At 44.8% G+C, this 55,238-nt stretch carries 46 protein-coding genes, 1 tRNA gene and 1 other annotated feature; of the genes, 18 read left to right on the forward strand and 29 right to left on the reverse strand.

Annotation, left to right across the window (positions count from 1 at the left end; translation table 11 throughout):
- Nucleotides 1-400 precede the first annotated feature (400 nt).
- Together R7E51_RS15175 and R7E51_RS15180 are read right to left on the reverse strand one after the other, a co-directional pair.
- Nucleotides 401-1,420, reverse strand: coding sequence for a DUF2955 domain-containing protein (locus R7E51_RS15175; RefSeq protein WP_017820499.1), 1,020 nt, complete (start codon nt 1,418-1,420; stop codon nt 401-403).
- Nucleotides 1,421-1,429: 9 nt separating this feature from the next.
- Nucleotides 1,430-2,494, reverse strand: coding sequence for an HlyD family secretion protein (locus R7E51_RS15180; protein WP_017820498.1), 1,065 nt, complete (start codon nt 2,492-2,494; stop codon nt 1,430-1,432).
- A gap of 99 nt (nt 2,495-2,593) precedes the next feature.
- Between R7E51_RS15180 and R7E51_RS15185 the strand changes: the two genes are divergently transcribed.
- Both R7E51_RS15185 and R7E51_RS15190 read left to right on the forward strand, forming a co-directional pair.
- Nucleotides 2,594-3,454 (forward strand): LysR family transcriptional regulator, encoded by an 861-nt coding sequence (locus R7E51_RS15185; protein ID WP_017634710.1) that lies wholly within the window; start codon nt 2,594-2,596, stop codon nt 3,452-3,454.
- 150 nt (nt 3,455-3,604) lie between these two features.
- Complete coding sequence (locus R7E51_RS15190) at nt 3,605-4,147, forward strand: hydrolase (RefSeq protein ID WP_005457944.1); 543 nt, start codon at nt 3,605-3,607, stop codon at nt 4,145-4,147.
- 39 nt (nt 4,148-4,186) lie between these two features.
- Here the strand turns inward: R7E51_RS15190 and R7E51_RS15195 are convergent, their stop codons facing one another.
- From R7E51_RS15195 to R7E51_RS15205, 3 genes are all read right to left on the reverse strand, one after another.
- On the reverse strand, nt 4,187-5,083 hold the full coding sequence (locus R7E51_RS15195) for a 1-aminocyclopropane-1-carboxylate deaminase/D-cysteine desulfhydrase (RefSeq protein WP_031810409.1): 897 nt from the start codon (nt 5,081-5,083) through the stop codon (nt 4,187-4,189).
- 109 nt (nt 5,084-5,192) lie between these two features.
- Nucleotides 5,193-6,479 (reverse strand): sensor histidine kinase, encoded by a 1,287-nt coding sequence (locus R7E51_RS15200; RefSeq protein WP_053304264.1) that lies wholly within the window; start codon nt 6,477-6,479, stop codon nt 5,193-5,195.
- Entirely contained in the window at nt 6,476-7,153 is a 678-nt protein-coding gene (locus R7E51_RS15205) for a response regulator transcription factor (RefSeq protein WP_005389368.1), read from the reverse strand. Before R7E51_RS15205 ends, R7E51_RS15200 begins: the two co-directional genes overlap by 4 nt.
- Before the next feature lie 152 nt (nt 7,154-7,305).
- Here R7E51_RS15205 and R7E51_RS15210 point away from each other — a divergent pair, with 152 nt between their 5' ends.
- From R7E51_RS15210 to R7E51_RS15220, 3 genes are read left to right on the forward strand one after another with little or no spacing between them, the layout of a single operon-like run.
- The gene (locus R7E51_RS15210; RefSeq protein WP_017634706.1) at nt 7,306-8,346 is read left to right on the forward strand and encodes a glycosyltransferase family 2 protein; all 1,041 of its coding nucleotides are present in this window, start codon (nt 7,306-7,308) and stop codon (nt 8,344-8,346) included.
- Between the two features lie 2 nt (nt 8,347-8,348).
- On the forward strand, nt 8,349-9,755 hold the full coding sequence (locus R7E51_RS15215) for an ArnT family glycosyltransferase (RefSeq protein WP_206957913.1): 1,407 nt from the start codon (nt 8,349-8,351) through the stop codon (nt 9,753-9,755).
- Nucleotides 9,756-9,759: 4 nt separating this feature from the next.
- Entirely contained in the window at nt 9,760-10,176 is a 417-nt protein-coding gene (locus R7E51_RS15220) for a GtrA family protein (protein WP_017820493.1), read from the forward strand.
- A 133-nt stretch (nt 10,177-10,309) separates the two neighbouring features.
- Here R7E51_RS15220 and R7E51_RS15225 read toward each other — a convergent pair whose 3' ends face one another.
- The 3 genes from R7E51_RS15225 to R7E51_RS15235 form a co-directional block, all read right to left on the reverse strand.
- Complete coding sequence (locus tag R7E51_RS15225) at nt 10,310-11,254, reverse strand: hypothetical protein (RefSeq protein ID WP_167415325.1); 945 nt, start codon at nt 11,252-11,254, stop codon at nt 10,310-10,312.
- 3 nt (nt 11,255-11,257) lie between these two features.
- Complete coding sequence (locus R7E51_RS15230; RefSeq protein WP_206957912.1) at nt 11,258-14,755, reverse strand: T6SS effector BTH_I2691 family protein; 3,498 nt, start codon at nt 14,753-14,755, stop codon at nt 11,258-11,260.
- A 262-nt stretch (nt 14,756-15,017) separates the two neighbouring features.
- Nucleotides 15,018-17,351 (reverse strand): YgiQ family radical SAM protein, encoded by a 2,334-nt coding sequence (locus R7E51_RS15235; RefSeq protein ID WP_064354146.1) that lies wholly within the window; start codon nt 17,349-17,351, stop codon nt 15,018-15,020.
- Nucleotides 17,352-17,775: 424 nt separating this feature from the next.
- Here R7E51_RS15235 and R7E51_RS15240 point away from each other — a divergent pair, with 424 nt between their 5' ends.
- The 3 genes from R7E51_RS15240 (at nt 17,776) to R7E51_RS15250 (ending at nt 21,382) form a co-directional block, all read left to right on the forward strand.
- On the forward strand, nt 17,776-20,232 hold the full coding sequence (locus R7E51_RS15240) for a sensor domain-containing phosphodiesterase (protein WP_206957911.1): 2,457 nt from the start codon (nt 17,776-17,778) through the stop codon (nt 20,230-20,232).
- Between the two features lie 86 nt (nt 20,233-20,318).
- Nucleotides 20,319-21,029: a hypothetical protein gene (locus R7E51_RS15245; RefSeq protein WP_206957909.1), complete on the forward strand. Its 711-nt coding sequence runs from the start codon at nt 20,319-20,321 to the stop codon at nt 21,027-21,029.
- Nucleotides 21,030-21,181: 152 nt separating this feature from the next.
- A complete protein-coding gene (locus R7E51_RS15250; protein WP_005376762.1) occupies nt 21,182-21,382 on the forward strand; it encodes a DUF4250 domain-containing protein in 201 nt (66 codons plus the stop codon).
- Nucleotides 21,383-21,403: 21 nt separating this feature from the next.
- Here the strand turns inward: R7E51_RS15250 and metR are convergent, their stop codons facing one another.
- Nucleotides 21,404-22,315 (reverse strand): HTH-type transcriptional regulator MetR, encoded by a 912-nt coding sequence (gene metR / locus R7E51_RS15255; RefSeq protein WP_206957907.1) that lies wholly within the window; start codon nt 22,313-22,315, stop codon nt 21,404-21,406.
- 281 nt (nt 22,316-22,596) lie between these two features.
- Between metR and metE the strand changes: the two genes are divergently transcribed.
- Complete coding sequence (gene metE / locus R7E51_RS15260) at nt 22,597-24,879, forward strand: 5-methyltetrahydropteroyltriglutamate--homocysteine S-methyltransferase (RefSeq protein WP_206957906.1); 2,283 nt, start codon at nt 22,597-22,599, stop codon at nt 24,877-24,879.
- A gap of 133 nt (nt 24,880-25,012) precedes the next feature.
- Here metE and R7E51_RS15265 read toward each other — a convergent pair whose 3' ends face one another.
- The 8 genes from R7E51_RS15265 to R7E51_RS15300 form a co-directional block, all read right to left on the reverse strand.
- Nucleotides 25,013-25,405 carry a GspS/AspS pilotin family protein gene (locus R7E51_RS15265; RefSeq protein WP_054574761.1) on the reverse strand — a complete coding sequence of 131 codons (393 nt, stop codon included), beginning with the start codon at nt 25,403-25,405 and terminating at the stop codon, nt 25,013-25,015.
- Between the two features lie 3 nt (nt 25,406-25,408).
- Nucleotides 25,409-25,705, reverse strand: coding sequence for a YciI family protein (locus tag R7E51_RS15270; protein WP_017634695.1), 297 nt, complete (start codon nt 25,703-25,705; stop codon nt 25,409-25,411).
- A gap of 115 nt (nt 25,706-25,820) precedes the next feature.
- The gene (gene yciA, locus R7E51_RS15275; protein WP_005376768.1) at nt 25,821-26,216 is read right to left on the reverse strand and encodes an acyl-CoA thioester hydrolase YciA; all 396 of its coding nucleotides are present in this window, start codon (nt 26,214-26,216) and stop codon (nt 25,821-25,823) included.
- A gap of 225 nt (nt 26,217-26,441) precedes the next feature.
- Nucleotides 26,442-27,005: a septation protein A gene (locus R7E51_RS15280; protein ID WP_206957905.1), complete on the reverse strand. Its 564-nt coding sequence runs from the start codon at nt 27,003-27,005 to the stop codon at nt 26,442-26,444.
- Between the two features lie 198 nt (nt 27,006-27,203).
- Nucleotides 27,204-27,446, reverse strand: coding sequence for a hypothetical protein (locus R7E51_RS15285; RefSeq protein WP_017634694.1), 243 nt, complete (start codon nt 27,444-27,446; stop codon nt 27,204-27,206).
- A gap of 111 nt (nt 27,447-27,557) precedes the next feature.
- Complete coding sequence (gene luxN, locus R7E51_RS15290) at nt 27,558-30,098, reverse strand: quorum-sensing autoinducer 1 sensor kinase/phosphatase LuxN (RefSeq protein ID WP_206957904.1); 2,541 nt, start codon at nt 30,096-30,098, stop codon at nt 27,558-27,560.
- Entirely contained in the window at nt 30,091-31,275 is a 1,185-nt protein-coding gene (locus tag R7E51_RS15295; protein ID WP_206957903.1) for an acyl-homoserine-lactone synthase, read from the reverse strand. Before R7E51_RS15295 ends, luxN begins: the two co-directional genes overlap by 8 nt.
- Nucleotides 31,276-31,431: 156 nt before the next feature.
- Nucleotides 31,432-32,691 carry a dicarboxylate/amino acid:cation symporter gene (locus tag R7E51_RS15300; RefSeq protein WP_005376774.1) on the reverse strand — a complete coding sequence of 420 codons (1,260 nt, stop codon included), beginning with the start codon at nt 32,689-32,691 and terminating at the stop codon, nt 31,432-31,434.
- A 543-nt stretch (nt 32,692-33,234) separates the two neighbouring features.
- Here R7E51_RS15300 and R7E51_RS15305 point away from each other — a divergent pair.
- Nucleotides 33,235-34,776: a long-chain-fatty-acid--CoA ligase gene (locus tag R7E51_RS15305; protein ID WP_054577046.1), complete on the forward strand. Its 1,542-nt coding sequence runs from the start codon at nt 33,235-33,237 to the stop codon at nt 34,774-34,776.
- A gap of 126 nt (nt 34,777-34,902) precedes the next feature.
- Here the strand turns inward: R7E51_RS15305 and R7E51_RS15310 are convergent, their stop codons facing one another.
- The 8 genes from R7E51_RS15310 to R7E51_RS15345 form a co-directional block, all read right to left on the reverse strand.
- The gene (locus tag R7E51_RS15310) at nt 34,903-35,598 is read right to left on the reverse strand and encodes a Crp/Fnr family transcriptional regulator (protein WP_005376777.1); all 696 of its coding nucleotides are present in this window, start codon (nt 35,596-35,598) and stop codon (nt 34,903-34,905) included.
- Nucleotides 35,599-35,794: 196 nt separating this feature from the next.
- The gene (gene trpA / locus R7E51_RS15315) at nt 35,795-36,601 is read right to left on the reverse strand and encodes a tryptophan synthase subunit alpha (RefSeq protein WP_085569785.1); all 807 of its coding nucleotides are present in this window, start codon (nt 36,599-36,601) and stop codon (nt 35,795-35,797) included.
- Complete coding sequence (trpB, locus tag R7E51_RS15320; RefSeq protein ID WP_009706919.1) at nt 36,601-37,791, reverse strand: tryptophan synthase subunit beta; 1,191 nt, start codon at nt 37,789-37,791, stop codon at nt 36,601-36,603. Before trpB ends, trpA begins: the two co-directional genes overlap by 1 nt.
- A gap of 64 nt (nt 37,792-37,855) precedes the next feature.
- Nucleotides 37,856-39,295 (reverse strand): bifunctional indole-3-glycerol-phosphate synthase TrpC/phosphoribosylanthranilate isomerase TrpF, encoded by a 1,440-nt coding sequence (gene trpCF, locus R7E51_RS15325; protein ID WP_206957902.1) that lies wholly within the window; start codon nt 39,293-39,295, stop codon nt 37,856-37,858.
- Between the two features lie 13 nt (nt 39,296-39,308).
- Complete coding sequence (trpD, locus tag R7E51_RS15330; RefSeq protein ID WP_206957900.1) at nt 39,309-40,319, reverse strand: anthranilate phosphoribosyltransferase; 1,011 nt, start codon at nt 40,317-40,319, stop codon at nt 39,309-39,311.
- 37 nt (nt 40,320-40,356) lie between these two features.
- A complete protein-coding gene (locus R7E51_RS15335) occupies nt 40,357-40,965 on the reverse strand; it encodes an aminodeoxychorismate/anthranilate synthase component II (protein ID WP_206957898.1) in 609 nt (202 codons plus the stop codon).
- Between the two features lie 16 nt (nt 40,966-40,981).
- Nucleotides 40,982-42,547, reverse strand: coding sequence for an anthranilate synthase component 1 (locus tag R7E51_RS15340; protein ID WP_206957896.1), 1,566 nt, complete (start codon nt 42,545-42,547; stop codon nt 40,982-40,984).
- A gap of 126 nt (nt 42,548-42,673) precedes the next feature.
- Nucleotides 42,674-42,777, reverse strand: a sequence feature (Trp leader region).
- Nucleotides 42,724-42,849 (reverse strand): trp operon leader peptide, encoded by a 126-nt coding sequence (locus R7E51_RS15345; RefSeq protein ID WP_005376787.1) that lies wholly within the window; start codon nt 42,847-42,849, stop codon nt 42,724-42,726. Its footprint overlaps the feature before it by 54 nt.
- Before the next feature lie 95 nt (nt 42,850-42,944).
- On the opposite strand from R7E51_RS15345, the gene rnm reads away from it, so the two are divergent.
- Both rnm and R7E51_RS15355 read left to right on the forward strand, forming a co-directional pair.
- Complete coding sequence (gene rnm / locus R7E51_RS15350; protein WP_005386777.1) at nt 42,945-43,802, forward strand: RNase RNM; 858 nt, start codon at nt 42,945-42,947, stop codon at nt 43,800-43,802.
- Between the two features lie 59 nt (nt 43,803-43,861).
- On the forward strand, nt 43,862-44,482 hold the full coding sequence (locus R7E51_RS15355; protein WP_005376791.1) for an L-threonylcarbamoyladenylate synthase: 621 nt from the start codon (nt 43,862-43,864) through the stop codon (nt 44,480-44,482).
- A 93-nt stretch (nt 44,483-44,575) separates the two neighbouring features.
- On the opposite strand, the gene R7E51_RS15360 is transcribed toward R7E51_RS15355, so the two are convergent.
- Entirely contained in the window at nt 44,576-45,286 is a 711-nt protein-coding gene (locus R7E51_RS15360; RefSeq protein ID WP_005376796.1) for a calcium-binding protein, read from the reverse strand.
- A gap of 565 nt (nt 45,287-45,851) precedes the next feature.
- On the opposite strand from R7E51_RS15360, the gene rluB reads away from it, so the two are divergent.
- Complete coding sequence (rluB, locus tag R7E51_RS15365; protein WP_005376798.1) at nt 45,852-46,790, forward strand: 23S rRNA pseudouridine(2605) synthase RluB; 939 nt, start codon at nt 45,852-45,854, stop codon at nt 46,788-46,790.
- Between the two features lie 188 nt (nt 46,791-46,978).
- On the opposite strand, the gene R7E51_RS15370 is transcribed toward rluB, so the two are convergent.
- Complete coding sequence (locus tag R7E51_RS15370; protein WP_005376800.1) at nt 46,979-47,299, reverse strand: HI1450 family dsDNA-mimic protein; 321 nt, start codon at nt 47,297-47,299, stop codon at nt 46,979-46,981.
- 2 nt (nt 47,300-47,301) lie between these two features.
- Entirely contained in the window at nt 47,302-47,868 is a 567-nt protein-coding gene (gene efpL / locus R7E51_RS15375; RefSeq protein WP_005376801.1) for an elongation factor P-like protein EfpL, read from the reverse strand.
- Between the two features lie 194 nt (nt 47,869-48,062).
- Here efpL and R7E51_RS15380 point away from each other — a divergent pair, with 194 nt between their 5' ends.
- Complete coding sequence (locus R7E51_RS15380; protein ID WP_025767268.1) at nt 48,063-48,830, forward strand: nucleotidyltransferase; 768 nt, start codon at nt 48,063-48,065, stop codon at nt 48,828-48,830.
- Here R7E51_RS15380 and R7E51_RS15385 read toward each other — a convergent pair.
- On the reverse strand, nt 48,827-51,190 hold the full coding sequence (locus R7E51_RS15385) for a DNA polymerase II (RefSeq protein WP_206957894.1): 2,364 nt from the start codon (nt 51,188-51,190) through the stop codon (nt 48,827-48,829). The genes R7E51_RS15380 and R7E51_RS15385 overlap by 4 nt on opposite strands.
- Nucleotides 51,191-51,617: 427 nt before the next feature.
- Between R7E51_RS15385 and uvrY the strand changes: the two genes are divergently transcribed.
- The 4 genes from uvrY (at nt 51,618) to R7E51_RS15405 (ending at nt 55,236) form a co-directional block, all read left to right on the forward strand.
- Nucleotides 51,618-52,262 carry a UvrY/SirA/GacA family response regulator transcription factor gene (gene uvrY, locus R7E51_RS15390; RefSeq protein WP_005386783.1) on the forward strand — a complete coding sequence of 215 codons (645 nt, stop codon included), beginning with the start codon at nt 51,618-51,620 and terminating at the stop codon, nt 52,260-52,262.
- 1 nt (nt 52,263) lies between these two features.
- Complete coding sequence (gene uvrC, locus R7E51_RS15395; RefSeq protein ID WP_017820475.1) at nt 52,264-54,096, forward strand: excinuclease ABC subunit UvrC; 1,833 nt, start codon at nt 52,264-52,266, stop codon at nt 54,094-54,096.
- 46 nt (nt 54,097-54,142) lie between these two features.
- Entirely contained in the window at nt 54,143-54,700 is a 558-nt protein-coding gene (pgsA, locus tag R7E51_RS15400) for a CDP-diacylglycerol--glycerol-3-phosphate 3-phosphatidyltransferase (RefSeq protein WP_005394805.1), read from the forward strand.
- A gap of 462 nt (nt 54,701-55,162) precedes the next feature.
- A tRNA-Cys gene (locus R7E51_RS15405) sits at nt 55,163-55,236 on the forward strand.
- Nucleotides 55,237-55,238 lie beyond the last annotated feature (2 nt).

Genomic DNA, 55,238 nt, shown 5'->3' on the forward strand with positions numbered 1-55,238 from the left:
AGATAACGTCATTCCAGCTAGTTTAAGTGAGACTAGGAATCGGGTTACTGCTCGCTAGGAAATGACGATAACTTTCGCACTTCAAAGCAGTCGGTGAGTAGATCCTGAACCACGCTCGTCCCTCGCTGTTCAGGATGACGGATGTTAAGAGATACGTTACTCACATACCCAACTATTTGGCTTGTATTCAAATTTTGGTCATTCCAGCGAGTCTAGACGAGACTAGGAATCTACTAACAACTCACTGGAAAATGGCGATAACCTTAGAACTTTACAGCACTCGGTGAGTAGATCCTGAACCACGCTCGTTCCTCAATGTTCAGGGTGACCGTTTTAAATAAAAATGCCGCTCACAGTAAAGTGAGCGACATACATTTCCCGTTTCCAGCCTCGGCCAGATTTAATTCAACTCCACGTTCTTCATCTCAGGATGCTTTAGCAATATCACACGAATCCAGTGATGCACCACCCACATCACCATCGCGGTGAGCAGAACAGCAACGAAAATCGAGCTGAAACGGTACAAGATCGAAAAGAACGCGTCTTTTTGTTCTGGCACCAATGAAGTCGTCAGCGGAACCGATAGGGCAGACATGGCAGAAAACGCGATAGCCGCTTTAATTTGCCCCTTTGTGAGCCACAAGCAGAATGGCCCCATTGCAATGGTAAAGGCGAGCCAAAAGAGTAGCGCATGCCCATACCAACTGCCCAATATCAGCTGAACAGCCATCCCTGCGATGCAGCCTAGTGCGGTGCCGATGATGCGAATTTTTGCCATGGCGAGCGAGCCTGCTAAAGTCATTGGGGTTAGGATGATCAAAATGGAAGCTTGTGCGGATAACGAGTCATATAAGTCCGCTACTTGGAATACGATAAACGCCGCCATCGCCACTACCCAACCCATGGCAACTTGGCTGATGTAGTCAATATCGCTTTTCACTGGGGTCGACATCTCAATGTGCTCGGTGGGGGACTTTGGCTCCGGGAACAACCAATACGCGAATGTGCAAACAAAAATATTGCTGAACGCCATCACCCACATGTTGACGTTGAACTCTTCAATATCCATGAAGTTATAGCTGGCAAAATTCAACACAATTGAACCCACCAACAGCCCCATGTAACCAAACAAATAGGTTTTCTGGTTCATCATTGCAATGCACTTGAACAGCATCATGATTCCGACGGCTACGGTCATTAATGTTGGATGAAACTGCAAGTATTCCAGCAAAAATGTGGCTTGTATGGTTGTCCACACCGCAGAGAAAAACACGATCAATAAAGCCGAAAGATTAAAGTTGTCCATTCTGCCCAATATAAACAGCGGCATCATGATGGCAAAAAATCCGTAAGACCAACCGAAGATCATGCTTAGCGCGAGCCCTAAAGAGCAGCCGAACCAAATTCGTAAGGTTTTCATTGTCGCCGCCTAGTAAATGAAGTGGAACCAGCTTGCGAGGTGAATCTGTGCTTGCGCCATCAACTGCCAGAAAATGCTGTTGTCTGGGTACAAAACAATGGTAGCGCGAGAGCCGACAAACAGTGCTGGTGGTAACTCTTCGCTGCTGGTTAGGTTCACTCGTGTACGCTGCGCATCACGTACCCAGCGGTTGTTCACTTCCACTTTGGTTAGTGCGCCATTAGGCGTTTGTTGTGCGGCTGCTACACCGTAATCGCGGCTAGCTAAATCAAAGTCGTACACCGAACCTGGGTTGGCATCAAATGTGACCAAGGCGTGGAAAGTCTTGTCTATGTTCGCGACGGATTTTTCACGAAAATCAGCGGCTACCCAGAGTGATCCTGTTGGTACAAATGTCAGCAATGGCATGTTGGTGTTTGCCATCGTGCCAACTTCTAGTTGCAGGTTGGTCACGACACCATCACTGGGAGCGAGTACCGCGGTATTTGCCAAATCAAGTTGCGCCTTTTCGATGCCATTTTTGGCAATTCGAACGGCGGTGCTTTGACCTTTTTGATCGCCTAATTGCGCCTCAATGACTTTTAAGTTTTGTCGTTCCGCTTTAAGCGCTGCACGTGATACCTGATTTTGGGCAAAGGCATTATCGAGTGTCGATTGAGAGATGACTTTCTGCTTCGATAGTGTCAGTAAGCGGTTGTACTCGCGGTGTGCATTATCAAATGTCGCTCGTGCGCGGGCAATATTGGCAAGAGCGGCTTCGCGTTGAGAATACAGTGTTGCTTCTTTTTCATAAGCGGATTGCAGAGACAGCTCCGCCTGTTCAAGTGCTATCTTGTATTTACGATCATCAATCGTAAACAACACATCGCCTTTTTGAACGGACTGGTTATTCTCGATGAGAACGTCGGTCACTTTACCAGATACCTCGGGTGCGACTTGGACAACGTATCCTTGCACTCGTCCTTCGGTCGTTAAGGGGGCGTGGCGGTCAGCAATGATAATGTACAAAAATAGTACGATGAACAGGACAATCAAAGTTCGCATCCAGTGTTTGAATTTTTGGTCAGCCGTCATTACAAGTTCCGTTAAACATATTGGATAGCGGATTATAGAGAAGTTACTCACAATTCAGTAGAATGATAATACGAACATAAATGACCTAAAAATAGGACAATGAACGTTAATTTTGATGATATTTACCTATTCACTCAGACGGTGGTTCACGGCGGTATAAGTGCAGCGGCAGAGGCGAATCAACTACAACGCTCAAAAGTGAGTCGTCGCCTGCAAGAATTAGAGAAATCGCTCGGGGTACAGCTTTTGATCCGCACAACACGCAGCATTGAGTTGACGGAGCACGGGAAACGCTTGTTTGAGTTGGTGGGGCAGCCTATTGACCATATTCAGCAAGGTTTAAATGCCATGCATGAATATCAACAAGAGCTGACGGGCAAGGTGCGTTTAGCCATTCCTTCCGCATTGATGAGCTCTGCCGCGTTTAACGCGATCATCACCGAGTACACAACGCGGTATCCGGAGATTTCGGTCGAGATTGAAAACCATCAAGAGAGTGTCGATCTCAAGCGTCAATCGTTTGATTTACAGCTTCTTCCGAGCGTGGTCAAAGTCACCGATGACAGCTATGTGCAGTTCAGTCTTTTGCCTTATCGTAGTCACTTTGTTGCGTCAAAAGCCTATCTAGAATCGCATCCGCCAGTAAAAACGGTGGAAGATCTTAAGCAGCATCGCCTTTTAACTAATCGTTACAATGCCGATTTGCTCGATTCAGATCTGCATGTGGCGTTGCGTTCGGATGACCTCAACTTGCTGCGCTCGATGGCGATAGCAGGAAACGGCATCGCGTTTATTCCTCAAATTCATTCCAAGCCTGCACTGAGAGACGGTTTGTTGGTCGAGGTGCTGCCTCAATTCGCGCATCCGAAGCAGCATCTTACTCTGATTTATCCCTCGGCCTTATTTCTGCCCAATAAAGTCAAAGCCTTGATTGAACTAATTCGAGAGAAATTTAAATAGTCAGTTCAAACCACTCTTACCTAAGGGCAAATGTGTGAGCGAAGGTCATCTTTCTAGGTTTTATTGCTCTAACATGAAAGGGTTCTGATACATTAACTTTTGCTCAACTTGTTGAGTATGGTTTGTGGTCGCACAAGATAGGAGATGGAAATGTTATCGAAAGGAAACACGGGCCTGATTGTGGTGGATGTTCAGGGCAAACTCGCTACATTAATGCATGAAAGCGACGCACTGATTGAAAATATCACGAAACTGGTAAAGGGCGCCAAAGCACTAGATTTGCCTATTCTGTGGCTAGAACAGAATCCAGAAAGGTTGGGCCCAACCGCGGAGCCGATTCGTGAAGTGCTTGAAAGCACGCATTTACCTATTACCAAGTACACGTTTGATGGTTGCAAAGAGGCGACGTTTAAGGTCGCGGTGGAGAACGCGAAAGTTGATACCTGGTTGGTTTGCGGTATTGAATCCCACATTTGCGTCTATCAAACCGCGGTTTCTCTGCGCCAGTCCGGTTATCGCGTTGAATTAGTCACGGATTGTGTCTCTTCCCGAACCGCTGCCAATAAAGCGCTCGCTCTTGCGAAGTTAACCGCTAACGGTGTGGTGCTCACTGGGTTAGAAATGTGTTTGTATGAAATGGTCGAAGATTGCCGAGCACCTGAATTCAAAGAAATTCTGGCGCTCATCAAATAGTGGAATCACTGTAATCAGCAACAACTTTATTTGAACACGCTATTCAAATTCTCGTTGATATCTTGGCAACATCGACTCGTTGCCAAGTAACCCGCCTTGGTGAATATAAATCACCGTTTTATCTGTGTTCTCTTCCAACCAAGGGGTGAGGCATTGCCACATATACGGGTCGTATAACAGGTCAAATTCGAGGTCGGTTTGCTCAAAGAGTGCTTTCCATGTGATGTAATCTTCTTCGTACAAGCGACCAAAATGGTGTTTGTTGCGCACGGTTAAAATGGTTGGGTGGCTGTTTTCACCGAGCTGGTTGAACTGCTCAGTTAAGTAATCTGCATCGCCTACGCAAGGGCAAGTTAGCACTTCTATGCCGTGTGGGCTTAAATGTTTATGAAGATATAAAGCCGTCGTGCCAGTACCTGATGGCAGGGCGACCGTAAACTGCTCTTTACCTCTCAATCGCGTCCAATCAAGAATTTCTCGTGCTAACTGTTTGATGCCAGCTTCAGCGAGGTGGGAACGTCCACCCTCTGGAATCAGCAATGTCGACTCATCTACTCTTCGTACCTGGTGGATGTATTCACTAGGGTGAAGTTCGCTACCGATGTCTTGCATGGCGGTGATTTTCATACCCAAATCGAGAGCGCCGCGATAGTTTCCGATGGGGGAGCTTTTTAGCCAAGATGGAATGTGATGAACATAAAACTCAAATGCCCAACCTTTAATCTGGGCGAGAGCCGCTAGCGAGTACATGGCATTAGATTGAGCGGAGCCAAAGCTTATTAACGTGGTGATGTCGGGATTTTGCTCTTCCATTAACGTCATAAACTTACGTGCTTTGTTCCCAGAAAAGTGGGAGTGGAGCATGTCGTCACGTTTAAGGAAAAATTTGCGCCCATTAAAGCTATGTTGGGTGATAGGACTTTCTGAGAGTTTCATGTCGATGCTGACGGAATAAACCGTGTCACCTTTGCCATTTATAAAGGGCGCGTAGTGTAACGCCATTAAACCCAGATAAAAAGTCTGGGTTTCAGGACTTCCATTTCGGTTATTCCTGATGTTCTGTTGCGAGGTTAATTACTGCTTCACAACCACCCTCTGGATGTGTACCAATCTTAAATTGCCAGCCATAGCGTTGGCACAAATCGTCCACAATCATCAAACCTAATCCGTGCCCATCAGAATGTGGAATGGTCGAAAAGCCTTCACCTTCATCGCGCACCGAGATGGTGTTTTCATCCATATTGATATGAATTGCTCCCGATGGTGTCGCGGCGATGCCGTTGCGAATCAGGTTGCCAAGAATAATGGTCAACACAGCATTAGTCGCGCGCGTTCTTGGGTTACCGTCGATCTGCACATCAAAGCTGAGTGCTTTCTCATCCGCCTGAGCTTGGCTTTGGAAGATTATTTGGTTGAGTTCTTCTTCGGTGATGCTGCGCACTGGTGAATCATCTGCATTACGCTCGTAACGTACTAAGCCGAGTAGGGCATCCACCATGGTCGACATCTGCTGCGTTGCATCTTGAATTCGGTTCACTTGGCGGGTCTGGAAATCCGTGTTCGCACTTCTCGCCAGTAAGCTGCTTGAGCCTTTCATTACGGTTAACGGTGTACGCAATTCATGGCTTGCGTATCGTGCAAAGGCTTGCTCACGCTTGATGACTTGGTTGATTTTGTGGCGATACTCATTCAACTCATCCGCGAGGGTTTGGAACTCTTTGGCTGATCCCTCTGGCACGCTAAAAGTTTGCGTAGCATCGCCTTGATGATGGTCGAGTTGAGTTTTAAGCGCATTGACGGGTTCAATCAAGCGTTGTGATAAGCGCAGTAGGAGGCTACCAAACAGGAACACCAGCACGGCGACAATGGACAATACCATCGCGACGACGAGAATGAATTCCTCTGAGGTGATCTCGATTTCATCAATCAAGGAAACCAGGATCACAGGATGTTCAACGCCTTTGTAGGTGTAAGTACTCATGTAAACCATGCGCGAGTATTCACCGTCTTCTACTTCATCAAGAAAGTGCTTTTGACCAATCAGGTATTTTTGGTAGCGCTCGGCAACCAGTGAGATGTCGTTGTAAGCGGTGGTGAGCAGATCAAGCTGAATACTGCCTTGCTCTGGATGAGACTGGAAATGTTCAATCGCTTCTTTTTTGTCGACCATAATACGACGCTCGCCCACGCGGTCTTCAGACCAAAGCAGGGAGCCGGTAATCAACAAAAAGCAGAAGATGCCAATCACGACCGACACAAAAGAGAAAAACAGAGCGAGTCGCCCTGTCATACTTTGTGTGCTTTGCGTGCTAGCAAGTAAGCGATTGATCATGCACCAGTCTCCAAGCGGAAGCCAACTTTCGGCACGGTGATAAGCACATGTTGTTCAAATGGCTTATCAAGTTGGTTGCGAAGTTGGTAAATGTGGCTGCGCAGAACGTCGTTGTTCGGCTCGTTCTCTTGCCAAAGTTGGAAGGCGATTTCTTCGCGTGTCACCACATCTGGTGCGCTTTTCACAAGCATTTCCAGAATGGTGTATGTGGTTGGGTTTAGCGCTAGCAGTTTATCTTGGCGGTAAGCTTTACGCGTTTTTTGGTCGATAGAGACTTCGCCGTATTCCAACTTGCTCGACGCGACAGTGCCACGGTAACGACGGATCAGTGCCATCATGCGCGCTTCAAGAATATCCAGATCGAAGGGTTTGGTCAGATAGTCATCCGCACCGTGTTGGAAGCCTTTGAGCATATCGTCACGGCTATCGAGTGCAGTCAGCATAAGCACTGGTGTGTTGTTGCCCGCATCGCGAAGTTTATTACACATGGTCAGGCCATCCATGCGTGGCAGCATGAGGTCGAGCAAGATGATGTCGAAGGTGTTTTCCATCGCCAGTTTCAGGCCGAGCTCGCCGTTGTCTGCATAATCGAGTTCCATACCTGCACACTCAAAATAATCGAACAGCATGCCTGCGATTTCTCGATTATCTTCGACTAAAAGTACGCGTTTCATGTATTTCTCTCCAAGTGGGCAGGTGTTCGAAAATAAGACTTCTTTTTAACCGAACATTATTCACTAAGGACGTGAAAAAGATGTCAATAACATCTCTTTCACGTTGATGTTTGTAGACTGGATTCATTCATCGGATTTAGTGGAAGAGTAGCATGTCAACCTTCAACATTCACGCTGCAACCTTTTCAAAGGTGAGCCAACACACTGAGCCTAAAACAGTTTTGTCTGTTGTGGTGCCATTCTTTAACGAGCAAGAAGTCTTACCTGAATTTCATCGTCGTTTAGCCGCCGTTTTGGATGAAATGCCAGAACGCTGTGAAATCGTTTATGTGGACGACGGCAGCAAAGACGAGAGCCTAATGATCGCGCAAAACTTTTCTCAATCTTCTAGCGACGTTCGTTGTATTGCACTAAGCCGTAACTTCGGCAAAGAGTCCGCCATGAGTGCGGGTCTGGAACACTGTCAAGGTGAAGCGGTGATCGTGATTGATGCCGACTTGCAAGACCCGCCTGAGTTGATCCCGCAAATGGTATCAAAATGGCGTGAAGGGTATGACGTGGTGAACATGCAGCGCAGCGAGCGCCACGGTGAAACTTGGTTCAAACGCTTCTCGGCCGCTTGCTTTTACAAAGTGCTTAACAGCATGGCGAAATTGGATGTGCCTGAGAACGTGGGCGATTTCCGTCTACTGAGCGCAAAAGTGGTTAAGCACATCAATGCGCTGCCAGAACGTAACCGATACATGAAGGGCATTTTTTCTTGGCCGGGTTTCAAGCAAGTGACGGTTCAGTTTGAGCGTGACGCTCGTTTCTGTGGTGAGACCAAATGGAACTATCTCAAGCTGATTGGCCTTGCAATGGACGGCATTACCTCGTTTTCCATTCGCCCTTTGCGCTTAGCGACACTTGCTGGTGCGTTAGTGGCGTTCAGTGCCTTTATCTATGGCGCATTCATAGTGATGAAAACCGTTGTGTTTGGTGAACCCGTCACTGGTTACCCATCCATGATGGTCGTCCAACTTGCCTTGGGCGGTGTGCAACTGCTGTCGATTGGCCTTTTGGGCGAGTACATTGGCCGCATTTTTGTCGAGACCAAGCAACGTCCTCTTTATCTTGTTCAGTCCGTTTACGAGCAGCCTGCAAAACATCAATCCATCCAAACCATGAAGTTTAAACTTGGAGAAACCGCGTAATCATGAGTATTAATAAAACCCATTTGTGGTTGTTGTTGGCGTTTGCTCTTTTACTCCGTCTTATTTCACTTGCTGCTTACCCTTTGATGGACACCACAGAAGCCCGCTACGGCGAAATGGCGCGCTTAATGGTGGAAACCGGCAATTGGCTTACCCCACAGTTTGATTACGGCGTGCCTTTTTGGGGGAAGCCCCCCCTGTTCACGTGGATGAGTGCTTACGGCATTGAGCTGTTTGGATTGAATGAATTTGCAGTGCGCGCGCCTCATTGGTTAGCGGGTGTTGCGACGATTGTTTTTGTTGCTTTCATGGCGCATCGTGCAGGCTTTAATGCTGTCATCGCAGCGTTGGTACTGGCGACGTGTGGCATCTTTTCAATTGCGGCGGGTGCGGTGATGACAGACATGGCACTGACGTTGGCAATGACGATGGCGATGGTTGGTTTTTACTATTGCTGGCTTGGCAAAGACAAACACAGCCGATTGTGGGGTTACCTCGGTTTCTTTGGCTTGGCTTGCGGGCTGTTAGCGAAAGGTCCAGTGGCGATCGTGATCATGGGCATCGCAGTATTTCCTTGGCTCGTGATTCAGCATGGTTTCTTTGGTGCCTTAAAAGCCTTGTGGCAGCGTTTTCCAATTGTGTCGGGGTTGGCGCTCATGCTGGCGATTGCTCTACCTTGGTACATCATGGCTGAAGTGGCGACGCCTGGATTTATTGATTACTTCATTGTTGGCGAGCACTTTAAGCGTTTTGTTGTCAGCGGTTGGGAAGGGGATCTGTATGGTTCTGCTCATGATCAACCACGTGGGATGATCTGGGTATTCTGGCTACAGTCGGCTGCGCCTTGGTCAATTGTATTGCCTATCTTGGCGTGGAAACGTCGTAAGGTACTCAAAGCCATTGAAACCGATCATCAAGGTTTGTTTAGCTTCCTGATGTGTTGGTTGATTTCTCCAATGATCTTGTTCACCATGGCTGGGAATATTTTGCCTGCTTACGTGCTACCGGGTGTGCCTGCGTTGGGTATCTTGATTGCAATGCTGGTGGATAAACACGATTTCAAATGGTTGACCGGAACGGCAGCGGTGTTGCCAGCCCTGCTTATGATTGCGATGTTGGTTTTGAATATGGGCAAAGCAGATAGCCGCAGCGACCGCATAATCTTCGCGCAAATTAATGACAACGCTCCGGTCTTTTATATTGGTAAGCGCCCGTTCTCAGGCCAGTTCTATAGTCATGGTCAGGCGAAAAAGCTTGAAGATAAGAATGACTTAAACAATCTGAAGAAATTCCACCTGATTGGTAAATCGCAGCAAGTGGATAGCATGATTCATGAAAATGCGTTGAGTTGTACCAACGAGTTCACAGTAAAATCGAAACGCTCACTCTACACCTGTGTGGTTGGATAACGGAATGCGCAAATTACCAAAATTTGCTTCGCTGGAAAGGTTTGCTTCGTTAACAAGGTTTGCTCTGGTAGGTGGTGTCGGCTTTATGGTCGACACCCTTATCTTTTCTGTGTTGTTCCATTGGTTTGGTCTGGAGTTGATGCTGGCTCGTGGGATAGCATTTTTGTTTGCAGCAACCACGACTTGGCTTGGCAATCGCTGGCTGACTTTCTCTCAAGCAGAAAAAACCAACCCTTTCGCTCAATGGCAAAAATTTATGGCGAGTGCCTGTATCAGTGCTTTGCCGAACTTTATTGTGTTCAAAGGCGTAACGCTCGCGCTAGGAACGCAAGGGGTGATGGTCTATTTGGCTTTGATCTTAGGCATATTGGCAGGCATGGTGAGTAACTATTTACTCAGTGCAAAATGGGTGTTTAGTTGAGGATAGAAAGGTTCGGGCTTACTATCCTATCCTCGAGTTAAAAATTCGTTATTTGAACCAATTTTTCTTTTTGTACATCAGAGTAAACCTAAAGCTTTTCATGGGGGATGTAAAAAGGTAAATAAGCCAAGGTTTATACCTTGGCTGCCGTTAGTTCAGATTTTGATTGTTCGATTTCAGACTCGGTTTGCCACTTACCGTTGTAAAGGTATTCACGCTCAGGAAGCGGGGCATTTGATGCTCTTAAATCAAATACCTCATCGGCTTTATATTCTCTATTACAAACAGGAATGTTAAACAGTCTAGCTTCTGGCTTCGATTCAAACAGCTTTTTGTGGTCATCTACCTCTGTACAATCCAGCTTATATTCCGTAGCTAACTGATTTACCATCGATTCTAAGTCCGTTTCAGTTTTGAAAAATACGTAGCAATCAGATCTACTATGTGAACGGACAATAGTGTTGTGTTCCATATCGATATATTCACACTTATCCTGCTTAAAGTAGAACTGGATCACTTTGCGCTTTTTGTTGTAGTCGGCAAACAACCAATCTTCACGCTCTCCAATTCTCACTTCTGTTGGTTCATCGGGCTTGCGTTTTAACATACCAAATGAGAATAAAATAAGAGCGCCCGCTCCAGCTAACGCCATCGGGCCAACTACCGCTACCATCAAAACGCAAACTACCGCACCGATCCAGCCAACGGCTTGTGTGGCGGTATTCGCCCACTTAGGCATGTTGCGACGCTTCTTCATCACAAAGCCTTTGTCAGAAAAGATATAGTCATAGCGATAGTCGAGGCCAATCGTAAGATAAAAGATCCCGGCCATCATTACTGACAAGATAAGGCCAAAAAAGGTCACGACAAGCGTATCACTTGAGTGTGTCAAAAATACAATTCCAAATAAGAAGCTCATAAATGGCAAAGCCGTTAACTTGTAATGGTAGCGAAATGGCTCTTCTACATCATACTTATGCCATGTTGTTAAATTGTCCCCTTTGAGAATCTCTTGCTCTTGTGCTTCTTGATAAACCGCCAATTCTTCTGGGGTGATATAAAACGGTGAATATGCCAAGGGTTACTCCTGAAAACCTAGTGTGCCAACAGCGGGGGTGAGTGTTTTTTTAATTATGTCTTGTTTGATATTGTCTGAAATAATGCCATAAGTTGCACTCTGTTTTATGCCGTTTTGGAACCAATACTCACGCTTAGCAGGGGCATCATCTTCCACATCGTAAGCTACTTGCATTGCAAGGTAATGATCTGCTTCTTCAATTGGCAAGGTTACTTTGTACACCAGTGATTCTTTGCTCGCTTGATCTTGAGTTTGTAGCGTGACTAAATCTGCGTTTTGATGCCACGAGCCTGACATCAAATCATCTTCTGTTGCCTTGCTGTTAGTTCTCAACGTAATACCATTCGTTGCAGCACGCCTTGGCAGTTGAATATGCACTTCCAAACCGATTAACTCACGATGTGTGTAACCTGGGTAAGCTTGTACTTTTTCAATAGGTTGATGGTATACCGTAGGCTGTTGAATAATAGATTGTAAGTCAAACAGCGCTTGCTGAACCAATGCTGAATTATGCTTCTCTCGTTCGGGTAAGCTCGAAGATTGGCTCCACTGAGTGCGAGTCGGGTGATAACCCCAAGGCAGTTTATCTAACCATTTTTGGAAATCATCTTGTTTCAGTTTATTCAACTTATAATTGATGGCTAGGTATGCAATCGTGAGAATAACCAGGCCGGCCGTTATAGGCCCGCCAAAGGATAAGTTTAATGCAAATTGTCCAGTTAACCCTCCGTATACTTGGAATATACCGACAGCTGACATTGCTGTTAATACTAGGGAATTTGCTACATGCAGATATTTTTCTTGACCATAAACTTTGTCAGCACTCTGCCAAGAACGGTAAGCCTCAATACCCGAAGCTAACGCACCTAAAGCCCCTGTGATTGCTAGCCATTTATTGAATACCTTTAGGTCATCAAGGTTTAAGTTTTTAAAGGTATCTTCGTTTCTATTCACTAACTTTTTTAAGACATTATATGAATGTGACCTTAACCTAGGTTCACCCTTCACTTTCTCCCATAACTTACCTGTACGAACACCTGTCCAAGCGTTGACTGTGTAAAATAACTTTTGCTGGATATCCAAAAATTCATCTGAGGACATTAACCCCGTGTCTTGAATACTGCTCATGGCATCACCAAGCGCGATGCAGTTAAATATTAATGCCAGAAAGCCTAGACCACCGGCATTCTCGAACAGTTTATTCAAATCATTGAGCTTATTCATCACGATCCGCGTTCTAAGCTCGATGGTTCTTTGAGGTAGATCATCAGGTAACTCAATGTACTGCGGGTACTCCAATGTAGCTACAGCGAGAGCCTTCTTAATAGTCTTTCTATTTTCTAAAGCTGTTGTGTATTTAGAGTCAGCTTTGCGGTTATTTTTCTGGAAGTCAGCAATGATTGCATCGTTTTTTTCGAGCTTAATCAGATAATCATTTACGCGTGTTTTCCATTTTTTAAAATCGTGAGCGTAACCTTCTTTTATTGTTACGGGCATATTGTGTGCCATATGTTCTGCAATAACGGCAAATAAATAATAGCTATGACGGTTCAGAGGTTTAGCGAAAACAGGCATCAGCGAAATTGATACTTGTGAGGTCATGCTAACACCAAACTCTACAACGCCTTTTGCAAGCGCACCTATTGCAGATTTAAAAATAATATCCAGCTCTTGGAAACCTTTGGCGATATCTTTGAGAAAGGCTGTTTCCGCAGTGTTTGGGTTGGAAACAAAGTCCATGATCTTAGAGTACATATTCACGCGGTTGCTGGTATCAGATATCTGGTCCATCAACTGATTATCAGGATCAGGATTTTCTGAGACGATCGACTGTTCATCAAGTGCCTCTGTAATATTCTTCTCCATCACTTTAAATAAACTACGACTAAACCCAGAGGCATAGAGAGCAAGTAAACTGGTTGGTCTTTCCCATTGGCTTTCAGCCCATTGGCGGTCTTCTTCTTGCATCACCAGAGTAAATGACTCAACGGCTTGCTTGTGCAGTTGATACAAGCTGTACTGCGTGTCTTCGCTGTATAGGTCGAAGGTTCTCTCAAGATGATGAGGTGTCAAAGATTCCATTACAGCAATAAAGTCGCGTTTGACCGAAACCACTTGGGCTAGCATGGTTTCTTTTTGTTCTGACAGCTCTTGCATCTCGCTCAGCATTTGCTTCCAGTTGAGCTGCTGACGCCAGCGTTCAGTCGCTATCCATTGTTCGTATTTACCAAAACGGCTCGCAGAAATTCGATATTTGTCCTGTATCGCTTTAGCAATGTCACTTTGGGTATGTTGGTGTGATTCAATCGCTCCAGCGGAAAATTTAGCAGGATAGCCGGACTGAACTGAGCTTTTGTTCTGCTCTGCCAAATCAAGTTGGTGAGAGGAGTCATAATAGTCAGCCATGTCGGTATAAAACGACAGCTCTTCGCCGTTACGCTTAACGCTAGCTGGCATGTCTATCTCGTCACTTGCACCAAACATACACAGTTGCATGGCGGTCTGCATCAAGTTCCACTGGTTTGAAAACTGGTCAGTGAAAAGGCGGTAAGGGCTTGCGGCACCAACAAAATGCAGTGACATATCTTGAATGTCTGCGGCGTAATCTTTTATCGCGACGAAGTAGCCTGATTCTTCTTCTGGAATCGCAGAGGTTAAATCGCTTTCGACTGCGACAGGTTTAAAGACAGAACCATCTTCATCTGCTTTGGTGGCGATGCCAGAATCCGCAAAGCGACCATCATCGACGGCAGAAGATTCAATATCAGCGACTTGGGTTAACTTATCTATTGGTGCAATGTTGTGCTGATTCTCGTTTGAGGACAGAACAATGGTTTGCATGCGATCGATATGATTACTCGGATTGTTAAGTACGCGCATGAACGTGTGCCATGTCCACCGGTGCTCAGAGAAGCAAATCGATAGTACGCTTCCGTTGACGTAAGTAAGGAAGGGCTTTGCATCTTGTGGTGTCCCACGCTGCTCTGATTTTGGGCTTTCTGATTCTCCCAACTTATAGAGCGTGAATTGCGTTCCTTTGATTTCGTATTCGTCTAAGCTTTTGTTGATTGCATCATAGACATACAGCCAACCGTCGCGCAGTTGACGCAGGGTGTAACCAACGGTATTGAGTTTGGCTGGGCCTTGCCCTTTCCATTCTTCAGGCAAACCAAAAGGTTGTGTCTCTTCTGTTTCTAGCTGATCGATGGCATAGCGGACTGGGATAAAGTGCGCAGGTGATGCTTCCGTTGCTTCTTTCTCAGTTTTTAAATTGAGAGGCTCTGGTTCAGACGGCGGTGGCGGATCGATTTTTTTTGTTTCTCCCTCCCAAAACATACTGCGCTCTGGGGGTGAGCCAGCAAGATCATCGGATTCCGTGGTTGGAACGATATTCAGCGATTTCAGTGTACCATCGCTTTCAAATGCCTGAACGGCCTCCTCATAGGTATAGCTGTTGTCATACCAGAACATAGAAGTTTTTGGGGGAAGTGGATTATTCATCGTTAGCCCATGTTTAAGAGTTTTATTCTATTACGCAAATATCGCACCAAAATAAAGCAATTAAAAATCAATGAGTTAGATTTTTATGGTTTTGCGTCAATCAAATAATTGTTTGTTTTTCCAATAAGTTGGTTGGTGTTTACCATTTTTTGTATTGATTGAATCAAAGTTTTAGTTGTGAGTGATGCCTCAATGAGCCGACAAAACAAAAGGGCTCCAGAGTTACCTCTGGAGCCCTTTCTAGTATTTAAGTGCTAAAGAGTTAGCGACGCTTTGGTTTACGTTGACCAGCTGGTTTGCTTTGTCCTTGTGGGCGACCTTGGCCTTGCGGCTTGCTACCTGCCGGGCGGTTTGCACCGTTGCCGCTAGGACGTTGGCCGTTGCTTGCAGGGCGTTGACCACCTGTAGCTTTACCCGAACCGTTACGGTTGCCAGATGGTTTACCATCTTTTGAACCGCCTTCAGAACGTTTGTTCAAATGACCACCGAAGCCTGGTTGGTTTTTGGTATGTTTGGTTGCAAAGCGGTTTGCCCCGTGACGACCAGATTTACGACGTTGCGCAGGTGTTTGTGCTTCAATGTCTTCCGCAGGAACGAGACAGCCTTGTTTGTCACCGATCAAATGTTTTTTACCCATACTGACTAGGGCTTCACGGATCATTGGCCAGTTTGCTGGATCGTGATAACGCAACAGCGCTTTATGCAGGCGACGTTGACGTTCACCTTTTGCTACAGGTACATCTTCACGTTTTTTGTACTTCACGCGTTTCAGAGGGTTTGTCTCTGAGTAGTACATCGACGTTGCGTTACACATTGGCGAAGGGTAGAAGTTTTGTACTTGGTCACATTCGAAGTTGTTCTTTTTCAGCCACAGAGCAAGGTTCAGCATGTCTTCGTCTTCTGTGCCTGGGTGCGCAGAGATAAAATAAGGGATTAAGTACTGCTTCTTGCCTGCTTCTGCACTGTATTTCTCGAACATCTCTTTAAAGCGATCGTACGTACCCATGCCTGGCTTCATCATCAGATCAAGAGGACCTTTCTCTGTATGTTCCGGTGCAATCTTCAAGTAACCGCCCACGTGGTGAGTCACGAGCTCTTTCACGTATTCTGGTGATTCAATCGCAAGGTCGTAACGTACGCCAGATGCAACCATCACTTTCTTCACGCCTTCAACTTTACGCGCTTCGCGGTATAAATCGATCGTGTGTTTGTGGTCTGTGTTTAGCTTGTTACAGATGCCCGGGAATACACAAGAAGGACGACGACAGTTCGCTTCCGCTTTTGGATCTTTACAGCCCAGGCGGTACATGTTTGCAGTCGGGCCACCAAGATCGGAAATTGTGCCGGTAAAGCCTGGAACTTTGTCGCGAATTTCTTCAATCTCGTTGATGATAGACTCTTTCGAACGGTTTTGAATGATTCGACCTTCATGCTCGGTAATCGAACAGAAAGAACAGCCACCAAAGCAACCACGCATGATGTTTACAGACGTCTTGATCATGTCGTACGCAGGAATTTTTGCTTTCCCGTACATAGGGTGAGGGACACGCGCGTAAGGCAGGCCAAACACAAAGTCCATCTCTTCGGTCGTCAATGGAATTGGAGCTTGGTTTACCCAAAGTTCACGATCACCATGGCTTTGAAGTAACGCTCGACCAGAGTACGGGTTCGTTTCTAAATGCAGTACACGGCTTGCATGCGCATAAAGAATGCGATCGTTTCTTAGCTTTTCAAACGAAGGTAAACGGACCGCAGTCGTCGCAGCATCGTGGCGTGATGGGCGAATCGTGATTGGTTGTGCAACTGGCTCGTCTTTTTTAGTTTCACACTGAGTTTCTACTTCGTATGGGTTCTTTGGTACGAACGCTTCTTTACGAGGTTTTTCAATGCGAGAAGAATCAATAACCGTGTAGCCTTCTGGCGCCGCTGGCAAGTTCACAGCAGTACCACGAATATTGGTCATGGTGCTGATGTCTTCGCCGTTTGCGATGCGATGTGCTACTTCGACAAGTGCGCGTTCTGCGTTACCAAAAAGTAGGATGTCTGCTTTTGCATCAAACAGTACTGAACGACGAACTTTATCTGACCAGTAATCGTAGTGTGCCACACGGCGTAGGCTGGCTTCGATACCACCTAAAACAATAGGTACTTCTTTGTAAGCCTCACGACAACGCTGAGAGTAAACCAAAGTCGCGCGGTCTGGGCGTTTACCACCTTCGTTATTCGGTGTGTACGCGTCATCGTGACGAAGTTTTTTATCCGCGGTGTAACGGTTGATCATGGAGTCCATGTTACCCGCAGTGATCCCGAAGAACAGATTTGGCTTACCAAGTTGCATGAACGCATCTTTATTTTGCCATTCTGGTTGAGCAATGATACCGACACGGAAACCTTGTGCTTCTAGCAGGCGGCCAATGATAGCCATACCAAAGCTTGGGTGATCCACATAAGCGTCACCGGTTACAATGATAATGTCACAGCTATCCCATCCTAGGGCATCCATTTCTTTGCGACTGGTCGGCAAGAAAGGTGCCGTACCAAAACACTCTGCCCAGTATTTTTTGTACTCATGAATAGGAGTGATGTTATTGGTCATATTTTGCTCTCTGTTCCAGGGAGCGCGAATTATAGCGATTTGATTATCAGGTATCTATAACAAACTCATCTATTCAAGCTTAGTTCATCGAGTTTTATTTGGTTTGTAAAAATATCAATGCTCTATCGGCGATTTTCTGTCTAATTTCACCTTGAAAGCCTCATGGTTATAGATCGGTTCATGAAAAATGTCGCAATCTTAATACAAAGCATAAGCAATGGTGTGCTTATGTGGGGTAAAGCCTATAATCAAATTAGTGCATATTAAATGCAAAAGGCTGAGCTGCTCTGGAAATAGTTCTAAGTCGATAGGCTTATCGTTGACACAATCCATCTATAAAGAGGATCGGCAGGTCCCAACTGGAATGTCGCGAATTGACTGTGAATTTTGAGCCTTGGGCTAATTACAAAAAAGGGGCTAGGGTATGAGTGAATCTACGACAACAGTGCATCCAAAAATGCAAACGACTTCCAGTCTAACTCCTGTTATAGAGTGGTCTTACGATATTGATACTCGCGAGTTCGAATGTGATCAGCAAGGAATGGCAAAGGCATTTGGGATAAGTACGCCAGTAACCAGCCTAAATAACTTGTTTGATCATATGCTGATGGGGCAACAAGAAACGCTAAAACAACGAATTCTAGAAGTGGAACTATTTGGCGGACGGGGGCGGTTTTCTTGTTGCATGATGCTAAAAAACGTTAACTTAGTGCACGTGACTATTAGTTTTGAAAGGCTCAATAAGCGCATTATCCAAGGCACTATCATTCCACAATTAACAATCACTGGTTGCGAGGAGTTAGCGACAATCCTCGAAACGATTTTTGATTTGCCGAATGTAGGCGTTTTAGTTGCCGATGAAGATACGCGCATCTTAGGTTGTAACCGTGCCTTTGAGTTACAAATGGGTTATCAAAACCGAGATCTGGTTGGGCTTAAAACTCATATTTTCAGTACCTCTCACCATAGCCAAGCGTTTTATGATCAGCTGTGGCAGCAAATTAATGATGAAGGATGTTGGTGTGGTAACTTGCTGAGCAAAACAGCAAACGGTAGCAACCAAGCTCATCATCTTTGTATTTACCGACTTACGTTTCATTCTGGACGAATTCTTTATCTCGGATTTTCTACGGATATTTCTGCTTCGTTGTTGTGGATGAAAAATCGTTGTGAACAACAGCATGATTGGGCTGCCTTTTTACCAACGAGGAAAGAATTTGAACTCCAATTAGCTACCTTAGCGAATGAAAGCAGAAATAAAGAACTCAACATTGTTATGACACTCAGACCCAAGTTTTCGGAGAGATACTTGCTTGAACAGCAATTAGGTTTTGCAGATTTTATTATGCGAAGTCGCTACACCAGTATTGCGGGGCAGTTATCTCGGGATGTGTTTGTCGTATGCTTGCAGACCCCTCATTGTCAATGGTTGAGCCCGGTTCGTTTGATCCAAATTGCCATGAAAGGATTCTTTAATGAGCTTAGAAATGAAATGGGCACAAAAATGCATGCCACTATCGTTAAAGGCCAAACTGGTGTGTCAATCCTTGGCTATGATACGAACCGACCAAGACAAGCGCTAGCACATGCAGCGCAAGCGATGTTGTCCTCTATTTCCGGTGAAGGCAGCTATTTCAACTTTTACGACAGTGAACTTCACTCTGAATTAGTGAAGCGCCAACATCTCGAGGCGTTTTTGGAGGCGCAAATAGAGAGTGGACTAGTGGACGTTTACTTTCAACCGATTATCGACGTTCAAACCGGAAGCGTGGTTAAGTTCGAGGCCCTCGCACGCTTCTATGATGAAAATGATGCGTATTGTACGCAGAAGATGATAGCTATTATTGAAGATCTAGAACTCATAGCGGCACTTGATGATGTGGTCTGCCAAGCTGCATTGAAGCACTTTCCGCGCTTACAAGAAATTTATGGCGAGGAAGTGGGCGTGACCATCAATCGCTCCCTCAATACGAAATTGGATTCTCTTCAGATCCTTCAGCGGTCGCATGATTTGATTAAAGCCAGTGGTGTAGACCCTAAGCGAGTAACTATCGAGCTAACAGAAACCGCGTATTTTGAACAAGATGAGGAGCATACTCGAGCTCTAGAGGAAGTGCGGAAAGAGGGCATTGAGATCGCGATTGATGACTTCGGTACTGGGTATTCTTCTTTTTCTTATCTAGAAAAAGGGCAGTTTGATTTACTGAAAATAGACCGAAAATTCATCAAGAACATTCATAAAGGGAGCACCAGCTATAACATTGTGAAAATGGTCACCGAGCTTGCACAGCAAATGAATGTAAAAGTGGTTGCTGAAGGCGTGGAATCTAAGCAAGAACTTCAAGTATTGGCAGAAATCGGTGTCGATTACATGCAGGGCTTTCTATTTTCTGCTGCCGTGCCTGTCGATTTGATGGATAAAGCGGACAGTTATGAGCATCTGTTCTCTGACATCGCGATTGAGTCTAAGCAAAGTGATGTGTTGCAATCTTTGAGCCATGAACAAGTCAGGTCTATGGACCCTGGAGAACCGCTCTCCTTGGCAGTGGAGTACATGAATTTGAATCCAAGCTTGCCTTTAGTTGTTCTCAATGAAAATCGTTGTGTTGGGTTAATTACGAAAGAGACGGTGAATTTACACCTAACGCCCTCGATGGGCACAGAGCGAGAAACTGAACGAGAAAGCAGAATTTGGAAACGTTCTGTTAATCAGATAATGAGCACCGAATTTGTGTTGGTTGATGAGGATTTACCTGTCTCTGTTATTCGAGAGTTGGTTAAAACCGGCATTCGTTTCCCTTGGGTATTGTGTAATACCAAAGAAGAGTACCGTGGAGTTTTAACGCAGGAAGACGCGTTGAAGTATCTTGCTTCTCTGTGAATAAAATTGTCTTACCGTTTTAGCTCATTTGGGGGCCGACTTTCGGTGGTTTGGCGATAGTTGATTTGATATTATCGCACCCCAAAATGACTTTTGAGCGTGCATTCAACATGATTCAACAATTGCTGGTTACTTTCCCTCCGATGCTATTTGGCGCACAAGCGCTACTGACTTTGCTTCTAATAAAGGGCGATATTTGTCCTGGTCAGCGAGGACGTCTTCATAAAATGTTGCCAGCAGTAGCTGTATTGTGGCTCGCTGTTGCGTCACTTCGCATTGAAGCATTTATGATCGTGTTTGCTATTTTCTACTTCTATTCTCAGGTTCAAACCAAGAAAACGCGTGAAAAAGGGCCACTATGGGCGATGCATTTAGCGAATGGTTTGGCCTTTGCGTATGTGAGTATTCAAGTATTTGAGCAATCAAGCTGGCCAGCATCGATAGCGATGGCGCTAATGATATTTTTCCTTGGGGCGTCATTTTCTCAATTGCTGCTTACGATAGCTCGCAGCAGATTACAGGCATTTCACCGTATTTTACCAGTTACGGGCATTGTGTCTGGAATGCTATTAGTCATCGCAACGTTGTTTGCTTCTTACCAGTTAAATGAAGCCACACTAAACGCTGCAACACAGTCAATCTTGCTGTCTTTAGCTATGTTAATTTCTTCAATTATTGTGTGGTGTTGGCATATTTTTACGCATAAGAAACCAGAAAAGGTGCAACTGAGCGTTGCCTTGTTGCTAGCACTCGCGTCGATGACGAGCCTGCAAGGTTTATTCTCTCTCGCGGCTTAACCTCTATTCTAAAGACAAAGCTAGACGGCTTATATCCAAGTGCTTTCTTGGTGCTTGGGTATAAGGTGATCACGTTTTAGATCGCACTCACTTTAAATTCGCGTGATTACTACTACGCTTGTTTATATACCTTGTCGAAGAGGAGAGTCGCGATGGATTTAAGCAATGTAGGTAATCTGGACAGCACTATTTTGCTAGGTATCGTCAACGAAAAGCTACGTTTAGAGTGCGACAGTTTTGACGAGTTAGTATCAGTGTATGAGATGGATGTAGAGTCTGTAGTCGGCAAGCTTGATATGCTCGGTTATCAGTACGATCCATTGACTAACCAATTTAAAGCATATCAACGCTAAGCCTTTCATAACCCAAATCTTTTAAGCCACCTTGATTCCGTCAAGGTGGCTTTTACATTGTAGCCTCGCGGTTGCGAAAAAAGCTTGTAAGTAACGCTTTTCTTTCTCTGAGTGACGCGTTGCAGCAAACAAGCGACGCCATAAGCCTTGGCCGAAAGGTTTACTGGTAATAAGACCTTGGCGAGAAAATTCAGAAATCGCCCAATTGGGTAGTGCCGCCACCCCTAATCCAGCAGAGACCATCTGAACTAACATGAGAGTGTTGTCGGCTTGCTTCCATTTCGCAGGTTCTATTCCTGCTGGCTGAAGAAAGTGTTTTACGACGTCTAGCCTTTGTTTTTGAACCGGATAAGAGAGCATGGTTTGAGCTGCGAGATCTTGCGGATCAATAATTTCTTTTTCCGCCAATGGGTGGTTGGTTGCGGTAATTAAACGCATTTCAAAGTCGAATAGAGGCTCGTAGTGGACTTCGGATCGAGGTTGGATATCGGAAGTAATAACAAGATCGAGTTCGCCTGCCAATAGAGCTGGGAGTGGTTCAAAGCCAAAACCAGAGGAAAAGTCCAATGTTACGCTTGGCCAAGCAAGTTGGTACTCCCTAAGTGCAGGCATTAGCCATTGGAAGCAAGAGTGACATTCAATGGCCATATGTAATCGGCCATTGACGTCCTCTTTCAAGCTCGCTAAATCATTTTCTGCTCTTGCGAGTTTCGGAAGGATATCTTCTGCAAGACGCAATAGGATTTCTCCCTCTGAAGTGAACTTCACCGGACGAGTCTTTCTCAGGAACAGTTGCCCTCCAATTCGCGCCTCCAAATCTTTGATCTGATGAGACAGTGCCGACTGAGTGAGATGCAAAGCGGTCGCTGTCGCCGTTAGAGAGCCAGTGTCTCGAAGCGAAGTGAGTGTCCGCAAATGTTTTAGCTCTATCATGAATTCCTTTCATCCTTTGTTGCTCGCTATGAACAGAATAGCAATCGTGTAAATAACTTAACGACAAAAAATGGATATGTAAACGTCTAGACGTCTATTTGTTGTTTTTATTTGCGAATCATGTCGCTTCATGATGAATTTTTTTAATAAACAAGTTGAATAAATGGACGTTGTTCTAATATCAGATGAGAGCGATAGTTTAGCCATCCAGACATCTTATTCTTTACCGAAAGATGCTCTGATCCAAACAAATTGAACAAAATTGAGAAAGGAATAGGGACATGGCGACAACGACTCACATATTAGGTTATCCACGCATCGGTGAAAAACGAGAATTAAAATTCGCTCAGGAAAAATACTGGCGCGGAGAAATTGATCAAGCAGAGCTTAAAAAGGTTGGAGCAGATCTGCGCGCTAAAAACTGGCAAACGCAAACAGATGCTGGCTTGAGTTTTGCCACCGCTGGCGACTTCGCTTGGTACGATCATGTACTGACGACCACGTTGCTATTGGGTCATGTGCCAAAGCGTCACGCTGATGGTTTCCCTAACCTGGATACGTTGTTCAAAGTGGGTCGCGGTCAATCTCAGGCGGGTTGCAGCTGTGCGGGCGCTGCGGCATCGGATATGACCAAATGGTTCAACACAAACTACCATTACATTGTCCCTGAATTCAGCAAGGACGATACGTTTGAAGTGAGCTGGCCGCAACTGTTTGAAGAAGTCAACGAAGCGCTTCAAGCTGGCCACCAAGTGAAGCCTGTTTTGCTTGGCCCAGTCAGTTACCTTTACTTGGGCAAAGAGGTCGAAGAAGGGTTTGACCGCTTAACCCTGCTACCACGCTTACTTACTGCTTACCAAGCTATTTTGGCAAAGCTAGCAAGTCAAGGTGTTGAGTGGGTTCAGATTGATGAGCCAATTTTGTCACTGGAGCTAGAAAGCAAATGGGCTGATTCGTTTAAGCTGGCCTACCAAGTGATTCGAAGCGATGTAAAAGTGCTGCTAACGACGTACTTTGACTCCGTAAGCGATACGCTAGACAAAATTGTAGAGCTACCGGTGGATGGTTTGCATATCGATTTATCTGCCGCGCCTCAGCAGCTTGACGACGTGGTTGCCAAACTACCGGAGGGGTGGGTGCTGTCTGCTGGCGTGGTCAACGGTCGTAACGTGTGGCGTTCGGATTTAAGTGCCCAACTTGAACGTCTACAGCCAGTAAAAGAAAAACTGGGCGACAACCTTTGGGTTGCGAGCTCATGCTCTTTGCTACATAGCCCGGTTGATCTGGAACAGGAAACAGAACTCAGTGAGGAAGTGAAAAGCTGGTTTGCGTTCGCAAAACAAAAAGTAACAGAAGTCGCCTTGCTTGGCCGCGCACTCGATGGTGATCAAGATGCGATTCTCGCTTGTGATACCTACAGCCAGCCAATCAAAGCACGTAAAACGGCAACGCATGTGAATAAGCCACAAGTTCAAGCGCGTTTAAACAACATTACAGCGTCACTTGCCGAGCGCAGCGCACCTTACGCGGAGCGTGCTGCGCATCAAGCTGAAGTATTGGGCTTGCCTCTGTTGCCAACCACGACAATCGGTTCTTTCCCTCAAACGGGTGAAATTCGTGTTCAGCGCAGTGCTTATCGTACAGGTCAATTATCTGAGTCTGAATATATCCAAGCACTTAAAGGACATATTGCTGACGCAGTAAAACGTCAAGAGGCGCTCGACCTAGATGTGCTTGTTCATGGTGAAGCAGAGCGTAACGACATGGTGGAATACTTCGCTGAGAACTTGGCGGGTTTTCAAACGACCAAATTTGGTTGGGTACAGAGTTATGGCTCTCGCTGTGTGAAACCTGCCATTGTAGTTGCTGACATTGAACGTGAAAAACCGATCACGGTTGAATGGTCGACGTACGCCCAGTCGCTAACCAGCAAACAGATGAAAGGCATGTTGACTGGACCAGTTACGATTTTGTGTTGGACGTTCCCACGTGAAGACATCACACGTCAAGAAATTGCGCAGCAACTTGCTTTGGCACTGCGTGATGAGGTGTCTGACCTGCAAGATGCAGGCATCAATATCATTCAAATTGATGAGCCAGCCATTCGAGAAGGTTTACCACTCAAAAAACGCGATCACAAAGCGTACTTAGAATGGGCCGTAAATGCCTTTAAGGTCTCTGCGGCAAGTGCAAAACCAGAAACTCAGATTCACACTCATATGTGTTACAGCGAGTTCAATGAAATCATTGATTCGGTTGCGGCACTCGATGCGGACGTCATTACCATTGAAACATCTCGCTCAAATATGGAGCTGCTGAAAGCATTTGAAGAGTTCAATTACCCGAACGAAATTGGCCCTGGTGTTTATGACATTCACTCACCAAACATTCCTACGGAAGAATGGATTGAAGGTTTAATCAAGAAAGCGGCAGAAAAAATTCCGGCTCAACGTTTGTGGGTAAACCCAGATTGTGGTCTGAAAACACGAAACTGGAAGGAGACAGAAGCCGCATTGGCAAATCTGGTTTCAGCGGCGAAGAAGCTCCGTGCTGAGCTGGCGTAACACATCGTTACAGCAAATAAAAACGGAGACTGTGGTCTCCGTTTTTCTATTCTTAATTGTTAACTTTCGTTTTCAGATTATCCAATAATAGCGAATCATCGTCTCATGCCGAAAGCAACAAAAATTACTGTAGCTACTTCACCTGAGTACAAGTCTGTGCGGAAACCAACTCATCTGCCATCAACTGACCGCGAGAATTACGTACCTTAATACGATACATCAAGCCCATATCAATTTGCTTGCGAACTTCTGGGTTGCTGCAGTAGGTATAGATACTGGTATTCAGTACTTGATTTAACGGCTTTGCACCGAGTGCGCTATCGTTATAAATCATCATCATCTCTACAACATTTTTGTTGGATGAGACACGCATTATTTGCAGTGGACCGTACTCTAAAGGGAGGCCCGCAGACAAGACTCCTGCTCGGTTTGATGCCATAAGCTCAAGTTGGCGCTGATTATCATCGGTTGATGAACAGCCAGCCAGAGCACCAAATACCAAGAAAAGACACAGTAATTTTTTCATAAATTAAAACACTTTTTTGAACGGTTTCACGATTACATGATCGTAAACACCAGCCGCTACATAAGGATCGGCTTCTGCCCACGCTTTAGCATCCTCTAGAGAGGCGAATTCAGCGATGACAGTTGAGCCCGTAAATCCAGCTTCACCAGGATTGTCAGAATCTATCGCAGGCATCGGACCAGCTGTAAGAAGGCGACCTTCGTCTTGTAGCTTTTGTAAGCGACCCAAGTGTTGTGGGCGAACGCTCATGCGTTTTTCCAACGAGTTCTCAACGTCCTGTGAAAAGATGACATACCACATAGCATAGTTCCTTAATTGGTAGGGTAAAGTGTTAATTTAACGCCTTTTTTGTGTCTCTCACAAGTGAACAACAGAAAATGTGAGGTCCTTTCTAACTGTTAGCGTTGTAGGTTGACTAATTCTGAACCGGACGTGGTTTACCTTCACTGTCAATGGCTACGTAGTTGAAGGTCGCATCACAAACCATGAAGCGTTCGCCAACACCGTGAGCTTTGACGGGTTTGACCCATACTTCCAAATCGACACTCATGGATGTGCGGCCGATCTTAGTGCATTCGCCGTAGCAGCATACGACATCGCCCACACCAACAGGTTTTTTGAACGTAATGCTTGATACCGAAACGGTGACAACGCGACCACAAGAGATCTCTTTTGCCAGAATCGCGCCTGCTAAGTCGAGCTGAGACATTATCCAACCGCCAAAAATATCGCCATTGGCGTTTGTATCTGCAGGCATTGCAAGGGTACGAAGCAGCATTTGACCTTTCGGAGAGCTAATTTCTTGACTCATTGTGACATCCTAAATCTTAAAGGCGCTCAAACTAAGCGCCAACATAGTAAATACCTAGAACCAAAGGTCCTTAAAAAACCGCAGATACCGGACCAGAGAAAGTTGGTTTACAGCAGCAAGAATGGTCTGAAAACGGTACGTTGTTTGAGCGGTTTACTGATACATGGAGCAAAACAGCGACCCTAAGGTCGCTGTGAAGTCGCGGATTATAGCAAAACTGAGTTTTTAATCATCAGTGGACACATCGGATGAGTTATTTTTTTGTTCTTTTGGCATGTGTTTATAAATGTAAAAGCCAGTCGCAATCATGTAAGCAAATGTCGCGATCAACATTCCAAATACTTTGAAGTTAACCCAAACATCCAACGGCAATTCGTAAGCAATATAAATGTTTAGGCCAGCGAAGAATGAGAAGAAGCCAACCCAAGCCCAGTTAATCTTTGCCCAAACAGCGTCAGGTAACGTAATTTCCTTGCCTAGCATACCTTTGATGGCTGATTTTCCCAATGCGTGGCTCACTGCTAAGCCAATCGCCAGAATCGCGTAAATGATGGTGACTTTCCACTTTATAAAATTGTCGTCGTGGAAGAAAAGGGTCATGCCGCCGAAGATAGTGACGATAACAAATGTTACTAGCTGCATCTTTTCGACTTTCTTATACAGCGCATAGGTGACGACAAGCTGAATGGCTGTTGCTACGATCAGTGCACCTGTCGCCACGTAGATGTCGTACAGCTTGTATAAAGCGAAGAAAACGATGAGTGGTATAAAGTCTAGGATCTGCTTCATGATGGCAAAATCTACCTAATTGTTGAATTGAAGACAGTCTAACGGAATCTGACAAGATGTGAATACTGAGGAAGTTAAGGTAAGAATAGTAACGCTTAGTATATCGTACAGCCCGCAAGCTTCTTCCACGTCGAAACAGCAAATGGAAGGAATAAAAATTGCCGCGTGAAGCGGCAATAGAGTTGAGAGTTTTAAACCTTAAGCCACACGTTGATATTGGGAAATAAGCGTTTTTACATCTTCTAAATAGCCTTCCCGCAGTAAGTTATCGACCGTTGCTTCTAGCTCTTCGAGAGACATCGTGAAGCAAGTGGATTTACCAGTCATCAGGGTCAGATATTGATGATACTCTTCTTCTGTATAGTGGCCTAAGCGATCAAGTAACAGTGTTTTGATTCCATGATGAATCAAGCCGTAGTATGTATGTCGATGAAGTAACATGGCGATCTCCTTATCAAGCTCATACGCTACTCATTTGCAGCCTGCTTGACCTTCTGGATAATTCGATTTACTCCAATAATGCACATCTAGTGCCAATTCTATATTTGCAAATTAAAAAGTGTTGGAAGGTGCAAAATTCTCGTTCTGTAACCATCTTTGGATGACGACTTGAAGTGCATTTAACGTGGTGGGCTTTTCGAGCCTGTCATCCATGAGTGTCGAAATTAGCTCCAACTCTCTAGCTCCAGACTCACCAGATAAGGCAATGATTGGAACGGAGGATGTGATTTGCTTAATCCGTTGGCTGGCGTCAAATCCATTCATTACCGGCATTTGGACATCCATAAGAACGAGATCAATCTTGTGAGAGTGGAATAGTTCTACCGCAGAGGCTCCATTATTTGCTTGTAAGCTGTTGACTCCCAATCTTTTTAAATACATCTGTACCAAGGTGCGTTGCACCTCTTTGTCATCTACAATGAGCACTGTTGGTGCATCTTTACATACTTGTACGTGTTGAGCTGAATGATTTTCAGAATGTGATGCAGTTGCTTTCCAGCTATCAAAGTCCGGTGCTCTTAATGTCTCTGGTTTTGGTGCGTTTGGTACGACTGGGAAATACAAGTAGAATTCTGTGAACTCGTTCAATTCAGACTGGCACTCTATTCGTCCTCCGAAGGAGCGCATAACACGTTGGCAATAGCCCAAACCTAAGCCACTGCCTCCGCTTTTTTGATACGAGAAAAAGTCATCAAATATCTTGTGTAAGATACTGCTATCTATACCTGGCCCACTATCTCGGAAGATCAGAATGTTTTCGTAAGCCCCCGTCTGGGTACGAATCTCAATTTGACTGTCGGGATAAGAATCAAAATAGTAGATAGCGTTACGAATCAAATTGAAAATGACAAAGTTAAACAGGGTCTCATTTAACTTCGCGACAAAATCGTGTGCCTGTGGCAGGTTAATTCTCTCTATTATTTGATCGTTTTCAAAACCATAACGGCTTACTGCTTGGTCGATGGCTTTATGTATGGAAGTGAGAGCTAAAGGCTCATGCTCTGGTGAACTGTCGCTAACTTCTCGTAAAATAATATCGATAAGTTGTCTACCGCGTTGTATAGCGGCTTCACCTTTATCAATTTCTCTTTTTAGCGTATCCAGTGAGGCGTTTGACTCTATATGCTGTTTTAAAGCTTCAAATTGTAATTGTACTTGAGCGAGAGGGTTACGCATTTCATGTGCAATGGAGTTAGCCAGCGCACGGCTTTGGCGTACCTTTCTATCGGCTTCAATGGTGCTCTGGATGCGAACTAATAACGTTTGCAGAGCTGAGATTTCTTCATTAGAAAACAGCTTATTATCTATTTTATGTGAAGAAATTAGTAAGTGAGTAACAGACTTTCCACGACCGAAGAGAGGCATAACGAGCGCAGTATTGCTTGAGCGCATGCGCTCGTAGAGCTTTCTCATCGACCCTTTAGAAGAGGAGGCATAATCAATTTCTTCAGACAACTCATCTAGCACGAGAACTGACTTGCTTGACGGCAGGTACTCTTCGTAAAACGTTTCTGTGTAATTGCTAGTGACTAGCTGTAGCTTGTTGTTTGGTATGTTAAGTAACGATGCCAACTGACGCATAGCATCATCTATTGAGCGTTTAAACTCTTCCTCTAACCCAAGGATTTGCTGAACGGGAGTGTGTCGTTTCCCATAAATAAAATACGAAGCGAAACGACTGACTCGCTTAAAAAGCAAGTGCCAAGTGATACCGATAAGCGCGCATAAAGGTACCGCAACAAGCCATTGGTTATCTTCAGAGATAGGAATAAATATCGCCCCTAGCGGCAGAACAAAAATGGCGCAGACTAAGAGCGCGCTTACCGTTAAGTACGTGAGATATTTAGCGCTGTAGAAGCGAGAGGTAAGTAGGGCATAGCCCACAAACAACATTTCGCTGATTGAAAGTGCTGGTGGTAACCAAGTTAGGGAGAAGTCGCCAAGGAAATACGTCATTCCAAGGTGTATCACTGCCGTAGATAACATGAATACCAAAATGCCAGCGATCATATAGTTGCTTTTTGCTAGCGTGAGCTTGCTGCTGTTAGCGCGCATGGCAATCAAGTTAAGCAGCGTTAGTACCACGAAAGCTAGCAAACTAATGAAAAAATATGAGGTATGTGGGCCAAATTCAATGACGAACTGGCTTGGACCACTAATGGTGACATTTTCGACAGTAAGATTCGGCACTAAGTTGATGTACAGTGAATACGTTGCTAGTGCGACAAAGACGACTTTTTGCCAGACTTTGACCGCTGTTTTTTTAACATCTGCGGTTAACTGGCAAGAAAAATAGAATGCAAACGCAAAGGCGAAAAAAGACGCTAAGTTCGCTAACTTAGCCATAAAAATGCCACCAACAGAGCCTAATTCTGGCAATAAATCGGTATGGAAATAGGCGTTGCTGCTTATCCAAACAATGATACAGCTGGAATAAGCGATGTAAGGCGCGTGATGCGAGCCTAAGATTGATTCACTCTTCTGTTTTAGGCGATAGCAGTAATACAGTAGCCAAGCGAATACTATTAGTACAGTCGCGTACAATGCCATTGCTTTTGGGTAAAAGAGACCGTGCAAATGAACATCAAGCATGCTCATTCACCTTTTTATCCATTCTTTTTGTTCGTACGCAATGTTTGTAGTCGCGAAATTGTATGTCTTGAAATGCTTCAACCATCATACCTAAATTCCAGAAACCGCGGTATGTCTTGGTACCGTCACCGTTAATGTCGCGGTATCCTGAGTGAAAGTAGGCACTTAAATCAATAGATTGATAGAAATTTAACATAAACACTTGCTCAATAATGGTAAAGCCGAGCTTATAGCCTGCTTTATAGAGCTCGCTCATCATAGTTTTTTGCGCCAGATACAAAAAATACAGCTTTTGTTGAATGTTGCCTCCCACCGTAAGACGCAGTACTTCGCAAACCGCTTCAGTGTTCTTTACATGAGATTGAAACTGAGCATCAAACCCAACAAGAGTGTGCTCATGAGTTAGAGCACGACACTCCAAAATACCCAGTTGATTGAGAACACTGTACCCATGATTAGGAAAGCAAAACTGCCATTGTTCGTTACTAAACTGTGGTGAGTAACTGAGCCAGTTATTTCGTTGATGCCAGCTTTGCACTAAAGCGGAGGAGACCATGATTGGTGAAGATGACGATTTGAGCAAGAGGGCAAAGTGCTGCCCTTTTTGCGAGAGTGATAAAAGAGGCAAGATTTCAAACCATTGTTCAGTTTGGACGAAAAGTTCAAGATTACTCAGTGTGATCGCTTCGGAAATCGGCATTAACGCTGCATGATTTGGCAGCATTACCTCAAGATCGCAATCTGCGATATCTTCAATTAACACGCTAGTATAGCTGTGGTCGTCAAACGGAAGCGGAGTAGGAATCGCAGCTTCGTTTGAAGGATATTTTTGCTTGATTGCTTCGATCTCGCATTGACACCAGAAAACCATCCAATGCGGGTAACAATCTGCGGCAAGTTGTTCAAGTAAACGAATCTCTTTGGAGAAACCTGTCGGATACTGTTGCACTAAATCTCGATAATCCATTAACTCAAATAGTGCAGAAAGACTTTTTGATGCGTGTTTAGGAAAGAGAGATTTAAGCAGTTTTATTCGATACAGAGCAACCTGTTGAAAAAGAGCATCTCGTTTTTGTTTCGTTAGGGTAAGAATAACTGAGTCAACCAGGGCCTGCTGCTTTGATTCGATCGGCAAATTTATTTTGGTGAGATATTCCAAAGATTGCTCAAGACTCATGATATAACCTAGCTCTAACGTTTTGTTATATTTTGTAATGGTTTATATCATTTTGAAAAATTTATGCCATCGGTTTCTATTTGTATAGTTACGTAATGCAAGAAAAGACAAAAAAACCGCTCATTATGAGCGGTTTTTGGTCTATTCAAGAAAGGGTTAGGCTTCTTGCTTTTTTAGCTCAGCTTCTGCCGTTTCTTCTTCAATTAGCGCATCAACGATAACTGCACATGCAGCATCACCTGTGATGTTCAGTGCTGTACGAATCATATCGAAAATACGGTCAAGAGCGAATAGCAGCGGTAGACCTTCAATTGGAATGCCAGCGGCAAGAAGCACGGCAACCACTAGGAAAGAAGGGCCAGGAACACCCGCTTGACCAACCGCACCCAATGTAGACGTTACGATAATTGCAATGTAAGCGCCCATGCCTAGATCGATATTGAACAGTTGAGCAAAGAAGATAGCAACCAAGCCATAGTAAATCGCATTACCTGACATGTTGATCGTTGCGCCTAGAGGCAGAACAAATGATGCAGTTGAATTTTTTACGCCCAGCTCTTTTTCACAGGTGTCCATTGTGACAGGCAGTGTTGCCATAGAAGACGCTGTTGAAAGCGCAACTGCTTGCGGTTTCTTCATTGAAGACAGGAATTTCTTCGCAGATGTCTTCGTGAAAACATGCACCATTGCTGGGTAAACAACGAAACCGAAGATTAGGATGGCGGCAACGTAAACAACGAACAGTTTAAACACCACCATTAGCGCACCAAAACCAAACGTACCGACGGCTTCTGCCATCAGACCAAATACACCGATAGGTGCAATGATCATTACTTTGTTGATCATCCAAACCATTGCGTCAACGATGCAGTTAACACCATTGATGATTGGTTCACGACGCTCTTTTGCTTGCTTAGAAATCGCAATACCAAAGAACATACAGAAAACGAGGATCTGTAGGATGTTTGCTTCATTTAGTGATTGGAAAACGTTGGTTGGGATCATACCAGTGATGGTTGCCCAGAAAGTAGGTAGTTCACCTTTTGAAGCGTATTCTGCTGAGAACATGCCTTCAACGCCAGAGACGTCGATACCCATGCCTGGTTGGAATACTTCACCCATAAATAGTGCAAGCGCAACGGCTAGGGCGGATGTTAAACCAAAATAACCTAGAGTGACGATGCCAACTTTACCTGCTGACTGGCTGTTCCCAAGACCAGCGGCGCCAGAAATCAAGGCTACAGCGACCAAAGGAATAACCAACATTTTGATTAAGTTGATAAAGATAGCACCTAAAGGAGCGAACACTGTCGCATCATGACCCATCATGGCACCAACGGCTGTGCCCACGATCATGGCGATTACGACTTGTACGCCAATGTTGTTTAGCAAACTCTTTTCTTTTAACACTTCCATAACCTCTGTGCTAATAAAATGTAAAATCCTAAAATTACCCACTAACCATAAATGGATTTACGGATAATTATCTCGCCTTGCTTTTTACACTTATCGTTTACAATTGGCAATATGCAGCAAGGTATTATTGATGGGTTAATCGATATTTTATTGACGAACGATAAAGTTTTGTTCAATAGCAAACGTTTGCTATTGATTTTTCTTATAAGGGTTACGCTTGGGATTGTTCAAGTTTATTTTTCTTTATTTGTTTTCTTTTTGTTAATTTTAACCGCTTTTGTATTTGCTATTGCAGTCAGAGTTTTTAGTGACTTGGGGTGATATTTATAACAATTCATCTCTTTCAAGCTCACACTTTTATTAATTTGCCTTCTGAAATGTTAATTGCTTTACATTCTTAGTCCTGATTGCGTTGTAAACATAATGTTAAATGGTAATGACTGGTGAGAATCAAATGCTGACGATCCAGTGTTAAGGATAACTTGCTTAGTTAATGCTCCTGAGCTGATTAGACGAGAAAGACAAGTAAGAGGTGAAGAGACTATGATGAATCTTGCTGCTGCGTTACAAAGAAATGCTGCGAGTAAACCAGATAAAACGGCGTTGATATGTGGCACTGAAAAGATAAATTATGCGCAGTTTGATGCGATCGCCGGCAAGATCGCAGCGTCTTTAATCAATAAAGGCGTAAAGCCAGGTGACCGCGTTGCGATTTCATGCCCAAACATTCCTTTTTTCGCGTTTGTTTATTATGCAATACAAAAAGCTGGCGCGGTTGCAGTCCCATTAAATGTGCTTTTGAAAGCGCGAGAAATTAAGTATCACTTAGAAGATTCAAAAGCGAAGTTTTATTTCTGCTTTGAAGGGACGAAAGAACTGCCAATGGCAAAAGAGGGTGTCAAAGCCTTTGAACAAGTCGATACATGCGAAGGCATAGTCGTATTGACTCAATCTCAAGATGAAAGCTATTGGAATGGTGTAATAACTCTCAATGCGTTTATAGCCGATGTCCAACCGTTGCCGGATTATATACCGCGTAATGCGGATGATACATGTGTGATTTTGTATACATCAGGGACGACAGGCTTACCAAAAGGCGCTGAACTGACTCAGCAGAACATCATAATGAACGCTCTGGTGGCACAAAACATTATGGGCAGCCAGGCCGATGATATTCACTTAGTAACTTTGCCTTTATTTCATACATTTGGTCAAACCGTCCACTTAAATGCTAGTGTTTTGGGCGGGGCAACATTGGTGTTAGTGCCTAGGTTTGAGCCTAAACATGTTCTTGAGCTGGTGGAAAAACATAGGGTGACGATATTTGCTGGTGTGCCAACGATGTACATCGGTCTGCTTCATGTGCAGCATCAATTTGATACCTCGTCATTGCGTGTTGCAGTAAGCGGTGGTGCGCCATTACCAACCGAAATCTTTCGAACCTTTGAAGAAACATTTAATGTGCCGATCTTAGAAGGGTACGGCTTGTCGGAGACAAGTCCTATTGCATGTTTTAATCATTTGGATCAGGAGCGTATACCAGGCTCGGTAGGTCAACCGGTTCAAGGCGTCGAAGTAAGAGTTATCGACATTGAAGGCAATGCACTACCGATAGGCGAAGAAGGTGAGATTGTTGTGCGTGGTCATAATGTTATGAAGGGATATCTTGACCGTCCAGAAGTTACTGAATCTGCGCTACAAAATGGTTGGTTCCATACTGGTGATGTGGGCCGCTTTGACAGTTCAGGTAATTTATTTATTGTCGATAGAATGAAAGATCTGATCATTCGAGGTGGATTTAATGTTTATCCCAGAGAAATTGAAGAAGTTTTCATGACTCATCCTGCAGTTTCAATGGTAGCGGTGATAGGGATTCCAAATGAAGAGTATGGCGAAGAGATAAAAGCCTACGTTGTACTTAAACCAAAAGAATATATTGACGCCGATTCATTACAAAAGTGGGGTAAAGAGCAATTAGCCTCGTTTAAATATCCTCGTTATGTCGAAATTCGTGAACACCTCCCGATGAGTGCGACAGGAAAGATTTTGAAACGTGAGTTGAAATCTGAATTGAATATAGCTTAGTCAATTCAATGGTTTTTGTGTCACAGCGCCACTTGCCTAAGCGCAAATGGTGTTGTGCTCTTAACCAATTAGATGCATAAGCTTTTTAGCTGTCGTTAGACAATACTTACCGTTTGTTGAATGGATCTATTGCTCGAGTTCTTTAAAGTATTCTTCTAAGCGTTTCGGATTGGTAATGGTTACTGAGCCATAGTTTAGCTCTAGCATCCCGATACTTTCTAATCGTTTTAGTATCTTGTGTACGCTCTGACGAGTTAGCCCCATCATGTTAGCGATATGTTCTCTTGTTACCCTGACAACGCATGGTCGAGTATCGATCGCTTGATTAAGTTGGTATTCTGCAAGCAGCAGTAACCTTTTGGCGACTCGTTCTTCAATTCCTCTAATCGCGTCATCTTCGATAACAGAAATAGCAGACCACAAGCGGCGGCTAAGTAAGTCGAGTATAGTGGGGTAACTTTGAGGGTATTTGGCGAGTAATTGGCGAAATTTATCTCCAGGAAGCTCCATTACAGTCACGTCAGAATGCGCGGTCGCACCAAAAATACGAGGCATACCGGGAGAAAAAACATTGTCTCCAAACCAGCCACCAGCTTCGAAAATCATCAGTGTGACTTCTTTGCCTTTTGAACTAATTGAGTTCACTCTCACTGCACCTTGAGCTATGACCATAAGAGAAGATTGAAGCGCACCTTTATTGCAAATCAGTGCTTTTTCGTCGAAGCAGCGAACCTTAGTCATTTGCGCTGCTTCACTAAGCCCTTTATCTGGCAGCCCTGATAGTACAGGACATTTGGCTAGCAGTGTTTTGACTTCTTCCATGTAGCAACCTTACTGCACATTGCTTTATTGAGTTAGTTAAGTTACCCAAGCTTAACACTCTTTGAGTGCTCTGCTTGAGATAGATTTGGAAAGTGCGGGCGTTGAACAAAAAATGACGTGGTATAAACACGATAGTAAGAAAACGCCCACTAAACATAATGTTAAGCGGACGTTGTTGTGTCATATCAAACTGAAATTATTTTTGAGTGGCAGCTTTCATTGCAGAAACGAATTCACTTAGCTTGTCGAGCATAATTTGTGGCTGCTCAACGTTCGCTTCAATGATTTTTACCACGGCTGAACCAGAAATTGCACCAGCGGCACCAGATTCTAGTGCTTGTTTCACCTGTGCAGGCTCAGAGATGCCAAAACCAAGTAGCGCTGGTGGTGCATCAAATTGGTTCAGTCTATCGAGCATATGACCTACAGGCATGTTTGCTTTGGTTTCTGCGCCAGTAACACCTGCACGAGAGAGTAGGTAAGTGTAGCCGCCACCTAACTCTGATACTTGCTTCAGTGTTTCATCACTTGCCGTTGGTGGTGCGATGAAGATTGGGTGAATACCAAACTTTTCTGCAGCAGCAACAAATTCGGCACTTTCATTAGTTGGTACATCTGCAATCAAAACAGAATCGATGCCTGCTTTTGCACAACGCTCATAGAAGTTCTCGATACCACGAGAGTAAACAAGGTTCGCGTACATCAGAAGACCAATAGGTAACTCTGGGTATTTAGCTCGGATCTTACCAATTTGCTCAAAGCAGATATCTGGTGTTGCACCTGAGTCTAACGCGCGAATGTTAGCGCCTTGGATGGTTGGGCCATCGGCTAGCGGATCTGAGAATGGAATACCAAGTTCAAGGGCATCTGCGCCAGACTCAACCAGTGTTTCCATGATTTTGTAAGACTGCTCTGCGTTTGGATCGCAAACCGTTACGAACGGTACAAATGCGCCTTGGTTCGTTTCGTTTAGGCGCGCAAACATCTTCTCATAACGGCTCATTAGATCGCTCCTTTTTCTTCTAGGATGGCATGTACAGTGAAGATGTCTTTATCACCACGACCAGATAGGTTAACAACCAGCAATTGCTCTTTTTTTGGATTCTCACGTGCCATACGTAGTGCGTGTGCCACGGCGTGAGAAGATTCAAGTGCAGGGATGATGCCTTCATGACGTGCAATCTCTTGGAATGCTTCTAGCGCTTCATCGTCTGTCACGTTGTCGTATTCAGCACGGCCAATTGCGTTTAGGTGTGCGTGTTGTGGACCAACTGAAGGGAAATCAAGGCCAGCAGATACCGAGTAAGATTCTTCAACTTGACCGTTAGGATCTTGCATCAATGGCGCTTTCATACCGAAGAAGATGCCTGTTTTACCATGCTTAAGTGGTGCACCGTGCTGGTCAGTATCGATACCTTTACCTGCTGGCTCAACACCAATTAGGCGAACACTTTCTTCTTCGATGAAGTCAGCAAACATACCAATCGCGTTTGAACCACCGCCCACACATGCGATAACCGCATCAGGAAGACGACCTTCACGTGCCAAAATCTGATTCTTCGTTTCTTCACCGATCATGCGTTGGAAGTCACGCACGATCGTTGGGAATGGGTGAGGACCTGCCGCTGTACCTAGTAGGTAGTGCGCGTCTTCGTAAGTTGCAGACCAGTCGCGCAGCGCTTCGTTACATGCATCTTTAAGTGTCGCTGAACCCGAGTGGACAGGAATAACTTCTGCGCCCATTAGCTTCATACGGAATACGTTCGGGCTTTGACGCTCAACGTCTTTTGCACCCATGTAAACGCGACACTTAAGGCCAAGTAGTGCACACGCTAGTGCGGTTGCAACACCGTGTTGGCCTGCGCCTGTTTCTGCGATGATTTCGTTTTTACCCATGCGTTTCGCAAGCAGAGCTTGACCTAACACTTGGTTGGTCTTGTGCGCGCCACCGTGAAGTAGGTCTTCACGTTTTAGGTACAGTTTGGTTTTCGTACCTTTGGTTAGGTTACGAGTTAGAGTCAAAGCAGTTGGACGGCCCGCATACTCTTGAAGAAGCGTCATGAACTCACTGCGGAATTCTGGATCTTCTTGCGCGTCGATAAACGCTTGCTCTAGTTGCTCCAGTGCTGGAACTAGAATTTGCGGAACGTACTGACCGCCGTATTCGCCAAAGTAGGCATTCAGTTTTGCCATCGTTATATTCCTTCTCGTATTTTTCGCTACGAATAGCTTTAAATTTTTTAGCTGATATCCAGCTTTAGTAGTTGCGAATAGCGGTGAATGCCGCGAGCAACTTCTGTGAATCTTTTTTGCCTGGTGCGCTTTCTACACCAGAGTTTAAATCTAATCCCAAGCAACCTAATGTCGCTGCTTGTTGAGCATTTTCTGGCGACAGTCCGCCCGCTAGCATAATTTGACTTGGGTCGCCGATCAGTGACCAGTCGAACACTTGACCAGTTCCGCCAGTTTGAGTGCCAACTTGCGCATCTAATAAATGGCGGTCAATGTTTTCTGCAAGTAGTTCTGGCTTGGCATCAGTCACGCCGTAAGCTTTCCAAATTTCTACCGCTGCTGGCAGTTTGGCTTTGAGTTGGTTTACGTAAGCTTGGTCTTCTTGACCGTGCAGTTGCACCGCTTTTAAACCCAAAGAGGTCACGACAGAAGCAACAAAATCGATATCGTGATTTTGGAAAACGCCTACGTAGTTCAGTGGAGCACCGCTCATGGTTAAGCGAGCACCTTCAAGGTCAACCGCACGCTTCGACTTCTCGACAAAAATCAGGCCACCAAATACCGCGCCGGCTTGATATGCTTTTGCTGCGTCATCTTGATGCGTTAAGCCACACACTTTGTTTTCGCCTAAGGTCACTTTACGTACAGCAAGTTCTAAGTTGTCTTCCGCCATCAGTGAACTACCAATCAAGAAGCCGTCTGCGTATTCCGCTAAATCACGAACTTGTTGATGTGTATAAATGCCAGATTCTGAGATTACTGTTGCGTTAGGAGCCAGTTCGCGAATGGTCGGTGCCAGTTCTTTAGTACGATTCAAATCAGTACTTAGGTCGCGAAGGTTACGGTTATTAATGCCGATAACGCGTGCGCCAAGCTTAACTGCACGATGAAGCTCTTCTTCGTTGCTGACTTCGGTCAAGATACCCATGTTCAGGCTGTGTGCTGCTTCCTCTAGCGCTTTGTACTCTTCGTCATTCAGGACAGAAAGCATCAGTAGCACGGCATCAGCACTGTAATGACGTGCTAGGTAAACTTGGTAGGTATCTACCATGAAGTCTTTGCACAGAACCGGTTGTTTGACTTGACCGCGCACTTGAGGAAGAAAGTCAAAGTTACCTTGGAAGTACTTCTCGTCTGTTAGGACTGAAATCGCATCTGCGTGGTTGTTGTAAACCGATGCGATGTAATCCAAGTCGAAATGATCACGAATCAAACCTTTAGAAGGAGATGCCTTCTTACATTCGGTGATGAATGCCGTCTTTTCGCCACTCAGAGCATCGTAGAAGCTGCGGTCCGATGGCAGCAAATCAGACTGAAATGTGCTTAGCGGTTGAGACACCTTACGGTCTGCTACCCACTGATATTTGTCGCGGACAATTTTCGCCAGTACTTCTGCCATTTCTGCTTCTTTCTTTGAAACGTGTTCAGACAGGTTGTCAGCTTGCTGAGTGTTGAAGTCAGTCATCTTCTTCAATTCCTTAAGCGTGTGCGGCAAGTTGTTGTACCAATTGGTACGCCTTGCCTGAATTCATTGCTTCAATCGCTTGTTGCGTGTTGGCTTTTAAATCTTCGTGGCCGAATAGGCGCATTAGCAGAGCAACGTTCACCGCCACTGCGCCCAATTGCGCGTCTGTACCTTTACCCGTCAGAATGTTGGTAATGATCGCTTTGTTTTCTTCAGGATCGCCACCTTTGATCGCTTCTAGCGGGTGCGCTTCTAGACCGAAGTCTGCAGGCGTTAGTTTGTATTCTGTGATCTTACCGTCTTTGATCTCGGCAACGGTTGTTTCACCGTGAATTGCTACTTCGTCCAAGCCACTGCCGTGTACTACAGCGGCGCGCTTCATACCCATTTGTAGCATGGTTTCTGCGATAGGACGAACCAGTTCTTCACTGTAAACGCCCATCAATTCGATGTTAGGACGAGCAGGGTTAATCAGTGGGCCAAGAATGTTAAAGATAGTGCGTGTTTTCATGGTTTGACGCACTGGCATCGCATGTCGCACACCACCGTGGTACTGAGGTGCAAATAGGAAAGCAACACCGATCTCGTCTACCGCTTTGCGCGTATCTTCTGCGCTCATAGCTAGGTTGATACCAAATGAATCAAGAAGGTCAGAAGAACCAGACTTGCTGGAAACGCTGCGGTTACCGTGTTTCGCTACTTTTAGACCACATGCTGCAGCAACAAACGCCGCAGTGGTTGAAATGTTGATGGTGTTGTGACCGTCGCCGCCAGTACCTACGATATCTGCGAAATCGTAATCTGGGCGAGGGAATGGGTTTGCGTTTGCCAGTAGTGCTTTTGCCGCGCCTGCAATTTCATCTGGTGTTTCGCCTTTGATTTTTAGTGCAGTCAGTGCTGATGCCATCAAAATTGGGTTTAGTTCACCACGGATAATGATGTCGAATAGCTGTTGGCTCTCTTCCTGAGTAAGCGATTCTTGCTCGTACAGTTTGGTAATAATAGGGTTGATGATTGCTTCCATATTTCCTCTCCTAAATTTCTTATGTGCCAAGTGCTTTTTAAGCAGTGAGTGGGTTCGCTGAAGTTTGTTCTTCAAGTGCCCATTCGATGGCATTGGCCAACAGTGTTGCTCCGTAGGTCGTCATAATAGATTCCGGGTGGAACTGGAACCCGCAAACTTTATCTTCTTCATGTACAACAGACATTACCAAGTTATCCACTTCTGCTGTGATGGTTAGGCTCTCAGGAACCTTGGTCGCAACCAGCGAGTGGTAACGTGCAATTGCAAGTGGTGATGGTAGGTTTTGGTAAATCGCATGGTTTTGGTGCTCCATCATAGAGACCTTACCGTGAATGATTTCGCCCGCGCCAGCAACAGTACCGCCGTACGCCTCAACAATCGCTTGGTGACCAAGACAAATGCCGATCATCGGCACTTTGCCTTTCATACGTTGGATAAGCTCTGGCATTGAGCCTGCCTCTGAAGGTGCACCAGGACCTGGTGATAGCAGAACCACTGGGTTTTCAAGCTCATTTACCGCTTGTTCAATGGTTTGTGCTGGTATGTTGTTTCGGTAAATCTTGACTGAGTGACCTAGCGAGCGGAATTGATCCACAAGGTTGTAGGTGAACGAGTCAAAGTTGTCGATAAAAATGATATTAGCCATCTCTGAACCCTATTCCTTATTGTGACTTATGCGCTGCTTGGATAGCAGAGATTACCGCTTGTGCTTTGCCGCGCGTTTCGTCTGCTTCCGCTTGTGGATCAGAGTCGAACACCACGCCTGCACCAGCTTGAACTTGAGCAATGCCGTTCTCAACGTACGCTGAGCGGATTACGATACAAGTATCTAATGTACCTTCGCCAGTAAGGTAACCCACAGCACCGCCGTAGCTACCGCGTCGTGCGCCTTCTACATCGCGAATCAACTGCATGGCACGAATCTTAGGTGCGCCGGTGAGCGTACCCATGTTCATACAAGCTTGGTATGCGTGCAGCGCGTCTAGGTCTTCACGTAGTTGACCAACCACACGAGAGACCAAGTGCATTACGTGGCTGTAGCGGTCGACTTTTAGAAGGTCTGCTACGTGGCGAGTGCCAGCTTGAGCAATACGAGCGACGTCGTTACGTGCTAAGTCAACCAACATCATGTGCTCTGCGTTTTCTTTCATGTCGGTACGCAGTTCAAGTTCGATGCGGCTATCTAGGTCGAAATCAATCTCGCCGTTAGGGCGCTTACCGCGGCGACGAGTGCCTGCGATTGGGTAGATTTCAATTTGGTTAGTGTCGGTTTCGTACTTAAGCGCGCTTTCTGGTGATGCGCCAAACAGAGTGAACAGCTCATCTTGCATGTAGAACATGTAAGGGCTTGGGTTACTTTGTTTCAGTTCTTTGTAAGCCGCGAGTGGAGAAGGGCAAGGTAGAGTGAATCGGCGAGATGGTACAACTTGGAATACATCGCCTTTCACTACGAACTCTTTTAAGTCGCGAACAGTTTGGCAAAAGTCTGCATCAGATACGCTAGGTTCTACCGTTACGTCAGCGATTTGTTTTGCGCTTGGCAGTAGTTTTGGCGCTGCACACTGAGCGCTGATTTCTGCAATACGAGTTTCTAACGCTGATTTCTCTGAACCATCAACAAACAACGTCGCTTGAAGCTGGCAAGATTCCGTTTGATGGTCGACAACAAGCAATGTCTCCGCGACGTAGAAAACGTAATCTGGACACTGATTTGTTGCTTCTGCATTACCAAGCGGCTCGAAGTTTGCGACTAAGTCGTAGGCAAACAGACCACCAAGGAAAATTGCGTGTTTGTCTTGCTGTGAAATATCAAAACTATGTTGAACCAAACGTAGCGCATCGAAAGAAGAGGCTTCACGTAGGCGAGAATCTTCATCTAACGTGTCACATGGTTGGTCAAATTCTAAAGTTAGCGTTTCGCCATCGAACTTACTCTCAACGTCACCACGGATGTTCTGGTTTAGGTGAGACAGTAGGTTTTTACCGTTGTTGGTCAAGGCGTGCATGCTAACGGTATGGCCGAAGCAAACAATGCGAACCGCTGAATCTACGATCAGCAGGGATTTTAAATTTTGCTTTGAATCGATCTCAGCAGATTCCAGCAATAGGCTGTCAGTTTTGTTCTCACATAGTGTGTGGAACAAGCGAGTCGGGTCTTGAGTATAAGGGACGGAAGCCGTTAGCGCTTCAAGCTGTCCAAGTTTCTTAATTTCAATGGCCTTGTTCACAAGACCTCCTTGTAGCTGTTTAAATCTTCCTGCCGTACATAGTCGCATAAAGCAAACGTTCTCCCAATCTAGAGTTGGCTATATTCGATTAATGTTTAGGCAGTTGAATGTGAAATGAGCAACAAAACAAAAAAGCCCGCTTAAGTAGCGGGCTTTACAACGTTTGGTTCTATAAACTAGAAGTATACGTTTGCCCACCAAGAACTAGTCCAAGTGCGCCACCAAGCAAGATCTGATGAGTTTGCCTTATTAAGACAAACCGCAACTTTCGCTTTTTGGTTTTGGTTAAATTCTTGTAACATGGTGAACCTTAAATTACGTACTTTGTATTTGTGTACTAGTTAACTAGTGCGAGAGTAAAAAGTCAACCCCAAAACGGCATTAAAACGATAAAAATATGAGAATTGATTTACATAGTCACACCACTGCATCGGACGGTCGGTTAGAACCTAAAGATTTAGTGGAAAGGGCGCTGAGTTTTGATATCGAGGTTTTGGCGATCACTGATCATGATACGGTTGACGGTTTGGCGTTAGCTAAGCAATACGTTCAAGATAATAATTTGCCGATAAAAATCATCAATGGCATTGAGATATCGACCGTCTGGCAAAACAAAGATATTCATATTGTCGGCCTGAATATCGATCCGGAAAATGAACAATTATCTGCCCTCATAGAACAACAGAAGCAGCATCGCATAACACGATCTGAGTTAATTGCAGAGCGACTACAAAAAGCAACTCGAGTAGGTGTGCTTGAAGAGGTAAGGCAAATCGCCGGTGATGCTCCAGTGACAAGAGCGCATTTCGCGAAATGGTTGGTAGATAATGGTTACGCAAAAACCATGCAAATGGTGTTTAAAAAATACCTAACGCGTAATAACCCAGGTTATGTACCACCGAATTGGTGTTCGATGAAGGATGCGGTTGATGCTATCCATGCGGCTGGTGGAATGGCGGTATTAGCGCATCCTGGTAGATATAAGTTGACAGCGAAGTGGATTAAGCGTCTTCTAGCAGCGTTTGTCGAAGCGGGTGGTGATGCGATGGAAGTTGCACAGCCACAGCAAGCGCAACAAGAAAGGCGCAACTTGGCTGATTATGCTATACAATACAAACTATTAGCCTCTCAAGGCAGTGATTTTCACTACCCATCACCGTGGATGGAGCTAGGAAGGAACCTATGGTTGCCTGCTGGCGTCGAACCAGTTTGGAAAGATTGGGGAATAGATCCTTCGTTGAATAATACTCAGTAATACGAAGTCGAGAACCCATAAAAATATAGAGCCGAGAGGCTCGATAATGAGGAATTACAATGAGCCAGTTTTTTTACGTTCACCCAGAAAACCCACAGGCTCGCTTGATTAATCAAGCAGTAGCAATCATTCGTAACGGCGGCGTTGTGGTTTACCCTACTGATTCAGGGTACGCACTTGGCTGTCAGTTGGAGAACAAACAGGCACTGGAACGAATCTGTCAGATTCGTCGTCTGGATGATAAGCATAACTTTACTTTACTGTGTCGTGATTTGTCGGAGCTTTCTCTCTATGCGCGAGTGGATAACTCTGCATTCCGACTGCTGAAAAATAACACACCAGGTCCTTACACCTTCATCTTCAAAGGCACAAAAGAGGTGCCGCGTCGTTTGATGAATGCAAAACGTAAGACCATCGGTATCCGTGTTCCAGACAATCAAATTGCCTTGGACTTGTTGGAAGCATTAGGTGAGCCGATGATGTCTACGTCGTTGATTCTACCTGGCAGTGACGTAACAGAATCTGATCCAGAGGATATTCGCGATAAACTAGAACATGCGGTTGATGTGATTCTTAATGGCGGTTACCTAGGTGAACAACCTACGACTGTAATTGACTTTAGCGAAGGTGAACCTGTTGTGGTTCGTTTGGGATCTGGTGACCCTGCACCATTCGAATAGTAGACGCACACCACCGTCAAACAAAATAGGAGGCATCGCGCCTCCTATTTTTGTTATCATATCGAATATCTCATTGAACTTAACTGATTGAGGTTAAGCGAAATCGAAAATGTCGATACCATTTTGTTCTGCATAGTTGATGTATGCAGAGCTCACACCGTTTAGTGTCACTTCAACATTGTATTCATCACTTGAGAATACTGCCCAGCCACATTCATTGTAAGATAAAGTCAGATCATCCGCTGAATCCAAGAACGTATCTCGAATGCCATCGTTATCAGTGTCTCGGCCCATATCAAAGACAAGTTTGTCATGGAAAATATTAAAATCGACAATGTCGGCTTTAACATCAATATCGTTGGAAGATACTGGCTGATCAGGTACACCAATAGCCAGGCGGTTTGTAAGCACGAAGGTGTCGTCTCCACAGCCACCGCTCAGTACTGATTCACCATCACCAACAACGAGCGTGTCGTTACCCCAGCCACCACTCAAGTAGTTGTTGCCTGAATAATCAAAAATTGTGTCGTCGCCACAGCCACCAAAGAGTTTGTCGTTTCCTAATCCGCCGGATAGGAAATCGTTTCCAAAGCCGCCAGAAACAAAGTCGTTACCTCGGCCACCAAGCAAGGTATCATCTCCCCAGCCACCGAAGACAATATCATTACCTCCGTATCCTACAAACTTATCATCACCACAGAAGCCGAAGAAAATATCGGTTGTTTCAGAGCCTTTTGTGCCTGTCATATCGTCATCTTGAGATGTCCCAAAAATCCAATTTAGGTCGAGATTTAGCATAGACATTGTTCTATTCCTTTTTGTCTGATTTATGCCAATCGCCGAGAGTGCAGAGCGAACCTAGTGAGTCAGAGTACACGATAGCATTAGTGTTATTTTTGATGTGAACTAATGACTTAAAGACAATTTTTGTCTTGTTACCCACGACCTTGTTTTGCTATGAGCGCTCATTGTCTGCGGTGATTGGTATTACTTAGCAGCAAACAGGGACGGCTTATTCTTCGTTGCTTTCTAGCAATACGAACAGTAAACACACCCCAAGTGGTTATTGTTGTAACCCTGACAATTTTATCAGGTACCGCGTGGTTAAAGTGGTTCAGGAAGACCGATATTAGTGGGATTCTCGTTGAGCAATGCCTGCTTTAAGTAGTAAAAAAGTTGCAGAATAGGACAAATATTTCGGTCATTTTTGAAGTGAATTTTGGCGTGGAGAATGGCGCCGATTTAGCTTACATTAACTAAGAAAGTTACGTATAATGTCCGACCGAAAAATCCCACTGAAATGGGTAAATAGCAAAATGCAGACCAATCCTGGTCTAGACGTCTGTGAAGACGACACATAGGTAGATAAATGAGCGAAAAGTTACAAAAAGTATTAGCACGTGCTGGTCACGGTTCTCGTCGTGAGATTGAATCGTTAATTAAATCTGGTCGCGTTAGCGTGAACGGTGTAGTCGCTAAGCTTGGTGAAAGACTTGAAGACGAGAGCAGCGTAGTTCGTATCGATGGTCACATTGTCTCTGCAAAGATTCAAGAAGAAGTGATTTGTCGTGTACTTGCGTACTACAAACCTGAGGGTGAACTGTGTACTCGTCACGATCCAGAAGGTCGTCGTACTGTTTTTGATCGTCTGCCAAAAATTCGTGGCTCTCGTTGGATTTCAGTTGGTCGTCTGGATGCGAACACTTCTGGTCTTCTACTTTTCACAACGGATGGTGAACTGGCGAACCGCTTAATGCACCCAAGCCGCCAAGTTGAACGTGAATACCTAGTACGTGTGTTCGGTGAAGTAACTGAACAGAAAGTTCGTAATCTAGTAAAAGGTGTTGAACTGGAAGACGGTTTAGCTCGCTTTGAAGATGTTGTTTACGCGGGTGGTGAAGGCATGAACCACACGTTTTACGTTGTTATCAACGAAGGTCGTAACCGCGAAGTTCGTCGACTATGGGAATCGCAAGAGTGTACCGTTAGCCGTCTGAAACGTGTTCGTTACGGCGACATCTTCTTAGACAAGAAACTGCCTCGTGGCGGTTGGATGGAGCTTGACCTGAAAGAAGTAAACTACTTGCGTGAGCTTGTAGAGCTTCGTCCAGAGAAAGAAACCATGCTTGATCTGAACAAAGACAATACGTCACGCAAACGAGAGCGTGCACGCAGCCAAAAAATTCGTCGCGCAGTTAAGCGCCATGAAGAGCGTGTTAACACGCCAAAAGGTCGCAGCAACAACCCTTCTCGTCGTAAGCCGAAGAAGACTGCTGGTGACCAAGGCGCACGCAACAAGCATCGTTAATCGATAGCAAAACATCAGAAAGGCTTGCCAATTCGGCAAGCCTTTTTCTTATCTGTTACATAACAAAAGGATCTAAAGCCTATATAGAGCAGGGTGCTTTGTATAAACATATATCTCAGCTAGACGAAAACAACAGATAAAAAAAATACCAGCACTAGGCTGGTATCTTTGTTCATGATGAAGAAACGTTAATCGCGTTTCCAAAGCATATGGCAGAACTTATGTTCAGGGTCTCGGCTGATTAGCATACGAGCAAATACGTCATCAAGAACGTCATTTTCCTCATTTACTAGGCCGATACGAACCTCTGCATATACTTCTTTGTCGATCTCGAAGCCAACATGTTCAACCCAGTCATCACCGGTTTCAACAAGTTCTGCGGCACCACGATCTTCAAATTGCGCAGTAAACAGAATCACGTCAGCTGGCTCTAGGTTATCTGGAGCCATCTCAAGGAAAATGTCGTACGCTGCGTCGATGACGTCGTCGTAAGAAATCAAATCAGACATGCTTATGCTCGGCTCATGTATTTACGTTCAGCTGTGTTAATGATAACACGGTCACCAGTTGCAATGTACTCAGGAACCTGGATGACAAGACCTGAAGCGAAGCGTGCTGGTTTAGTACGAGCAGATGCAGAAGCACCTTTGATTGAAGGGTCAGTTTCTTCAATCACTAGCTCAACAGAAGATGGTAGTTCAATACCCACTGCAGCACCGTTAACAAGGATAATGTGGATACCTTGTGTATCTTCGTTGATGAACAGCATGTCGTCTTCAACTTCATTGTGCTTGAATGTGTATTGTGAGTAGTCTTCGTTATCCATGAAGATGTGCTCATCGCCGTCAGCGTATGAGTACACAACTGCACGTTTGTTCATTTCTACCGTTTCAACAACGTCATCAGACTTGTAACGCTCATCTACACGTGCGCCCGTGTTTAGATCTGTACAACGCATTTTGTAGATTTTAGCGCCGCCACGACCGCCAGGAGTCGTTACTTCGATGTCTTTAACTAGAAGAGTTTTACCATTAGACTCGATTGCGAAGCCTTTTTTGATTTCACTTGCCTTTGGCATTGTATATTCCTATTCATACTTATTAAGCAAAACTCGGTGATTATAGCGCTAAGTTAGCCGCCTAGCATTAAAATTCATTGCAGAAATTTGTTGTTACTCCCATGACTAAACACCTGAATGGACTTGATTCGGTGAGTTGGCTAAGAGAACATATAGCCCAACTTCTTGAACCATCTGAGAACACGTTTTAAGTCATGTCTCTGCCTGTTATCGATCCTAAACAACCATTTCAACCAGAGTTTGCGCCTTTAATTAGGGAAGTCACCGCTTGTCTCAAAGGTGGACTGGGGCAAAACTTACACAGCGTTTATGTATACGGTAGTGTTGCTCGCAAAACAGCGATCGTTGAGAGGTCGAACTTAGACCTGGTTGTCGTTACTCAATCATCCTTTGAGCACAATCGCGCGACTTTGCTCAACACAATTAAGTGGCGTGCGCAGCAGAGTTACCCTCACGTTAATGGTGTATCGGTCCGTACAGCCTTAGTGAGCGAAGTGGCTAATTTAGATAGTATTTTTACTTGGGGCTTTATGCTTAAGCATTGCTGTGTCTGTGTTTATGGTGATGATCTAGCAGACTGCTTCGGTGATTACGTCCCAAGTTGGGAAATTGCTAAGCACTGGAATATGGATGTGGAAGATTGGATTACGGTGTATCGCAAAAAAATCGTACAAGCGAAGACGATAGAAGAGCAGGTGGCCGCCCAGCGAGTGATTGCTAAAAAGTTACTAAGAGCGTCATACTCTTTGGTGATGTATCGAGATAAACGTTGGTTTGATGACCCTATACAATGTGGCAAGGTATTCTTAACTTATCATCCTGAAAAGCAGCTTGAGATCGAGCGGCTAGAAATTTTACTTTCTGGCCGGGGTATTCCCAAGCGTTCTGTTATCGGGCTAATTGATGCGTTTGGTGATTGGTTAGTCAAACAGTACCAGAAAACAGAGTTTCGTATCGGCTAAAACAACCCCATTTGTGGCGCTGAAAGCCTGTCAAAGTCCGTCCCAATGAAAGGGAGAATCGCATCCGCAACGGGTTTGAGTTGTTTATCAATGTAATGTTGATAATCAATAGGGCTATTGAGGTACTCATAAGGTTCAGGACCGCTCACGGTAATAATGTATTCAATTCGCCCTTTGTTTTGATACTGTAATGGGCGGCCAAGCTTGGCATTTATCTCATCCGCTAAACGAGCTGCACGCACTTGTGGCGGGACGTTCTTCTGATACTCATGCAGTTTTCTGCGCAGTCGCTTTTGATACACCAACTGTTCATCAAATTCACCGTTGTTAGTTTTCTCAACCATCTCTCGGACATAGTCGCTTGGATCTTCACCATGGAAAATCATGCTATAGAGTGTATTTTGAAATTTCTGTGCTAACGAGGTCCAGTCAGTACGGGCACTTTCTAACCCTTTAAATACAATCCGTTCTTGCTCTCCTTCACCGATTAAACCCGCATAGCGCTTTTTCGAGCCAGTTTCTGCGCCACGAATCGTTGGCATAAGGAATCTGCGATAATGGGTTTCATACTCGATTTCCAACATAGATGTTAGGTTGTACTCAGAACGCAGGTGTTCTTGCCACCAAGAGTTGATGTAATCAACTAATTGATTTCCAACAGCGTCAGCTTCTACTTGACTGTATGGTCGATTCAACGACACGAATGTGGAATCCGTATCGCCGTAAATCACTTGATATCCTTGCTCTTCAATCAGCACCTTAGTTTGCTTCATGATTTCATGTCCGCGCATGGTAATACTAGAAGCTAACCGAGTATCAAAGAAACGACATCCCGATGAGCCCAGTACGCCATAAAAGGAGTTCATGATGATTTTGATTGCCTGAGAAAAAGCTTTTTCATTGTTCTTCTTTGCAACATCACGTGCTGCCCAAAGCTTTTCAATCATTTCTGGTAAAAAGTGTTTCGTACGATGGAACTGCCCACCGCGAAAGCCAGGTACAGCCTGATTTTCTTCTTTTCCAATATCGAGCAATAACCCCTCAACTAAACCCATAGGATCAATCAAGAAAGAGCGAATAATCGATGGATATAGACTCTTAAAATCCAATACTAAAACAGAATCATATAGGTTAGGGATGGAGTCCATCACGTAACCGCCTGGGCTCGCAATCCAACTTTCAGGGTGTAGGTTTGGGGCAACGTAGCCTGCTCGGTGTATCTGAGGCATGTATAGGTTTGTGAATGCTGCAACCGAACCGCCGACACGATCCAGTTCGACACCAGTGAGACGAGAGCGCTCTATTGCAAAGTCAAGCAGGTGAGTGTGATTGAAAATCTTATTCACTAACACGCAGTCTTGTAAATTATATTTAGCCAGCGATGGTTTGTCGGAGCGGTACATACGATTGATCTCATCCATGCGGTCATGAACGTTGTGGATTTCTTTCCCTTCCCCTAAGAGTTCTTGAGATACAGACTCTAATGACCAAGACCGAAAGTGATAAGTCGCCGTTTTTAACGTATCGATACCGTCCATTACAACTCGCCCTGGAATGGAAATAAACCCTTGTTGGCTTTGAGATGAACTTCTGAAAAAGCTGGCTTGGTCTGCTCTACCAAGCATTAGCTTCATGTTGTGCCATTCTGCTCGTTTGTGTAGCAGACGAAAGTCAAAATCAATGACATTCCAACCGACAATGACATCGGGGTCGAATTTTTTAAACCAATCGATGAGTGCTTCTAGAAGCGCCTTTTCATCCTGGACCCATTGTATCGGTGTCTCCGAAGGTTCTGGTTCTCCGATCATGATAACGCGGGAATCCATGACGCTGTCTAATCCGATTGAGTAAAGAATGCCTTTCTCAGAGCATTCTAGATCTAACGAGACAACGTTTAACTTCGGCTCATATTGCCCCGCACGGCATTTTGCGCTCTGGACGCGTTGGTAGCCATTGGTGCGAGTCACATTGCCTGTAAACTCGATACTGCCTTTGATAAAACGCTCCATTAGGTAGCGATCGGCGAGGCGAATATCACTTTCATACGTAGTGATATCTTTTTGAGCGAATGTGTCTTTGAGTGCGAGAGCGTCTCTGGTTACATTGGTATAGCAGGCAGCAAGAGGCGTATGTTCAAACGTTTTGAGATCCAAAAGGCGGATGTCGACGAATATGTTTTTTTCTCGTGCGAGTGTCTTTGCTTGCTCTGAGTGTTTCTGAGCGATGAAAAATACTGGCTTCTCACCATTAATAAGTAACTGAGTAGGACCTGCTTCTGTCGAAAGCCACAGCTCGATTTGAGTTTGACCTTTGATGTCTCGTGCCTGTCGAGTTAGCAGGAAGCCTTGTTGAATATTCAAATGTGAGAAACCTTAGAAAACTTGAAGAACGTTAGTTTAACACTAAGAACTGTGAAAATAACCAGTAAAGAAAGCGTCTCAAATTTTTGCTGGAATTAGTGATTACAAGTTAGTCTTTGGTGCAAGAGGGACAGTGTCATTTTAAGTTATAGCGTGTTTCTCTGGGCAATATGAAACCTAGTTACTTGATTTATTGTACTTAATGTTGTTAATTGTCTTTTCTTAGATTTCGGTTCTGCTCATCACGCTCTAAAATAATAGAGTGGTTTATGAATAAGTTCTTGCTAAAGTTTGCGTTTCAGCACATATTCATAGAAAGCAATTTTTTGTCGATTACGTTAGTATATAGGCAGTCATACTGATATCCACATTTAACAAATAATGGTTATGTGGGTGCAGAACCAATACAAAGTGTGGAGATACAAGTTTGATAAATGTTTTCCTTGTAGATGATCACGAGCTGGTTCGCACAGGGATACGACGTATTATTGAAGACGTCCGTGGAATGAACGTAGCAGGAGAAGCTGACAGCGGTGAAGATGCAGTAAAATGGTGTCGCAGTAATCATGCTGACGTCGTTTTAATGGACATGAACATGCCAGGAATTGGCGGCTTGGAAGCCACTAAAAAAATTCTTCGCGTGAATCCTGATGTGAAAATCATCGTACTTACCGTTCATACAGAAAACCCGTTTCCAACCAAGGTGATGCAGGCAGGTGCGTCTGGTTATTTAACCAAAGGTGCTGGCCCTGACGAAATGGTGAATGCGATTCGTGTAGTTAATAGTGGGCAGCGTTACATCTCGCCAGAGATTGCGCAGCAGATGGCATTGAGTCAATTTTCTCCAGCCTCTGAGAACCCTTTTAAAGACTTATCCGAGCGTGAATTGCAGATCATGCTTATGATCACCAAAGGCCAAAAGGTAACGGATATTTCTGAGCAACTTAATTTAAGTCCAAAGACAGTCAACAGCTATCGCTACCGACTCTTTAGTAAATTGGACATTAATGGTGACGTTGAGTTAACTCACTTAGCGATTCGCCACGGAATGCTGGACACCGAGACCCTTTAGCGTGAATCCTCCCTTCGATTCGGCTTCCTTTCTCAAAACAGTAACTCATCAGCCCGGCGTTTACAGAATGTACAACGCCGAAGCTGTTGTAATCTACGTAGGTAAAGCCAAAGACCTTAAAAAGCGCCTTTCAAGCTACTTTCGGAAAAAAGTAGACAGTGAGAAAACTCGCGCGCTTGTCAGTAATATCGCCAAAATAGACGTCACGGTGACTCACACTGAGACAGAAGCGCTGATCTTAGAGCATAACTACATCAAGCAGTATTTGCCGAAATACAATGTGTTGCTGCGAGATGATAAGTCTTACCCTTATATCTTTATTAGCGGTCATAAGCACCCACGGCTTTCTATCCACCGTGGCGCCAAGAAGCGCAAAGGTGAATATTTTGGCCCCTACCCAGATTCTGGTGCAGTAAGAGAAACATTGCATTTGCTGCAAAAGATATTTCCTGTGCGCCAGTGTGAAGACACTGTCTATTCCAACCGAACGCGCCCATGTTTGATGTACCAAATTGGTCGTTGTGCAGGACCATGCGTTAATACCATCATTTCTGATGAAGAATATGCAGAGTTGGTTGGCTTTGTGCGCATGTTTTTGCAAGGCAAAGATCAGCAAGTACTCAAACAACTGATCGAGAAAATGGAAGTTGCCAGTCAGCAATTGCGCTTTGAAGATGCCGCTAAATTTCGCGATCAAATCCAAGCGATTAGGCGTGTTCAAGAGCAGCAGTACGTCTCAGAAGACAGCATGGATGATATGGATGTACTCGGGTTTGCTCAGGAGAATGGTATCGCGTGTATCCATATCCTGATGATACGCCAAGGCAAAGTGCTTGGTAGCCGTAGCCATTTTCCGAAAATCCCACAAAATACAAGCCAGCAGGAAGTGTTCGATAGTTTTCTGACTCAATACTATTTGAGCCATAACGAAGCACGTACAATTCCTTCTCGTATTATTTTGAATCAAGAGTTGGCAGAAGATATTGCGCCAATACAGAAAGCGTTAAGTGAAGTGGCAGGCCGTAAGGTTCATTTTCATACGTCGCCAACTGGCTCTCGAGCAAGGTATCTCAAGCTTTCGAACACGAATGCACTAACGGCGATTACCACCAAAATCAATCACAAAATGACGATTAATCAACGTTTTCATGCGCTTCGCGAAACATTGAATTTGGAGTCTATAGCTCGAATGGAATGTTTTGATATCTCTCATACGATGGGGGAAAGCACGATTGCGTCATGTGTTGTGTTCAACAACGAAGGCCCCGTAAAGCAAGAGTATCGTCGCTACAACATTACTGGGATTACCGGTGGTGATGATTACGCAGCAATGGGACAAGCGTTGGAGCGCCGTTATTCGAAGCAATTGGACGTAGAGAAAATTCCCGACATCATCTTTATCGATGGCGGTAAAGGTCAGTTAAATCGTGCGCATGACATCATTTCGCAGTACTGGGGGGATTGGCCAAAGCGTCCTATCATGATTGGTATTGCAAAAGGCGTTACTCGCAAACCAGGTTTAGAAACGCTGATTACAGTCGATGGGGACGAGTTTCATTTACCAAGCGATGCTCCTGCGCTGCATCTTATTCAACATATTCGTGATGAAAGCCATAACCATGCTATAGCGGGGCACCGTGCTAAGCGAGGTAAAACCAGACGTACGAGTGCACTCGAAGGGATTGAGGGAATCGGCCCTAAACGACGTCAGGCGTTACTCAAGTACATGGGTGGGTTACAAGAACTTAAACGTGCAAGTGTCGAAGAAATCGCCAAAGTACCGGGAATAAGTCACTCTTTAGCAGAAATTATTTTCCAAGCATTGAAACAATAAGGAAAATCGCGCAACATTAAGCCGCAATGTGTAAGAGAATAATAAAATGCGTTTGAATATCCCGAACATTCTGTCTCTTCTTAGACTGTTCCTAATCCCTGTTTTTGTGGTTGTCTTTTATCTACCTTATTCATGGGCACCGTTTGCAGCAGCAATGGTGTTTTGGGTAGCGGGTTTTACCGACTGGCTTGACGGCATGTTGGCCCGTAAACTTGGCCAAACTTCTCGTTTTGGCGCGTTTATTGATCCTGTCGCTGATAAAGTGCTAGTGGCAACGGCATTGATTCTAATCACGGAACATTATCATTCAATTTGGGTGACCATTCCTGCGGTAACGATGATTGCGCGAGAAATCATTATCTCAGCATTGCGAGAATGGATGGCTGAAATCGGTAAGCGAGCGAGTGTTGCGGTATCTTGGGTTGGCAAAGTAAAAACTGTTTCGCAAATGTTCGCCTTATGGGTGTTGATATGGCGTTACGATGAATGGATGGTTTGGCTAGGCTTTGCGGCCTTGTATGTGGCAACTTTCTTGACATATTGGTCAATGATTCAATATTTGGCTGCTGCGAAAGACGATCTGTTGAATGAAGAGCACCATTAAATTCTGATGTTAGAAAGCAGGCTTAATAGCCTGCTTTTTTGTACTAAGACAATCTACAGCATTTTTTGGCTTCTCTCGCTTTTCAATGCTTGCTAACGGCCATGTTTGCAATTTGTATCTGGGGCTTTTGCTTCGATAGAGTTCTATTTGTGATCTAAGTCTTGTTTTTGTCCTTGGAGAGTCTTAGAGAGGCGAGTCTTCTGATTATTAATACTTCAATGCACGCAACGCACGGCCAGCAGTGTAAGGCGTAGCCAAAGTTTTATGATAAACAAGTGTATTTAAGCGATTTTTAGTATTAAAACTAAGCAATCCATCGTCTTTCGCACAAATTCTAGTCAAACGATTTAAAAAAATAAAAATAGTGTTGACTCGATCGCTCGAATCCGTAGAATGCATCCCGTACCCAAGAGAGCACGGCTCGAAAGGGTGGTGAAAAAGCTTATCTTTATTCACAAATGAGGCGCCTTGGCAGAGTGGCTATGCAGCGGATTGCAAATCCGTGGACCTCGGTTCGACTCCGGGAGGCGCCTCCATT

The organism is Vibrio sp. Vb1166 (assembly GCF_033338695.1).
GTDB lineage: Bacteria > Pseudomonadota > Gammaproteobacteria > Enterobacterales > Vibrionaceae > Vibrio > Vibrio alginolyticus.

What these genes read in the sequence shown, in the direction of transcription:
- R7E51_RS15175 (WP_017820499.1), bottom strand. Translation starts at nt 1,420, where the DNA reads ATGAAAACCTTACGAATTTGGTTCGGCTGCTCTTTAGGGCTCGCGCTA.
- R7E51_RS15180 (WP_017820498.1), bottom strand. Translation starts at nt 2,494, where the DNA reads ATGACGGCTGACCAAAAATTCAAACACTGGATGCGAACTTTGATTGTC.
- R7E51_RS15185 (WP_017634710.1), top strand. Translation starts at nt 2,594, where the DNA reads ATGAACGTTAATTTTGATGATATTTACCTATTCACTCAGACGGTGGTT.
- R7E51_RS15190 (WP_005457944.1), top strand. Translation starts at nt 3,605, where the DNA reads ATGTTATCGAAAGGAAACACGGGCCTGATTGTGGTGGATGTTCAGGGC.
- R7E51_RS15195 (WP_031810409.1), bottom strand. Translation starts at nt 5,083, where the DNA reads ATGAAACTCTCAGAAAGTCCTATCACCCAACATAGCTTTAATGGGCGC.
- R7E51_RS15200 (WP_053304264.1), bottom strand. Translation starts at nt 6,479, where the DNA reads ATGATCAATCGCTTACTTGCTAGCACGCAAAGCACACAAAGTATGACA.
- R7E51_RS15205 (WP_005389368.1), bottom strand. Translation starts at nt 7,153, where the DNA reads ATGAAACGCGTACTTTTAGTCGAAGATAATCGAGAAATCGCAGGCATG.
- R7E51_RS15210 (WP_017634706.1), top strand. Translation starts at nt 7,306, where the DNA reads ATGTCAACCTTCAACATTCACGCTGCAACCTTTTCAAAGGTGAGCCAA.
- R7E51_RS15215 (WP_206957913.1), top strand. Translation starts at nt 8,349, where the DNA reads ATGAGTATTAATAAAACCCATTTGTGGTTGTTGTTGGCGTTTGCTCTT.
- R7E51_RS15220 (WP_017820493.1), top strand. Translation starts at nt 9,760, where the DNA reads ATGCGCAAATTACCAAAATTTGCTTCGCTGGAAAGGTTTGCTTCGTTA.
- R7E51_RS15230 (WP_206957912.1), bottom strand. Translation starts at nt 14,755, where the DNA reads ATGAATAATCCACTTCCCCCAAAAACTTCTATGTTCTGGTATGACAAC.
- R7E51_RS15235 (WP_064354146.1), bottom strand. Translation starts at nt 17,351, where the DNA reads ATGACCAATAACATCACTCCTATTCATGAGTACAAAAAATACTGGGCA.
- R7E51_RS15240 (WP_206957911.1), top strand. Translation starts at nt 17,776, where the DNA reads ATGAGTGAATCTACGACAACAGTGCATCCAAAAATGCAAACGACTTCC.
- R7E51_RS15245 (WP_206957909.1), top strand. Translation starts at nt 20,319, where the DNA reads ATGACTTTTGAGCGTGCATTCAACATGATTCAACAATTGCTGGTTACT.
- R7E51_RS15250 (WP_005376762.1), top strand. Translation starts at nt 21,182, where the DNA reads ATGGATTTAAGCAATGTAGGTAATCTGGACAGCACTATTTTGCTAGGT.
- metR (WP_206957907.1), bottom strand. Translation starts at nt 22,315, where the DNA reads ATGATAGAGCTAAAACATTTGCGGACACTCACTTCGCTTCGAGACACT.
- metE (WP_206957906.1), top strand. Translation starts at nt 22,597, where the DNA reads ATGGCGACAACGACTCACATATTAGGTTATCCACGCATCGGTGAAAAA.
- R7E51_RS15265 (WP_054574761.1), bottom strand. Translation starts at nt 25,405, where the DNA reads ATGAAAAAATTACTGTGTCTTTTCTTGGTATTTGGTGCTCTGGCTGGC.
- R7E51_RS15270 (WP_017634695.1), bottom strand. Translation starts at nt 25,705, where the DNA reads ATGTGGTATGTCATCTTTTCACAGGACGTTGAGAACTCGTTGGAAAAA.
- yciA (WP_005376768.1), bottom strand. Translation starts at nt 26,216, where the DNA reads ATGAGTCAAGAAATTAGCTCTCCGAAAGGTCAAATGCTGCTTCGTACC.
- R7E51_RS15280 (WP_206957905.1), bottom strand. Translation starts at nt 27,005, where the DNA reads ATGAAGCAGATCCTAGACTTTATACCACTCATCGTTTTCTTCGCTTTA.
- R7E51_RS15285 (WP_017634694.1), bottom strand. Translation starts at nt 27,446, where the DNA reads ATGTTACTTCATCGACATACATACTACGGCTTGATTCATCATGGAATC.
- luxN (WP_206957904.1), bottom strand. Translation starts at nt 30,098, where the DNA reads ATGCTTGATGTTCATTTGCACGGTCTCTTTTACCCAAAAGCAATGGCA.
- R7E51_RS15295 (WP_206957903.1), bottom strand. Translation starts at nt 31,275, where the DNA reads ATGAGTCTTGAGCAATCTTTGGAATATCTCACCAAAATAAATTTGCCG.
- R7E51_RS15300 (WP_005376774.1), bottom strand. Translation starts at nt 32,691, where the DNA reads ATGGAAGTGTTAAAAGAAAAGAGTTTGCTAAACAACATTGGCGTACAA.
- R7E51_RS15305 (WP_054577046.1), top strand. Translation starts at nt 33,235, where the DNA reads ATGATGAATCTTGCTGCTGCGTTACAAAGAAATGCTGCGAGTAAACCA.
- R7E51_RS15310 (WP_005376777.1), bottom strand. Translation starts at nt 35,598, where the DNA reads ATGGAAGAAGTCAAAACACTGCTAGCCAAATGTCCTGTACTATCAGGG.
- trpA (WP_085569785.1), bottom strand. Translation starts at nt 36,601, where the DNA reads ATGAGCCGTTATGAGAAGATGTTTGCGCGCCTAAACGAAACGAACCAA.
- trpB (WP_009706919.1), bottom strand. Translation starts at nt 37,791, where the DNA reads ATGGCAAAACTGAATGCCTACTTTGGCGAATACGGCGGTCAGTACGTT.
- trpCF (WP_206957902.1), bottom strand. Translation starts at nt 39,295, where the DNA reads ATGACTGACTTCAACACTCAGCAAGCTGACAACCTGTCTGAACACGTT.
- trpD (WP_206957900.1), bottom strand. Translation starts at nt 40,319, where the DNA reads ATGGAAGCAATCATCAACCCTATTATTACCAAACTGTACGAGCAAGAA.
- R7E51_RS15335 (WP_206957898.1), bottom strand. Translation starts at nt 40,965, where the DNA reads ATGGCTAATATCATTTTTATCGACAACTTTGACTCGTTCACCTACAAC.
- R7E51_RS15345 (WP_005376787.1), bottom strand. Translation starts at nt 42,849, where the DNA reads ATGTTACAAGAATTTAACCAAAACCAAAAAGCGAAAGTTGCGGTTTGT.
- rnm (WP_005386777.1), top strand. Translation starts at nt 42,945, where the DNA reads ATGAGAATTGATTTACATAGTCACACCACTGCATCGGACGGTCGGTTA.
- R7E51_RS15355 (WP_005376791.1), top strand. Translation starts at nt 43,862, where the DNA reads ATGAGCCAGTTTTTTTACGTTCACCCAGAAAACCCACAGGCTCGCTTG.
- R7E51_RS15360 (WP_005376796.1), bottom strand. Translation starts at nt 45,286, where the DNA reads ATGTCTATGCTAAATCTCGACCTAAATTGGATTTTTGGGACATCTCAA.
- rluB (WP_005376798.1), top strand. Translation starts at nt 45,852, where the DNA reads ATGAGCGAAAAGTTACAAAAAGTATTAGCACGTGCTGGTCACGGTTCT.
- R7E51_RS15370 (WP_005376800.1), bottom strand. Translation starts at nt 47,299, where the DNA reads ATGTCTGATTTGATTTCTTACGACGACGTCATCGACGCAGCGTACGAC.
- efpL (WP_005376801.1), bottom strand. Translation starts at nt 47,868, where the DNA reads ATGCCAAAGGCAAGTGAAATCAAAAAAGGCTTCGCAATCGAGTCTAAT.
- R7E51_RS15380 (WP_025767268.1), top strand. Translation starts at nt 48,063, where the DNA reads ATGTCTCTGCCTGTTATCGATCCTAAACAACCATTTCAACCAGAGTTT.
- pgsA (WP_005394805.1), top strand. Translation starts at nt 54,143, where the DNA reads ATGCGTTTGAATATCCCGAACATTCTGTCTCTTCTTAGACTGTTCCTA.